Origin of the sequence: Variovorax sp. 22077, from assembly GCF_052044195.1 — a bacterium.
Classification (GTDB): Bacteria; Pseudomonadota; Gammaproteobacteria; order Burkholderiales; family Burkholderiaceae_C; genus Variovorax; species Variovorax atrisoli.
This window is the reverse complement of sequence record NZ_JBQEQC010000005.1, coordinates 225,752-281,484: the sequence shown is the minus strand read 5'-3', so window position 1 is coordinate 281,484 and position 55,733 is coordinate 225,752. Positions and strand designations below refer to the sequence as shown.

At 69.0% G+C, this 55,733-nt stretch carries 50 protein-coding genes (2 of these 50 running past the window's edge); 28 read left to right on the top strand and 22 right to left on the bottom strand.

The window, feature by feature from the left end; translation table 11 throughout:
- Nucleotides 1-380, bottom strand: the 5' portion of a protein-coding gene (locus tag ACTJLF_RS09610; RefSeq protein ID WP_440882963.1) for a LysR family transcriptional regulator. Its footprint begins 601 nt before the window's first position; the window shows 380 of its 981 coding nt (coding positions 1-380); the start codon lies at nucleotides 378-380; its stop codon lies off the left edge, out of view.
- A 103-nt stretch (nucleotides 381-483) separates the two neighbouring features.
- On the opposite strand from ACTJLF_RS09610, the gene ACTJLF_RS09605 reads away from it, so the two are divergent.
- From ACTJLF_RS09605 to ACTJLF_RS09580, 6 genes are all read left to right on the top strand, one after another.
- Complete coding sequence (locus tag ACTJLF_RS09605; protein ID WP_026346427.1) at nucleotides 484-1,089, top strand: short chain dehydrogenase; 606 nt, start codon at nucleotides 484-486, stop codon at nucleotides 1,087-1,089.
- Nucleotides 1,086-2,069, top strand: a complete 984-nt coding sequence (locus tag ACTJLF_RS09600) for a hypothetical protein (RefSeq protein WP_019655138.1) — start codon at nucleotides 1,086-1,088, stop codon at nucleotides 2,067-2,069. The genes ACTJLF_RS09605 and ACTJLF_RS09600 overlap by 4 nt, the downstream gene beginning before the upstream one ends.
- A gap of 93 nt (nucleotides 2,070-2,162) precedes the next feature.
- Nucleotides 2,163-3,449: a guanine deaminase gene (guaD, locus tag ACTJLF_RS09595; RefSeq protein ID WP_019655139.1), complete on the top strand. Its 1,287-nt coding sequence runs from the start codon at nucleotides 2,163-2,165 to the stop codon at nucleotides 3,447-3,449.
- A gap of 162 nt (nucleotides 3,450-3,611) precedes the next feature.
- On the top strand, nucleotides 3,612-4,178 hold the full coding sequence (gene dcd, locus ACTJLF_RS09590; protein WP_019655140.1) for a dCTP deaminase: 567 nt from the start codon (nucleotides 3,612-3,614) through the stop codon (nucleotides 4,176-4,178).
- A 185-nt stretch (nucleotides 4,179-4,363) separates the two neighbouring features.
- Complete coding sequence (ypfJ, locus tag ACTJLF_RS09585) at nucleotides 4,364-5,245, top strand: KPN_02809 family neutral zinc metallopeptidase (protein WP_019655141.1); 882 nt, start codon at nucleotides 4,364-4,366, stop codon at nucleotides 5,243-5,245.
- A gap of 131 nt (nucleotides 5,246-5,376) precedes the next feature.
- Nucleotides 5,377-6,843 (top strand): DEAD/DEAH box helicase, encoded by a 1,467-nt coding sequence (locus ACTJLF_RS09580; RefSeq protein ID WP_126185282.1) that lies wholly within the window; start codon nucleotides 5,377-5,379, stop codon nucleotides 6,841-6,843.
- 132 nt (nucleotides 6,844-6,975) lie between these two features.
- On the opposite strand, the gene ACTJLF_RS09575 is transcribed toward ACTJLF_RS09580, so the two are convergent.
- The 5 genes from ACTJLF_RS09575 to ACTJLF_RS09555 form a co-directional block, all read right to left on the bottom strand.
- Complete coding sequence (locus tag ACTJLF_RS09575; RefSeq protein ID WP_019655143.1) at nucleotides 6,976-7,203, bottom strand: hypothetical protein; 228 nt, start codon at nucleotides 7,201-7,203, stop codon at nucleotides 6,976-6,978.
- 140 nt (nucleotides 7,204-7,343) lie between these two features.
- A complete protein-coding gene (locus ACTJLF_RS09570; protein ID WP_440882962.1) occupies nucleotides 7,344-8,975 on the bottom strand; it encodes a rhodanese-related sulfurtransferase in 1,632 nt (543 codons plus the stop codon).
- Entirely contained in the window at nucleotides 8,972-9,586 is a 615-nt protein-coding gene (locus ACTJLF_RS09565) for a cysteine dioxygenase (protein WP_440882961.1), read from the bottom strand. The genes ACTJLF_RS09570 and ACTJLF_RS09565 overlap by 4 nt, the downstream gene beginning before the upstream one ends.
- A complete protein-coding gene (locus tag ACTJLF_RS09560; RefSeq protein ID WP_184606760.1) occupies nucleotides 9,583-10,563 on the bottom strand; it encodes an ABC transporter substrate-binding protein in 981 nt (326 codons plus the stop codon). The genes ACTJLF_RS09565 and ACTJLF_RS09560 overlap by 4 nt, the downstream gene beginning before the upstream one ends.
- On the bottom strand, nucleotides 10,560-11,804 hold the full coding sequence (locus tag ACTJLF_RS09555) for an acyl-CoA dehydrogenase family protein (protein ID WP_440882960.1): 1,245 nt from the start codon (nucleotides 11,802-11,804) through the stop codon (nucleotides 10,560-10,562). The genes ACTJLF_RS09560 and ACTJLF_RS09555 overlap by 4 nt, the downstream gene beginning before the upstream one ends.
- A 111-nt stretch (nucleotides 11,805-11,915) precedes the next feature.
- On the opposite strand from ACTJLF_RS09555, the gene ACTJLF_RS09550 reads away from it, so the two are divergent.
- The 7 genes from ACTJLF_RS09550 (at nucleotide 11,916) to ACTJLF_RS09520 (ending at nucleotide 18,904) form a co-directional block, all read left to right on the top strand.
- Nucleotides 11,916-12,929, top strand: a complete 1,014-nt coding sequence (locus ACTJLF_RS09550; protein WP_184606762.1) for an ABC transporter substrate-binding protein — start codon at nucleotides 11,916-11,918, stop codon at nucleotides 12,927-12,929.
- Between the two features lie 56 nt (nucleotides 12,930-12,985).
- Complete coding sequence (locus tag ACTJLF_RS09545; RefSeq protein WP_019655149.1) at nucleotides 12,986-14,113, top strand: LLM class flavin-dependent oxidoreductase; 1,128 nt, start codon at nucleotides 12,986-12,988, stop codon at nucleotides 14,111-14,113.
- Nucleotides 14,114-14,260: 147 nt separating this feature from the next.
- Nucleotides 14,261-15,088 carry a class II aldolase/adducin family protein gene (locus tag ACTJLF_RS09540; RefSeq protein ID WP_184606763.1) on the top strand — a complete coding sequence of 276 codons (828 nt, stop codon included), beginning with the start codon at nucleotides 14,261-14,263 and terminating at the stop codon, nucleotides 15,086-15,088.
- Nucleotides 15,089-15,104: 16 nt separating this feature from the next.
- On the top strand, nucleotides 15,105-16,106 hold the full coding sequence (locus ACTJLF_RS09535; protein ID WP_019655151.1) for an ABC transporter substrate-binding protein: 1,002 nt from the start codon (nucleotides 15,105-15,107) through the stop codon (nucleotides 16,104-16,106).
- A gap of 23 nt (nucleotides 16,107-16,129) precedes the next feature.
- Nucleotides 16,130-17,095 (top strand): ABC transporter substrate-binding protein, encoded by a 966-nt coding sequence (locus tag ACTJLF_RS09530; RefSeq protein WP_126185274.1) that lies wholly within the window; start codon nucleotides 16,130-16,132, stop codon nucleotides 17,093-17,095.
- A 91-nt stretch (nucleotides 17,096-17,186) separates the two neighbouring features.
- The gene (locus ACTJLF_RS09525) at nucleotides 17,187-17,876 is read left to right on the top strand and encodes a fumarylacetoacetate hydrolase family protein (RefSeq protein WP_184606764.1); all 690 of its coding nucleotides are present in this window, start codon (nucleotides 17,187-17,189) and stop codon (nucleotides 17,874-17,876) included.
- 110 nt (nucleotides 17,877-17,986) lie between these two features.
- Nucleotides 17,987-18,904, top strand: a complete 918-nt coding sequence (locus ACTJLF_RS09520; RefSeq protein ID WP_026346429.1) for a helix-turn-helix transcriptional regulator — start codon at nucleotides 17,987-17,989, stop codon at nucleotides 18,902-18,904.
- A gap of 175 nt (nucleotides 18,905-19,079) precedes the next feature.
- Here ACTJLF_RS09520 and pdxR (ACTJLF_RS09515) read toward each other — a convergent pair whose 3' ends face one another.
- On the bottom strand, nucleotides 19,080-20,603 hold the full coding sequence (pdxR, locus tag ACTJLF_RS09515; protein ID WP_440882959.1) for a MocR-like pyridoxine biosynthesis transcription factor PdxR: 1,524 nt from the start codon (nucleotides 20,601-20,603) through the stop codon (nucleotides 19,080-19,082).
- Nucleotides 20,604-20,702: 99 nt separating this feature from the next.
- On the opposite strand from pdxR (ACTJLF_RS09515), the gene ACTJLF_RS09510 reads away from it, so the two are divergent.
- Nucleotides 20,703-21,419 carry a GNAT family N-acetyltransferase gene (locus ACTJLF_RS09510; RefSeq protein WP_019655156.1) on the top strand — a complete coding sequence of 239 codons (717 nt, stop codon included), beginning with the start codon at nucleotides 20,703-20,705 and terminating at the stop codon, nucleotides 21,417-21,419.
- 18 nt (nucleotides 21,420-21,437) lie between these two features.
- Here ACTJLF_RS09510 and ACTJLF_RS09505 read toward each other — a convergent pair whose 3' ends face one another.
- Nucleotides 21,438-22,283 (bottom strand): symmetrical bis(5'-nucleosyl)-tetraphosphatase, encoded by an 846-nt coding sequence (locus tag ACTJLF_RS09505; RefSeq protein WP_440882958.1) that lies wholly within the window; start codon nucleotides 22,281-22,283, stop codon nucleotides 21,438-21,440.
- Between the two features lie 23 nt (nucleotides 22,284-22,306).
- Here ACTJLF_RS09505 and ACTJLF_RS09500 point away from each other — a divergent pair, with 23 nt between their 5' ends.
- The 7 genes from ACTJLF_RS09500 (at nucleotide 22,307) to ACTJLF_RS09470 (ending at nucleotide 30,323) form a co-directional block, all read left to right on the top strand.
- A complete protein-coding gene (locus ACTJLF_RS09500) occupies nucleotides 22,307-23,620 on the top strand; it encodes a hemolysin family protein (RefSeq protein WP_440882957.1) in 1,314 nt (437 codons plus the stop codon).
- Nucleotides 23,621-23,630: 10 nt separating this feature from the next.
- Complete coding sequence (locus tag ACTJLF_RS09495) at nucleotides 23,631-24,620, top strand: lipopolysaccharide kinase InaA family protein (protein WP_440882956.1); 990 nt, start codon at nucleotides 23,631-23,633, stop codon at nucleotides 24,618-24,620.
- Between the two features lie 49 nt (nucleotides 24,621-24,669).
- Nucleotides 24,670-25,650, top strand: a complete 981-nt coding sequence (locus tag ACTJLF_RS09490; RefSeq protein WP_126185267.1) for a VWA domain-containing protein — start codon at nucleotides 24,670-24,672, stop codon at nucleotides 25,648-25,650.
- A gap of 7 nt (nucleotides 25,651-25,657) precedes the next feature.
- The gene (locus tag ACTJLF_RS09485; RefSeq protein ID WP_440882955.1) at nucleotides 25,658-26,998 is read left to right on the top strand and encodes an adenylosuccinate synthetase; all 1,341 of its coding nucleotides are present in this window, start codon (nucleotides 25,658-25,660) and stop codon (nucleotides 26,996-26,998) included.
- A gap of 16 nt (nucleotides 26,999-27,014) precedes the next feature.
- Nucleotides 27,015-27,440, top strand: a complete 426-nt coding sequence (locus ACTJLF_RS09480; protein WP_354424665.1) for a hypothetical protein — start codon at nucleotides 27,015-27,017, stop codon at nucleotides 27,438-27,440.
- A 69-nt stretch (nucleotides 27,441-27,509) separates the two neighbouring features.
- On the top strand, nucleotides 27,510-28,244 hold the full coding sequence (locus ACTJLF_RS09475) for a DUF6348 family protein (protein WP_354424667.1): 735 nt from the start codon (nucleotides 27,510-27,512) through the stop codon (nucleotides 28,242-28,244).
- Nucleotides 28,245-28,451: 207 nt separating this feature from the next.
- A complete protein-coding gene (locus tag ACTJLF_RS09470) occupies nucleotides 28,452-30,323 on the top strand; it encodes a WD40/YVTN/BNR-like repeat-containing protein (protein WP_440882954.1) in 1,872 nt (623 codons plus the stop codon).
- Between the two features lie 155 nt (nucleotides 30,324-30,478).
- Here ACTJLF_RS09470 and ACTJLF_RS09465 read toward each other — a convergent pair whose 3' ends face one another.
- Nucleotides 30,479-32,215 carry a YadA family autotransporter adhesin gene (locus ACTJLF_RS09465; protein WP_440882953.1) on the bottom strand — a complete coding sequence of 579 codons (1,737 nt, stop codon included), beginning with the start codon at nucleotides 32,213-32,215 and terminating at the stop codon, nucleotides 30,479-30,481.
- Between the two features lie 213 nt (nucleotides 32,216-32,428).
- Nucleotides 32,429-33,448 carry a GlxA family transcriptional regulator gene (locus ACTJLF_RS09460; RefSeq protein WP_440882952.1) on the bottom strand — a complete coding sequence of 340 codons (1,020 nt, stop codon included), beginning with the start codon at nucleotides 33,446-33,448 and terminating at the stop codon, nucleotides 32,429-32,431.
- Between the two features lie 42 nt (nucleotides 33,449-33,490).
- Here ACTJLF_RS09460 and ACTJLF_RS09455 point away from each other — a divergent pair, with 42 nt between their 5' ends.
- Both ACTJLF_RS09455 and ACTJLF_RS09450 read left to right on the top strand, forming a co-directional pair.
- Complete coding sequence (locus ACTJLF_RS09455) at nucleotides 33,491-34,651, top strand: DJ-1/PfpI family protein (protein ID WP_440882951.1); 1,161 nt, start codon at nucleotides 33,491-33,493, stop codon at nucleotides 34,649-34,651.
- 92 nt (nucleotides 34,652-34,743) lie between these two features.
- Entirely contained in the window at nucleotides 34,744-36,378 is a 1,635-nt protein-coding gene (locus tag ACTJLF_RS09450) for a phospholipase D family protein (protein WP_440882950.1), read from the top strand.
- A gap of 15 nt (nucleotides 36,379-36,393) precedes the next feature.
- Here ACTJLF_RS09450 and ACTJLF_RS09445 read toward each other — a convergent pair whose 3' ends face one another.
- Nucleotides 36,394-38,301: a GspE/PulE family protein gene (locus tag ACTJLF_RS09445; protein ID WP_440882949.1), complete on the bottom strand. Its 1,908-nt coding sequence runs from the start codon at nucleotides 38,299-38,301 to the stop codon at nucleotides 36,394-36,396.
- A 198-nt stretch (nucleotides 38,302-38,499) separates the two neighbouring features.
- Between ACTJLF_RS09445 and ACTJLF_RS09440 the strand changes: the two genes are divergently transcribed.
- Complete coding sequence (locus ACTJLF_RS09440) at nucleotides 38,500-38,841, top strand: hypothetical protein (protein WP_026346433.1); 342 nt, start codon at nucleotides 38,500-38,502, stop codon at nucleotides 38,839-38,841.
- A 7-nt stretch (nucleotides 38,842-38,848) separates the two neighbouring features.
- On the opposite strand, the gene ACTJLF_RS09435 is transcribed toward ACTJLF_RS09440, so the two are convergent.
- The 10 genes from ACTJLF_RS09435 to ACTJLF_RS09390 form a co-directional block, all read right to left on the bottom strand.
- Entirely contained in the window at nucleotides 38,849-39,310 is a 462-nt protein-coding gene (locus tag ACTJLF_RS09435; protein ID WP_440882948.1) for an N-acetyltransferase family protein, read from the bottom strand.
- A 53-nt stretch (nucleotides 39,311-39,363) separates the two neighbouring features.
- Nucleotides 39,364-40,323 carry a CobW family GTP-binding protein gene (locus ACTJLF_RS09430; RefSeq protein ID WP_440882947.1) on the bottom strand — a complete coding sequence of 320 codons (960 nt, stop codon included), beginning with the start codon at nucleotides 40,321-40,323 and terminating at the stop codon, nucleotides 39,364-39,366.
- On the bottom strand, nucleotides 40,323-42,020 hold the full coding sequence (locus ACTJLF_RS09425) for an amidohydrolase (RefSeq protein ID WP_126185256.1): 1,698 nt from the start codon (nucleotides 42,018-42,020) through the stop codon (nucleotides 40,323-40,325). Before ACTJLF_RS09425 ends, ACTJLF_RS09430 begins: the two co-directional genes overlap by 1 nt.
- Nucleotides 42,017-43,054, bottom strand: a complete 1,038-nt coding sequence (locus tag ACTJLF_RS09420; RefSeq protein WP_354424685.1) for an ABC transporter ATP-binding protein — start codon at nucleotides 43,052-43,054, stop codon at nucleotides 42,017-42,019. Before ACTJLF_RS09420 ends, ACTJLF_RS09425 begins: the two co-directional genes overlap by 4 nt.
- Nucleotides 43,051-44,109 (bottom strand): ABC transporter ATP-binding protein, encoded by a 1,059-nt coding sequence (locus ACTJLF_RS09415; protein WP_354413157.1) that lies wholly within the window; start codon nucleotides 44,107-44,109, stop codon nucleotides 43,051-43,053. The genes ACTJLF_RS09420 and ACTJLF_RS09415 overlap by 4 nt, the downstream gene beginning before the upstream one ends.
- Nucleotides 44,110-44,140: 31 nt before the next feature.
- Entirely contained in the window at nucleotides 44,141-45,034 is an 894-nt protein-coding gene (locus ACTJLF_RS09410) for an ABC transporter permease (protein WP_409327469.1), read from the bottom strand.
- 14 nt (nucleotides 45,035-45,048) lie between these two features.
- The gene (locus tag ACTJLF_RS09405; protein WP_126185252.1) at nucleotides 45,049-46,026 is read right to left on the bottom strand and encodes an ABC transporter permease; all 978 of its coding nucleotides are present in this window, start codon (nucleotides 46,024-46,026) and stop codon (nucleotides 45,049-45,051) included.
- Nucleotides 46,027-46,042: 16 nt separating this feature from the next.
- Nucleotides 46,043-47,659, bottom strand: coding sequence for an ABC transporter substrate-binding protein (locus ACTJLF_RS09400; RefSeq protein ID WP_440882946.1), 1,617 nt, complete (start codon nucleotides 47,657-47,659; stop codon nucleotides 46,043-46,045).
- A gap of 212 nt (nucleotides 47,660-47,871) precedes the next feature.
- Complete coding sequence (locus ACTJLF_RS09395) at nucleotides 47,872-49,284, bottom strand: NAD(P)/FAD-dependent oxidoreductase (RefSeq protein WP_126185355.1); 1,413 nt, start codon at nucleotides 49,282-49,284, stop codon at nucleotides 47,872-47,874.
- A gap of 121 nt (nucleotides 49,285-49,405) precedes the next feature.
- Nucleotides 49,406-49,810, bottom strand: coding sequence for a nuclear transport factor 2 family protein (locus ACTJLF_RS09390; protein WP_126185250.1), 405 nt, complete (start codon nucleotides 49,808-49,810; stop codon nucleotides 49,406-49,408).
- Between the two features lie 174 nt (nucleotides 49,811-49,984).
- On the opposite strand from ACTJLF_RS09390, the gene pdxR (ACTJLF_RS09385) reads away from it, so the two are divergent.
- The 4 genes from pdxR (ACTJLF_RS09385) to ACTJLF_RS09370 all read left to right on the top strand — a co-directional run bounded on the left by pdxR (ACTJLF_RS09385) (nucleotide 49,985) and on the right by ACTJLF_RS09370 (nucleotide 55,080).
- Nucleotides 49,985-51,523, top strand: coding sequence for a MocR-like pyridoxine biosynthesis transcription factor PdxR (pdxR, locus tag ACTJLF_RS09385; RefSeq protein WP_019655178.1), 1,539 nt, complete (start codon nucleotides 49,985-49,987; stop codon nucleotides 51,521-51,523).
- A gap of 849 nt (nucleotides 51,524-52,372) precedes the next feature.
- Complete coding sequence (gene tauA / locus ACTJLF_RS09380; protein ID WP_126185249.1) at nucleotides 52,373-53,386, top strand: taurine ABC transporter substrate-binding protein; 1,014 nt, start codon at nucleotides 52,373-52,375, stop codon at nucleotides 53,384-53,386.
- Between the two features lie 16 nt (nucleotides 53,387-53,402).
- Complete coding sequence (locus ACTJLF_RS09375) at nucleotides 53,403-54,191, top strand: taurine ABC transporter ATP-binding protein (RefSeq protein ID WP_440882945.1); 789 nt, start codon at nucleotides 53,403-53,405, stop codon at nucleotides 54,189-54,191.
- A complete protein-coding gene (locus tag ACTJLF_RS09370; RefSeq protein ID WP_126185247.1) occupies nucleotides 54,184-55,080 on the top strand; it encodes an ABC transporter permease subunit in 897 nt (298 codons plus the stop codon). Before ACTJLF_RS09375 ends, ACTJLF_RS09370 begins: the two co-directional genes overlap by 8 nt.
- Here the strand turns inward: ACTJLF_RS09370 and ACTJLF_RS09365 are convergent.
- A protein-coding gene (locus ACTJLF_RS09365; RefSeq protein WP_019655182.1) for a LysR family transcriptional regulator crosses the window boundary here: on the bottom strand, nucleotides 54,998-55,733 show its 3' portion. Its footprint extends 287 nt past the window's final position; the window shows 736 of its 1,023 coding nt (coding positions 288-1,023); the start codon falls outside the window, past its right edge; the stop codon is at nucleotides 54,998-55,000. The two genes, ACTJLF_RS09370 and ACTJLF_RS09365, sit on opposite strands and share 83 nt — an antisense overlap.

The window sequence follows — 55,733 nt, the reverse complement described above, 5'->3', positions numbered from 1 at the left end:
AGGCTCAGCTCCACCTTCACCTGCGGATAGGCGGCGATGTACTCGCCGATGACCGGCGTGAGGCGGTGCGCGCCGTAGGCCACGGGCGCGGTGACGCGCAGCACGCCCTGCGGCATGGCGCGCAGCGACTCGGCCACGCCGTCGGCCGTGTGCACGCTGGCCAGGACGTCGCGGCAGCGCTCCAGATATGCGGCGCCGATCTCGGTGAGCGAATGGCGGCGCGTGGTGCGCTCGAGCAGGCGGGCGCCCAGCTGCTCCTCGAGCGCGCGGATGTGCTTGCCGACCATCACGGCCGAAAGATCGAGCGCCTCGGCCGCGGCGGCGAAGCTGCCCGCGTCCACCGTTGCGACGAAGACTTCCATGGCGCGCAGCTTGTCCATATTGCGAACTCCTGATTCCGAATGAGCGAACCACAAGGCAATTTATCAAATAGATGGTTCGCAAAACAATTGCCGCTTGTTCGATTCACTTTGCGAGGTTTCCATGAAGGTTCTTGTTGTGGGCGCGACGGGCGCGATTGGCAGCGCGGTGACGCAGGCGCTGGCCGGGCGTGGCCACGAGGTGGTCCGCGCGGGCCGCACGCGCGGCGATCACCAGGTCGACATCACCAGCGACGCCAGCGTCGAGGCGCTGTTTGCGGCCCTCGGCCGTGTCGATGCGATCGTCTCGACGGCGGGCGGGCTCTTCTTCGGGCCGCTGGCGGAGATGACGCCGGCCAACTTCAATGTCGGCCTGCAGGACAAGCTCCTGGGACAGGTGCGGCTCGCGCTGCTGGGCCAGCATGTGCTGCGCGACGGCGGCTCGATCACGCTGACCACGGGCGTCGCGGCCGACGATCCGGTTCGCGGCGGAGGCAATGCGGCTGCCGTCAATGCGGGCGTCGAGGGTTTCGTGAAGGGCGCGGCGATCGAGCTGGCGCGCGGGCTGCGCATCAACGCGGTGAGCCCGACGCTGCTGACCGAATCGGAGGAGGCGTACGGCGCGCTTTTTCCGGGCGTCGAGACTGTGCCGGCCGCGCGCGTGGCGCTGGCCTATGTGCGCAGCGTCGAAGGTCCGCTGACGGGGCGCGTCTTTCGCGTGTGGCAATGAAGAGCGGGTATCCACGGCTTGCGGGCGCGCTGCTGGCGCTCGCGACGGCGGCGGCCGTCGCAGCCCCTCCAATAGTGCAGGCGCTGCCCGAGGACTGGTATCCGGAGAGCGTGGCCATCGGACCCGACGGTGCGTTTTACGTCGGCAGCTGGCGGCAGGGCGCCGTCGCGCGGCTGAAGCCGGGCTCGGCGCCGAAGGCCGAGGTGCTGGTCAAGCCCGGCACCAACGGGCTCGCGAACGGCCAGGGCGTGCTGGTCGACGCGAAGCGCGGGGCCCTGTGGATCTGCTCCGGCAACATCGGCTTCACCACCGTGCCATCGACGCCGAGCGCGCTCAAGCGCTATGACCTGGCCACCGGCGCGCCGCGCGCGAGCTACGCGATGCCCGACGGCGGCTATTGCAACGACCTCGCGCAGGACGCGCGAGGCAATCTCTACGTGACCGACTCCCATCACCCGCGCGTGCTGAAGCTCGCCCCAGGTGCCGCCTCGCTCGCGACATGGAAGGAGAATCCCGCGCTGGCCGGCGCGGGTCCCTACAAGGGCCTGAACGGCATCGCCATCGACGGCGGGCGCGATGTCTACGTGAGCCTCGTGGCGGCGGCGCCCTACGTGCTGCGGATCGGCCTCGGCGCGGACGGCAAGGCCGGCGAGGTCACGCGCGTCGAGGCGCCGCGCGAGTTGAAGAACGTGGACGCGATCCGCGCGTGGAAGCCCGGGCGGCTCGTGCTGTTCGAGAGCAATGCCTTCGGCGAGGGCCCCTACGGCGGGCAGATCACCGTGGCGCGCGTCGAAGGCGCGAAGCTCGGCCTGCGGACGGTGGTTTCGGGGCTCAACGACCCGTCCTCCGGCGCGGTGTGGGGCGACCGCGTCTACTTCATCGAGTCGAAGTATTCGCTGCTCACCAAGCGCAAGGAGGGCGACGGGCCGGTGCCGACCGGCGTGCCCTTCGACATCCAGTCGCGCGCGCTGCCGCGGTAGGTGCTGCACCGCGGCGAGTGCCCTGCCCATATAGCACTCATATGCGCATGGAAATTGCGGTGGGGCGGGGGTGGATTACCCTCCGCACCCACGATGAAAAAAGCCTACCGCGCCTCCCTCCTGCGATTCGACGCCTCCGGCAAGCCCGTTTTCGACGAGGACGGCCTGCTGGTCGTCGCCCCCGATGCCACCGGTCGCCAGCGCGTGCTCGATGCCGGCAGCCATGCCGACGTCGCGGCCCGCCATCCCGGCGCACACACGACCCACCTGCCGGGGCGCATCCTCGCTCCGGGCTTCGTGGACATGCACATCCACTATCCGCAGACCGACATCATCGGCTCGCCGGCGCCGGGCCTGCTGCCCTGGCTCGAGAACTACACCTTTCCTGCGGAGAGCAAGTTCGCCGATCCTGCGCATTCGAACGAAGTGGCGCAGTTCTTCCTCGACGAACTGCTGCGCAACGGCGTGACCACCTCGCTGACCTTCGCAACCTCGCACGTGGCCTCGGTCGACGCGCTCTTCGAAGGCGCGCAGCGCCGCGGCATGCGCCTGATCACCGGCAAGGTGCTGCAGGACCGCCACTCGCCCGACGGCGTGCGCGACGAGACCGAGCAGAGCCTCGTCGACACCGAGGCGCTGATCCGCAAGTGGCACAAGGTCGATCGGCTGGGCTACGCCATCACGCCGCGCTTCGCGCCCGCGAGCACCGACGCCCAGATGCGCGGCGCGGGCGAGCTGGCTGCGAAGTACGCCGACACCTGGATCCAGTCGCACGTGGCCGAGAACCGCGACGAGGTGAACTGGGTGCGCGAGCTGTACCCCAAGGCGCGCTCCTACCTCGACGTGTATGCAGGCTTCGGCCTGATGCGCGAGCGTGCCGTGTACGCCCACTGCATCTACCTCGACGAGGCCGACCGCGCCCTGCTGCACGAGACCAGGACGGCCGCGGCCGTGAGCCCGACCAGCAACCTGTTCCTGGGCAGCGGCTTCTTCGACTTCGGCGCGGCCGACCGCGTCGGCTACCCCTACGGCCTGGCCAGCGACGTGGGCGGCGGCACCAGCTTCAGCCCCTTCCACACCATGATGGCCGCCTACTACGTCGGCCGGGAGGGCCAGACCAAGGCCGGCCTGAGCATCGCGCCATCGGAACTCTGGTGGCGCCACACCGGCGGCGCCGCGCGCGCCCTGGGGCTCGACGGTGTGGTCGGCAACCTGCAGCCCGGCTGCGAGGCCGACTTCCTGGTGCTGAACCCGGCGGCCACACCGCTCCTGGCACGCAAGACGAAGCAGGCGAACTCGCTGGAGGAAATGCTCTTCGCGATGATCGTGCTGGGCGACGACCGGCTGGTCGAGCGCACGGTGATCTCCCAGGCTGGCTGAGCCTGCAGAGGGCGAATCCGCCCATGCCACAATCGCCGACCCAGCGGGCGCGGCGACACCTTTCCAGGAACACCGCGCAACCGGCTTTGCCGGGCCGCTGGTGTTGCCCCTCGAGGGGTTGGCGTAGCGACACGAAGTGCGCGAAGACTGGGGTGTTTTTCAATGTCTATCAAGAGCGACAAATGGATCCGGCGCATGGCCGAGCAGCACGGCATGATCGAGCCTTTCGAGCCCGGCCAGGTGCGCGAGGCCTCCGGCCACAAGATCATCAGCTACGGCACCTCGAGCTACGGCTACGACATCCGGTGCGCGCCTGAATTCAAGGTCTTCACCAACATCCACAGCACGGTGGTCGACCCGAAGAACTTCGACGAGAAGAGCTTCGTCGACATGCACGGCGACTACTGCATCATCCCGCCCAACAGCTTCGCGCTGGCGCGCACCGTCGAGTACTTCCGCATCCCGCGCAACGTGCTGACCATCTGCCTGGGCAAGAGCACCTACGCGCGCTGCGGCATCATCGTCAACGTGACCCCCTTCGAGCCCGAATGGGAAGGCTACGTGACGCTCGAATTCAGCAACACCACGCCGCTGCCCGCCAAGATCTACGCGGGCGAGGGCTGTGCGCAGGTGCTGTTCTTCGAGAGCGACGAGGTCTGCGAGACCAGCTACAAGGACCGCGGCGGCAAGTACCAGGGCCAGCGCGGCGTCACGCTGCCGAAGACCTGAGCGCTCCGAGGCTGCGCGCACTTCCTGTCGGTGCGCCGACTCCCGCCAGGGGGCGGTGCCTGCGGCCCGGCAAAGCAGGTTCCGGGGCATCCTTGGCATACCCGCTTACAGACGCGGTCATCTTCCGAAGTACGATCCCGTGACCGCCGGCAACTCCTCCTCCAACGGCCGGCAAGGAGAGCGCGATGAGATGGGAAGGCAACGAACAATCTGACAACGTCGAGGACCGCCGCGGTGAAGGCGGCGGAGGCGGTGGCGGCTTCATCGGAGGCCGCGGCATCGGCATCGGGACCATCGCGGTCGCGCTGATCGCCGGCTGGGTCTTCGGCATCAACCCCCTCACCGTGCTGAGCCTGCTCAGCGGAGGCGGTGGCCCGGCCCAGGTTCAACAGCAGCAGGGGCCGGCTCCCAGGCCGCCGTCGAACGACCGCGAAGCGGCCTTCGTCTCCACCGTGCTCAAGAACACCGAAGTGGTGTGGACGGACATCTTCCGCCAGAACGGCGGCACCTACCATCCGCCGCGGCTCGTGCTGTTCCGCAACGCGACGCCCACCGCCTGCGGCACCGGCCAGTCGGCCATGGGGCCGTTCTACTGCCCGGGCGACCAGAAGGTCTACATCGACCTCGGCTTCTACGACACGCTCAAGAACCAGCTCGGTGCGCCGGGCGAGTTCGCGCAGGCCTACGTCATCGCGCACGAGGTCGGCCACCATGTGCAGGACGAGCTCGGCATCACCGCCAAGGTCGACGGCATGCGCAACCGCCTGAGCCAGACGCAGAACAACGCGATGAGCGTGCGCGTCGAGCTTCAGGCCGACTGCTTCGCGGGCGTGTGGGCCCACCATTCGCAGGAATCGAAGAAGTGGCTGGACCCGGGCGACATCGAGGCGGCCATGAATGCCGCGCAGAAGATCGGCGACGACGCATTGCAGCGTTCCGCAGGCCGCGCGGTGGTGCCCGACAGCTTCACCCACGGCTCCAGCGCCCAGCGCCAGCGCTGGTTCGGCACGGGCTACCAGAGCGGCGACATCAAGGCCTGCGATACCTTCAACGCGCGCAGCCTTTGAGCTGCGCCGGCGGGGAGCGCCCGTAAAGGCTGGATCGATTGCTATCGAATAAATAGCAATACAAGCGGCGCGGGCGTTGTCATCGCGCGGTCACTGCCGTTTTTTGCGGCAGTGCGACAATAGAGGGCTCAATGACAAGCTCCTTCTCCAATCTAATGCTGGCTGAACCGCTGGCGCGCGCCGTGGCCGAAATGGGCTACGAAACCATGACTCCGATCCAGGCACAGGCCATTCCGGTCGTGCTCTCGGGCCAGGACGTGATGGGCGCAGCCCAGACCGGTACCGGCAAGACGGCAGCTTTCTCGCTCCCGCTGCTGCAGCGCATGCTCAAGCATGAGAACGCCTCGACCTCGCCCGCGCGGCATCCGGTCCGGGCCCTCGTGCTGCTGCCCACGCGCGAGCTGGCCGACCAGGTTGCGCAGCAGATCAAGCTGTATGCCAAGTACACCAACCTGCGCAGCACGGTGGTGTTCGGCGGCATCGACATGAAGCCGCAGACGCTGGAATTGAAGAAGGGCGTCGAAGTGCTGGTGGCGACGCCAGGCCGCCTGCTCGATCACATCGAAGCCAAGAACGCGGTGCTCAACCAGGTCGAGTACGTGGTGCTCGACGAGGCCGACCGCATGCTGGACATCGGCTTCCTGCCCGACCTGCAGCGCATCCTGAGCTACCTGCCCAAGCAGCGCACCACGCTGCTGTTCTCCGCCACCTTCTCGCCCGAGATCAAGCGGCTGGCCGGCAGCTACCTGCAGAACCCGGTCACCATCGAGGTCGCCCGGCCGAACGAGACGGCCTCGACCGTCGAGCAGCATTTCTACAGCGTGGCCGACGACGACAAGCGCCGCGCGCTCAGGCAGATCGTGCGCCAGCGCGGCATCACCCAGGCCTTCGTGTTCGTCAACAGCAAGCTGGGCTGCGCGCGCCTTGCGCGCTCGCTGGAGCGCGACGGCCTTCGCACCTCGGCCCTGCACGGCGACAAGAGCCAGGACGAGCGCCTGAAGTCGCTCGCGGCCTTCAAGGCCGGCGAGGTCGATCTGCTGGTGTGCACCGACGTCGCGGCCCGCGGCCTCGACATCAAGGACGTGCCCGCCGTCTTCAACTTCGACATCCCGTTCAACGCCGAAGACTACGTGCACCGCATCGGCCGCACCGGCCGTGCCGGCGCTTCGGGCCTGGCGGTGAGCTTTGCCAGCGGCGGCAACGATGCGCGCCTGGTGGCGGACATCGAGAAGCTGATCAAGAAGAAGATCGAGCTCGAACCCGTGGAATTCGAAGAGGACCGCCCGCGCGGCCGCATCAACGACGGACGCCGCCACTGGCGCGAGGAAGGCGAAGCGGGCGATGCACGCGACGTGCTCGACCAGCCGCGCGAACGCCGCGACGCCGATGGCCGACGCGGCAGCGGTGGACGCCCGCACCGCGCCCCCGCCGCGCCGCGCGATCCGTTCTTCGACAAGCCCTACGAGCCCGGCCAGCCCGACGCGACGCCCGCCTGGGAAGCAGCAGCCAAGGCCACGACGCCCGGACGCGGCATCTCCAGCAACATCAAGTCGAAGCGCAAGGTCGCGGCCCTGTTCAAGAGCGCCGAACCGAGCTGATCGCTCCGGGGCTGACTCCGCCCCTGCTCCGTTCCAAAAACACCGAGGAACCGGCTGCGCCGGGCCTCAGGTGTTGCCCCCGGAAGGGGGTGGAGAAGCGACACGAAGTGCGCGAAGCCTGGGAGAGAGCTTCTACCTCCAGCCGCGGTGCCAGCCATATTGCGGGTGGTGCCAGCCCCAGCCATAGCGCGGGTGGTAGGCCCATACGAAGCCGACCCCAGGCGATACGTACGTCGGCGCCACATAGGCGACGCCAGGAGGCGCTGCGTACACGGGGGCCGGTGCGGCCGGCGCGACCACGCAGCCGGTCAGCGTGGCCGCCAGCGCGGCGGCGGACAGGGCGATAACTGGGAATTTCATGGCGAAGCTCCTGAAACGAGTTGTTGTCGGTGTGACCCTCCAACGTCGTCGCTCATCGCCGGATGACGGCCTTTACCCGGGCGACACACTGTGACCGGCGTGTCGCCTTCCTTTCAGGATGCTTTCGCCGAAGCCGGTCTTCAGATCACCTTGAAGTGATGCGTTCCATCGCGCCCCAGCTGCGCGACCAGGCCGAATTCCCAATCCAGGTAGGCCTGCATCGCCTCCGCCGGCGCATCGGTTCCCTCGTAGGGGCGGCGATAACGGTCGGTGCGCGCGCTCGCGAGGCGGGTCTCGCCGGTCTCGGCTTCGAGGCCTGCTGCGAACCACGCCGCATTGCCGCCGGCCAGCACCAGCACTTCGGCATCGCGCTGGCCGCGCGCGTCGAGCAGCGCGCGCAGGTCGGCGGCCGCGTAGCGTGCGAGCAGGCTGCTGCCGCAGGTCAGCACGTAGCGCGACGAGGGCGGGATGGCGGTGTCGAGCGCCTGCGGCAACTGCGCGCGGATCGCATACCAGGCGCCCGGAATGTGGCGCTTCACGTAGTTGGCGCTGGTGGTCACGTCGATCACCGCGGTGCCGGGCTGTTTCAGCAGCGCGGCCAGTTCGGCCGGGGCGATCTCGTTCACTGCGACGGCAACCGGGGGATATGCGCTCGCGGGAGCAGCGGTCTCGGTGAAGTCGGCCGCCGTCGGCACTGCGTCCAGCACGTAGACCTCCCACCCCATTTGCGCCAGCCAGGATGCGCTCATCGATGCGCGCACGCCGTCGTCGTCCGCCAGCACGATGCGCGCGCCGCGCACCGGCACCTGGTGATCGGTTTCCTGCACCAGCTGCCCGCCGGGCGCGCTGGCGAAGCCGGGCAGGTGGCCTGCCGCATATTCCTCGGGCGTGCGCACGTCGAAGCGGTAGACGGTGCGTCCGGGAGCCTCCAGCGTATGCAGTGCGTCCAGCGCGATGCGGTGCACGCCCGCCTTGTCGGCCACGCGGCGCGCATCGGCCTGTGCCTGCGCGCGATGCGCCTCGGACACTGCCGCAGGCGCCTGCCTGTCGGCGCCATGGTCCAGCACCTGTCCGGCCAGTTTCCAGCCGATCGTGCCGTTGCGCAGCGCGGCCACGGGATTGGGGATGCCCGCGTTCACGAGCGATTGCGTGCCGATGATGCTGCGCGTGCGGCCCGCACAGTTCACGATCACCCGCGTCGCCGGATCGGGCGCCAGCTCGCGCACGCGCAGCACCAGCTCCGCGCCCGGCACGCTGGTGGCCGAGGGAATGCTCATCGTCTGGTATTCGTCGAAGCGGCGCGCGTCGAGCACCACCACGTCGGCCTTCGCGTCGATCAGCGCTTTCACTTCGGGCGCCGAGAGCGACGGCGTGTGCCGCTCGTGCTCGACCAGCTCGCCGAAGGACTTGCTCGGCACGTTCACGTCGCGGAACAGCTCGCCGCCCGCCTTGCGCCAGCCTTCGAGGCCGCCTTCGAGCAGGTGCACGTTGGTGTAGCCCAGCGCGGCGAGGGTGCGGGCGGCCTGCGGCGCGAGGTCGGTGCCGGCGTGTTCGCCGTACAGCACGATGAGCGTGTCGCGCCGCGGAATGCGCCGCCAGGCCTCGATCTCGATGCGCGACAGCGGCAGGTTGGCAGCCCACAGTGGGTGCTCTTGCGCGAACGGGTCTTCCTCGCGCACGTCCAGCAGTGCGGTCTCGTCGCGGGCGATGAGCCGCTCGCGCACGGCGGCGAAGGAAAGAACGGGAAAGCTGTTGGCGGTGGTCGTCGTCATGCGTCTGTCGAGGCTCTGAGTTCTGCGCTGCGGTCCCACAGGTTGGGCAGCAGCGTGTTGGAGTAACCGGAGACGAAGGGCTTGCGGCCGCCCTCCGCGGGGTAAGTATGCCGCCGCACCGCGCCGATGTTCGCGCCGTAGACGTGGATGCTGATCGACACCCGGTCGGCGTGCGCGTTGTGCACGCGGTGCAGGTCGCCGACGGTGGGCGACACCGCCTCCACCTGGCCGGGGTCGAGCCGCACCGCCTCGCCGTGCGGACGCGCATGGCCGTCGGCGCCGAGTGCGTAGCCCTGGCTGTACTCCGCGCCGCGCAGCATGCCGATCAGCCCCCACACGGTGTGGTCGTGCATCGGCGTGGCCTGCCCCGGCCCCCACACGAAACTCACGACCGAGAAGCGCTCGGTGCTGTCGGCGTGCAGCAGGAACTGCTGGTAGCGGGAAGGATCGGGCTGGGCGAAGGCGTCGGGCAGCCAGTCGTCGCGCGACACCAGCCTGCGCAGCAGCGCGCCGCCTTCCGAAAGAATGCGCGGCTCGTCGGGCGCGCCATCGAGCAGCCGGCCGAAGGCGCCGACGAATTCGCGAAGAGGGGTCAGGGAATTTGTCGTCATGCGGGGCGTTTCCAGACGCCAGTGTCGGTGATCGCGCGCACGTCCACCCGCACCGGCAGGATGCCGTCGCGCGCCGAGCGGTCGGCCACCGTCTGCAGCGCCGCGATGTCGGCCTCGCTCACGGGCCGGCCGGCCACCGAGGCCCGCGCGGTGATGATGCGCGACGACTCGATGGGCAACCGCGTGAGCTGGCTGTAGGCCTGAGCATAGGCCTCGGGATTGGCCAGCGCCCAGTCGCCCGCGCGGGCGAGCCGGTCGAGGAACTGCACGATGGCCGCGCGCTTGGCCGGATCGGCCAGCGAAGACTCGGTGGCCGTAATGAAGCCCAGCGCGGTGTTGATGCCGCGCCCGTCGCGCAGGATGCGCCCGCCCTGCTGCAGCGCGATGGTGTAGTACGGGTCGAAGATGGCCCAGGCGTCGATCTGCTTCGAGGCGAAGGCGGCGGCCGCGTCGGTGGGCAGCACGAACTTCACCGTCACCTCCTCGCGCTTCACGCCGGCCTCCTCGAGCGCGCCGTAGAGCTGGTACTGCGAGATGCTGCCGCGCGCGGAAGACACGATCACCGTCTTGCCGCGCAGGTCCGCCACGCTGCGCAGCGGCGAATCTGGCTGCACCACGATGCCCAGCGAATCGGCCTTGCCCACCCGCGTGGCGACGATCTTCAGCGGCGTCTTGCCGACGGCCGCGGCGAGCACGGGCAGGTCGCCGGCCATGGCGGTGTCGACCGCCGCGCTGCGCTGCGCCTCGAAGAGCGGCGCGGCGCCCTGGAAGTTGGCCCAGCGATAGGCGAAGGGCGCGCCTTCGAGCGCGCGCGAGGCCTCGAACAGCGAGCGAAGGCCGCCGGCCTGGTCACCAAGCACAAGGGCGGTCTGGGGCTGTGCGAAGACGCGCAGCGAACTGGTTGCAGCCAGCGACAGCGCGGCGCCTTGCCTGAGCCAGCCGCGCCGCGAGGTCCTGGAGAAGAGCGCAGACGTCATGCGGCAGCTCCCGAAGCCAGCAGTGCGCGCCTGCCCGCCGCGACCAGGATCGCGTCGTTCTGCGGCGTGTGGATGCGGCTGCACAGCACGTCGCGGTAGTGCCGCTCCAGCGGGTTCTGCCGCGTGAGGCCGTGGTTGCCGCTCAACTGCAGCGCGAGCTCGACCGCGCGGATCGCGTTGCCCGTCACCGTGTACTTGAGCAGGCCGCTGTCGGCAGACGGCTGCGCATGGCCGCCGTCGACCGCGGCGGCGGCGTCGTCGAGCAGCACGCGGTTGGTGCGCAGCAGCGCCTCGATCTCGCCCACGTGCTCCTGCACGCGCGGCAGGGTGGCCAGCGGCGCGCCAAGGCTGCCGGGCGCGCGGCGGTTCAGGAAGCCGACGAGCCAGTCGCGCGCGGCATGGGCCACGGCGTCGTAGAGGCTGCCGAGCAGCACCGTCATCCAGGCCTGCTGGGTGGCGTGGGCGTCGATGTCAGTCTGGCTGCCTGCGTCGGGCGCCCAGTCGGCCGGCGCACGCAGGTCAACCGCGTGGTCGGCATCGATGGCGACGTTCTCGAAGACGACTTCGTGGCTGCCCGAGGCACGCAGACCCAGGTGGTCCCAGCTCGCGATCACGCGCACGCCGGGCGCGTTGCGCGGCACCAGGAACACGCCTGTGCGCGGCTCGGCCTCGTCCGTGCGTGCCCACACGGCGAGCCAGCCCAGGCCCTCGATGCCTGTGGTGTAGAGCTTGTGGCCGTCAATCTTCCAGGCGTCGCCCTTGCCCTTGCTATCACGCCGCGCGACCGTGCCGGGCAGGCCGCCGCGTGCGGGAGAGCCCAGGGCAGGCTCCACGCGCAGTGCGTTGATGAGCGCGCCGTTCTCCACCGCGTCGCGCGTCACGCGCTCGCGCAGGTGCGCGGGCCAGCGGCTGTCCGGGCGCGTCAGCGCGTGGTGCTGCAGATAGGTCATCGTGAGGATCAGCGCCGTTGCCGGCTCGCCGCGCGCCACGGCCGAGATCACGCGCCGGGCCGTCGCCAGCGTGGCGCTGCCGCCGCCGTGCTCGGCGGGCGCGACCAGCCCGATCAGGCCGTGCGCCTGCAGCGCCGCGAAGTTCTCGCGGGGGAAGGCGCCGCTCAGGTCGTAGTCGGCGGCGGTGGCCGCGAACTGGGCCGTGAGCCGCGCCAGCACGGAGGCATCGACGGTCGTGGGGGAGGGGTGTTCGGACGCGGCCGTCGGCCGGCGCAAGGGGAGTGCACTCATGGTTTCCGCACGGTAGCGGCCCGCCCGCCGTGCGGAAACGACGCATCCTGCATATGCAAACTCGTTTTTCTGCGTTCGCTTCCGTGCGGCGTCTGGTTACGGTCCGGGTGCATGAAATCAGACTTTCCCCTGGACCGGCGCCGGCTGCTGCAGGCCGCGGCGGCGCTCGCCGCGACCGGCTCCGCCGGCTGGACGCAAGCCGCCGCACCCTCGCGGGAAGCGTCGCGCGATCTCTCGGGCGTCACCCTGCGCGTGGGCACCTACAAGGGCCTGTGGCGGCCGCTGCTCACCGCCTCGGGCCAGGCCGACGCGCCCTACAGGATCGACTGGCGCGAGCTCAACAACGGCGTGCTGCACATCGAGGCCATCAATGGCGACGCGCTCGACCTGGGCTCGGGCAGCGAGATCCCGCCGGTGTTCGCGGCGCGGCAGAAGTCGAGCGTGAAGCTGGTGGCCGTCACGCACGAGGACCTGAACAACCAGGCCACGCTGGCGCGCAAGGACGCGCCGATCCGCAGCATCGCCGACTTCAAGGGCAAGCGCGTGGGCTATGTGCGCGCCACCACCTCGCACTACTACCTCGCCAAGCAGCTGGCCGAGGCGGGCCTCACGTTCAACGACATCCAGGCCGTGAGCCTCACGCCTGCGGACGGCCTCTCGGCCTTTGCGCGCGGCGACCTCGATGCCTGGGCCATCTACGGCTACAACGGCCAGCTCGCGCGCACCCAGTACGGGGCGCGCGTCATCAAGACCGGCGTGGGGTACCTCTCGGGCAACTTCCCGATCTATGCCAACCCGCGTGCGCTCGACGACCCGCTGCGCCGCGCCGCGCTGGCCGACCTGCTGCAGCGCCTGCAGCGGTCGTTCGCGTGGATCAACGGCAACTTCCTGGCCTACGCCCGCGCCCAGTCGGCCGAGACGCGCGTGCCCGTGGGCGACATCGTCGAACTGTTCAACCGCCGCAGCGGCGACTACAGCCTGGGCCCCGTCAGCGATGCGGTGGTACGCAGCCACCAGGACGTGGCCGACACCTTCCTGAAGATCGGCGTGCTCGACGGCCCGGCCGACGTGAAGCCCCTGTGGGACCGCAGCTTCGAGAGCGTGCTGCGCCTGCCGGCCGCCTGACAGCCTGAGACCCTGACACCCATCTCCCGCCAACAGATACAGACAAGGACAGCACCATGAGCCAGCAGTCACAGCAACAAGACGGCGTCGTCGAATTCATCGGCATGATCCAGGGCCAGAAGGTCTCGGAGATCCACCCGGCCAAGGGCCCCGCGCTCGACCGCGACTACGTGCGCGCCTTCGCGCAGGCCCATGAGACGGCGGGCTTCGACCGCGTCCTCGTGCCGCACCACTCGACCAGCCCCGACGCCACGCTCACCGTGGCCTACGCGGCCTCGGTCACGGAGCGCATCCACTTCATGCTCGCGCACCGCCCCGGCTTCGTCGCGCCGACGCTGGCCGCGCGACAGTTCGCCTCGCTCGACCAGTTCAGCGGCGGCCGTCTCGCGGTGCACTACATCTCCGGCGGCTCCGACGAGGAACAGCGCCGCGACGGCGACTGGCTCGACCATGACCAGCGCTACGCGCGCACCGACGAATACCTCGAGGTGCTGCACAAGGTGTGGACGGCGGAGAAGCCCTTCGACCACGAAGGCGCGCACTACCGCTTCCAGAACGCCTTCTCCGAGGTGCGGCCGGTGCAGACGCGCAACGGCAAGCCGCACGTGCCGGTGTATTTCGGCGGCGCATCCGAGGCTGCCATTCCGGTGGCGGGCAAGTACGCAGACGTCTACGCGCTGTGGGGCGAGTCGCTCGACCAGGCGCGCGAACTCACCACCCGCGTGCGCGCCGAGGCGGCCAGGCACGGGCGCAGCGTGCGCTTCTCGGTGTCGTTCCGCCCGATCCTGGCGGAGACCGAAGAGGCCGCATGGGCGCGCGCGGAGAACATCCTCGCCGAGACAAAGCGTCTGCGCGTGGTGCAGGGCTACAACCGCGGCGGTCCGCAGCAGAGCGAAGGCGCCAAGCGGCTGCTGGCCGCTGCAGAGAAGGGCTCGCGGCTCGACAAGCGCCTGTGGACCGCGGTCGCGCAGGAGATCGGCGGGCGCTCCAACAGCACCGCGCTGGTCGGTACGCCCGAGCAGGTGGCCGACGCGCTGCTCGACTACTACGACCTGGGCGTGACCACCTTCCTGATCCGCGGCTTCGATCCGCTGGAAGACGCCCTCGACTACGGCCGCGAGCTGATCCCGCGTACGCGAGAGCTGGTGGCGCAGCGCGCGGCATCGGTCCGCAAGGCAGCCTGACCCCATCTTTCTCCCTCCCCCTCTGGGGGAAGGCAGGGGTGGGGGCAAGCGGCCTCCAACACCGTCATGGCGTCGAAGCAGTCGAGCCCCCATCCCAACCTTCCCCCAAAGAGGGAAGGAGCGAAAACCCAATACCCAGGAAACCCCATGAGCGCAGTTCTCTCCATCGATCGCAACGCGGCTTCGCAGCCGCTGAAGCTCAACCCGAACCCGCAGCAGAAGTACTGGTTCGACCCCCTTCCGCCGCGCACCACCATCCAGGCCGAGCGCCGCCACCGGCAGGAACGCCTGGCGGGCGCCTTCCGCCTGTTCGCGCGCTTCGGTTTCGCGCAGGGGCTGGCCGGGCACATCACGGCGCGCGACCCGGAGCTCACCGACCACTTCTGGGTCAACCCGCTGGGCATCCATTTCTCGCGCATCAAGGTGTCGGACCTGCTGCTCGTCAACTCGAAGGGCGAGACCGTGATCGGCGACAGGCCGCTCAACAAGGCGGCCTTCGCGATCCACGCGGCCATCCATGAATACAACCCGAAGATCATCGCCGCCGCCCACACGCACTCGACCTATGGCAAGGCCTGGTCGACGCTGGGCCGCAAGCTCGACACGATCACGCAGGACAGCTGCGTGTTCCACGACGACGTGGCGCTGTTCGACGACTTCACCGGCATGGTGGTCGACACCAGCGAGGGCGAGCGCATCGCCCAAGCGCTGGGCGACAGGAAGGGCGCCATCCTCAAGAACCACGGCATCCTGACGGCGGGCCCCACGGTGGAAGCTGCCGCCTGGTGGTACATCGCGCTGGACAACGCCTGCCACACGCAACTGCTGGCCGAGGCCGCGGGCAAGCCGCAGCCCATCGACGAGGCCACGGCACGCCACACGCACAGCCAGATCGGCGGGCCCGAAGGCGCGATCCATTCCTTCGACAGCCTCTACGAAGGCCTGGTCGAGGCCGAGCCCGAACTGCTTCTCTGACCCGAACCCCACGACGATGAACCCCAACTTCTCCCGCCGCAGCCTGCTGCGCGCCGGCGGCGCCGCCGCGGTGGTCGCCTCCGGCGGCCTGATCGCATCGCAGGCCTTCTCGCAGCAGTCCCGCAAGCTCACCTTCGCCTGGAACGCCACGGCCTTCTGCCTTTCGCCCGTCGTGGTGGCGCAGGAGCGCGGCTACTTCGAGCGCAACGGGCTGCAGGTCGACCTCATCAACTACACGGGCTCCACCGACCAGCTGCTGGAGTCGCTCGCCACCGCCAAGGCGGATGCGGCCGTGGGCATGATCCACCGCTGGCTCAAGCCGCTCGAATCGGGCTTCGACGTGAAGATCGTCGGCAGCTCGCACGGCGGCTGCGTGCGGCTGGTGGGCGCGAAGAGCGCGGGCGTCACCGACCTGGCGAGCCTGAAGGGCAAGACCATCGGCGTGTCGGACATCGCGAGCCCGGGCAAGAACTTCTTCTCGATCCTGCTCGCGAAGAACGGCATCGACGCCGAGAAGGACGTGGTCTGGCGCCAGTACCCGGCCGACCTGCTCGACATCGCGGTGAAGAAGGGCGAGATCCAGGCCATTGCCGACGGCGACCCCAACATCTACCTGATCGAGAAGCGCAACCAGGGCGCCTTCGTGGAGGTGGCGAGCAACCTCTCGGGCGAATACAAGGACAAGGTCTGCTGCATCGTCGGCGCGCGCGGCGAACTGGTGCGCAAGGACAAGGCGACCGTCGCCTCGCTGGTGCGCGCCATCGTGCAGGCCTCGGACTACGTGGCCGAGAACCCGAACGAGTCGGCCAAGCTCTTCGCCAGGTACTCGCCCAAGGTCGCGGTGGAAGACCTGCGCGCACTGCTGGGCACGCTCACGCACAAGCACCACCCCGTGGGCCGCAACCTGCGCGACGAGGTCGAGTTCTATGCGCGCGATTTCCGCGGCGTGGGCGTGCTCAAGAAGACCACCGACCCGGTCCGCTTCGCCGAGCACGTCTCCTTCGATCCCCTGGCATGAACACGGACAGGAGCCCCATCCGCATGAACCACAGTTCCCGTCGTCAGTTTCTCGCCCGAGGCACGGCCGCCGCCGCTGCCGTCGCTTCCGCCGTCGCATTTCCCGGCGTGGTTTCCGCGCAGGGCCGCCCGGTGCTCAAGGCCGGCGACCAGAAGGGCGGGCTGCGCGCGCTGCTCGAGGCGGCGGGCGGGCTGGAAGGCCTCGGCTACGACATCCAGTGGTCGGAGTTCCCGGCCGCCGCGCCGCTGGCCGAGGCGCTCAACGCCGCGGCGGTCGACTCGGGCCCCATCGGCGACGCGCCGCTGATCTTCGCCCTGGCGGCCGGCACGCGCGTGAAGGCCATCGGTGCGAACCGTTCCGACTCCTACGGCACGGCCGTGCTCGTGCGGCCCGATTCGACGCTGAAGACCGCAGCCGACCTCAAGGGCAAGAGCGTCGCCACCAACCGCGGCTCCATCGGCCACTACGTCACGCTCAAGGCCATCACGTCGGCCGGCCTCAAGCCGGAGGATGTGAACCTGCGCTTCCTGGCGCCGGCGGATGCCAAGCTCGCGCTCACGCAGGGCTCGGTCGACGCCTGGGCCACCTGGGAGCCCTACACCGCGCTGGCCGAGGTCAGCAAGCACGCGCGGGTGCTCGTCAGCGGCCGCGGCCTGCTGCCGGGGCTGAGCTACCTCGCGGCCACCGACAGCGCCATCGCCGCCAAGCGGCCGGTGCTGCAGGACTTCCTGCAGCGCGTGGTGAAGGCGCAGCTCTGGTCGTACCGCAACGTCGATGCCTACTCGGCCGCGCTGGCGCGCATCATCGGCATTCCGCCCGAGGCGGCGAAGCTGCAGTTCGAGCGCCGCCAGCAGAAGTGGGTGGCCATCGACGCGCAGGTCATCGCCGACCAGCAGGGCACGGCCGACTTCTACCGGCAGGTGGGGCTCATCAAGCAGCCGCTGGACGTGAAGGGCACCTTCGACACCGGCTTCGGCGTGGCCGGCTGAGACAGGAAGCGCTGCGCGGGACCGTAGCTGAGTCCAAGACTCGCGTAGTTGCGTCCCCGGGGCGCGGGGCTGTGCTGGCTAGAGTCGTCGCATGACTTCCTATGCCATTTCCCCCGCACCCGTCCATTCGCTGCCCATCCAGGGCGAGCAGGCCCGCTTCCCGGTCAACCGCATCTTCTGCGTGGGCCGCAACTACTCCGAGCACGCCCGCGAGATGGGCCACAACCCCGACCGCGAGCCGCCGTTCTTCTTCATGAAGCCGGCCAGCGCCATCGTGGCCGACGGCGGCGAGTTCGCCTACCCAACCTTGTCGAGCGACGTGCACCACGAGATCGAACTGGTGGTCGCGCTCAAGACCGGCGGCGCGAACATCGCCGCGGCCGACGCGCTCGGCCACGTGTACGGCTATGCCGTCGGCCTCGACATGACCCGTCGCGACCTGCAGTCCGAGGCCAAGAAGATGGGCCGCCCCTGGGACACCGGCAAGGCCTTCGACGGCTCGGCGCCCTGCGGCGAGCTGGTGCCGGTGGCCAGGGCCGGCCATCCGTCCAAGGGCGAGATCCGCCTCGATGTGAACGGCGCCCAGCGCCAGGTGGGCGACCTCGCCGACATGATCTGGAACGTGCCCGACACCATCGCCTACCTTTCGACACTGTTCACGCTGCAGCCCGGCGACCTGATCTTCACGGGCACCCCGGCCGGCGTGGCGGCGGTGCAGCGCGGCGACCGCATGCGCGGCAGCGTGGCGGGTGTCGGCGTGCTCGACGTCGCGGTCGTCTGAGGCTGAGGACCGCGCTCCCGCCGCGCCGACCGCGCCTGGCGGGCGGGGCCGGTTCGCCGGCCCCCGAGTTGGCGTACCCTCGCAGGCGAAAGACGAAGACGCCTGCCCCGATGCGCCCCTCCACACCCACGTCCGTCCGAACCTACGGCATGCACGAGCGTGCCGACCATCTCGACTTCGACATCCGCTTCCAGGGTGCGCGCAACGAGCTCACGCTGCCGCACCGGCATGCGTATTTCCAGATCCAGGTCGGCATCGAGGGCAGCTCGCAGCAGTCCATCGGCGGCGAGGTGCGGCCCTTCGGGCCGCGGCACCTGAGCTTCGTGCTGCCGTACCGGGTGCACGTGATTCCGCATCCGCCCGACGCGCTGTACTGCATCGTCAACTTCGACCAGCGCTTCCTGTGGCCCGAGCTCGACGTCGACGCGCTCGACCTCGAAGACGTACCGCTCGCGCGGCACCCCGACCTCGCGCCCTTCCTGTTCCAGGAGTACGTCGACTTCGCCTTCGACGAGGCCGACTTCGCGCGCATCCGCGGCTGGCTCGACGAGCTGCATGCGCTGAACGCGAGCCGCAGCTTCGGCGCCAAGACGGCGATGCGCGGCATCCTGCAGCAGGTCATCGGTCTGGCCTGCATGCGGCAGGAGCAGGCGCTGATGCGGCTTTCGCTGCAGCACGACGGCAAGACCTCGCAGCGCGACGCGCTCCAGCGCGTGGTGCGCTACGTGCGCGACAACCTCGACAAGCCGCTGTCGCTCACCGATGCGGCGGCCGCCGCCTTCCTCTCGCCCAACTATCTGGCCAACCTGCTGCGCAAGGAGACCGATCGCACCTTCACCGACCTCGTGACCGAGCGGCGCATCGAGCGCGCGAAGGAACTGCTGTCGTCCACCTCGCTGCTGGTGCGGGAGATCGCGCACCAGTGCGGCTTTGCCGACGAGGCGTACTTCAACCGGCGCTTCCGGCAGGTGGTGGGCAGCACGCCGCGCAACTTCAGGCGCGAGCACGTGGTGGGCAGGGGCGTGTAGGGTCTGTTCGCGCGATTTCCGGGGTCGCGTCGGTGCTCCCACCCTCCGGGAAGGCATCCAGTGCACGCCAATCGGCGTTGCGCTTCCAGCGTGTGCGCATGCACACGCGTCGTCGCGCGCCTTGATCGCCCGCTCTGACTGCCCTTCGCGGCCCCGGAAATGGCGCGAACAGGCCCTATGCGCTGCCGCGTTCCACCGCCCTCGCGATGCGCGACAGGCGGCTCAGCAGCGGCCCGAAGAGCTCGGCCGGCGTGTTGCCGTAGCCCAGCACCAGCCCGCTGTATGGCGCTATCGGCGGCGTCGGCGGCACCCGCTGCATCGCGAAGCCCGACAGCGGCGTGGGCGCGATGCGATGGCGCAGTGCCTCGGCGGCGATCTTCCGGTCGTCGAAGCGCTCGGGCAGGCGCACCGTGAGATGCATGCCGCAGTGGCCGCCATCGATCTCGTGCGGCACCTCGAAATGCCTGCCCAGTGCGAGCCGCAGCGCCTGCTGCCGGTCGCGGTACAGCCTGCGCATGCGGCCCAGGTGGCGGCTGAACTGGCCGCTTTCCATGAAGTCGGCCATGGCGAGCTGTTCGTATCGGTGGCCGCCGCGCAGCATCTCTTCGAGCGGCGTCCGCACGGCGTCCACGAGCCGCTCGGGCAGCACGAGGAAGCCGAGCCGAAGCGCGGGGAACATCGTCTTGCTGAAGGAGCCGACATAGAGCACGGGCGCGTCGTCCACCAGTCCCTGCATCGCGACGATGGGCTCGCCGGTGTGGCGGAACTCGCTGTCGTAGTCGTCCTCGACGATCCACGCGCCGTGCCGGCGGGCCTGTGCAATGAGCTCCAGGCGGCGCGCGATGCTCAGCACGGAGCCCATCGGGTATTGGTGCGACGGCGTGGTGTAGACCAGCCGGGGCGGGTGCTCCCGCCAATCGCGCCCGTCCACGCAGAGCCCCTCGGCATCCACGCGCATGGGCACGATGCGCATGTCGCCCGCGTGCATGGCGGCCTTCGCGCCGCGGTAGCCCGGGTCCTCGACCCAGCCGGTGTCCCCCGGGTTGGAAAGCAGCCGCACGCACAGCGAGATGGCCTCCTGTGCGCCTTCGGCGATGACGACCTGCCGCGGCTCGCAGCGCACGCCGCGCGCCACCGACAGATGCCGCGCGATCGCCGCGCGCAGCGCAGGCTCGCCCAGCGGATCGCCGTAGCCCAGGGCTGCAGAGCCTCCTTCACGGATCGCGCGCTCCAGCGAGCGCCGCCATGCGGCCAGCGGGAAGTGCGTCAGCGCCGGCACGCCGGGGCGCAGTGCCGCGCCCATGTCGGCACGCGAGGCGCTCGGCAGGATCCTGGCAAGGCGCTGCGCGGTGGCAGGCGTGGCTGGCGGCCTGCCCGTGCGCTCGTCCGCCCGCTCGCGCTTCGACGGCGTCGGTGATGAAAGCTCGGTCACGCGCGTGCCCTGCCGGTCGGATCGCACATAGCCCTCGGCGGCCAGGTGCTCGTAGGTCGCGGTGACCGTGTTGCGCGAGACGCCGAGCGCCTCGGCCAGCGCACGGGAGCCCGGCAGGCGGCTGCCGGGCGCGAGGTTGCCGTCGAGGATGGCGCCCTTGAGCCGGTCGTGCAGCTGGCGCTGCATCGGTGCGGCCCCCGGTCCCCTGGACAGCGGGGATTCGAGCAAGGCGGAAGGCGGCAGGGGAAGGGTGGAGCGTGGCACCATCAAATCGGCTTCTCATGGCACTTTTCGTGGCGCCACGTTGCGGCTACTTTAACGTCCTCCGGCATCGCCGCTCACCATCCACCGAAAGAGTCTTCACCCATGTCAGCCCGCCAGAACGAGTTCGGCCAGTCCATCGGCCCCGACCTGCCCGAATGGACGCCGCGCTCCCTGCCGCCGCGCCGCGTCCTCGAGGGGCGCTTCTGCAGGCTCGAACCGCTCGACGCCGGCCGGCACGCCGATGACCTGCACGCCGCCTATGCGCAGGCGCCCGATGGCCGCGACTGGACCTACCTCGGCATCGAGCGTCCCGCCGATGCCGACGGCACCAGGGCCTATGTCGAGCGCATCTCGAAAAGCACCGACCCGCTGCACTTCGCCGTCGTCGACAAGCAGAGCGGCCGCGCCGTCGGCTCGCTGGCGCTGATGCGCATCGATCCGGCCAACGGCGCCATCGAGGTGGGCACCGTCAACTTCTCGCCGCTCCTGAAGAACACGCCGATGTCCACCGAGGCGCAGTACCTGCTGATGAAGCTCGCCTTCGACGAACTGGGCTACCGCCGCTACGAGTGGAAGTGCGACAACTTCAACGAGCCTTCCAAGCGCGCGGCGCTGCGGCTGGGCTTCAGGTACGAGGGGCTGTTCCGCCAGGCGGTGATCTACAAGGGCCGGGGCCGCGACACGGCGTGGTTCTCGATCATCGACGGCGAGTGGCCGGCGCTGCGCACGGCCTTCGAGCGCTGGCTGGCGCCGGACAACTTCGATGCGCAGGGGCGGCAGCGCATGTCGCTGGACAAGTTCCGGCTGCCGTCCGCCTGACGCCCGGGGCGCGTCCGGCTACTTGCCGGGCTTCTGCGACTGCTCGCACTCGACCTGGATCAGCTCGCGCTGGTCCAGCGTCGCGCCGATGCGCACCGCGCTGAGGCAGCCGCCCCACACGCAGCCGGTGTCGGTGGAGAGCAGGTCGGGGCGCGAGAGCCAGCCCAGCGTCGACCAGTGGCCGAAGGCGAGGGTGGCGTTCGAAGTCCTGCGCCCGGGCACGTCGAACCAGGGCATGTAGCCCTCAGGGGCGTTGGAGGCACTGTCCGTGACGTCGAAGTCCATCACGCCGTCGGCCGTGCAGAAGCGCAGCCGCGTCAGCGCGTTGACGATGGCGCGCAGGCGGGCGCTGCCGGTGAGGGTGTCCTGCCACTGCGCCGGCTCGTTGCCGTACATCGACATCATGAATTCGCCCAGCGCGGGCCCGCGCAGCACCGATTCGACCTCGGAGGCCAGCACCAGCGCGTCGCCCACCGTCCATTGCGGCAGTACGCCCGCATGCACCATCAGCAGGTCGCCGCTGCCGATGCGCATGTGCAGCGCCATGTGCTGGTTGCGCAGCCAGTCGAGCAGTTCCTCGGCATCCGGGGCAGCAAGAAGCTGGGCGAGGGTGTCCTTGCGGCCGGCCTTGCGCGCGCCGTGCGCCACGCCCAGCAGGTGCAGGTCGTGGTTGCCCAGCAGGCTCAGCGCGGAGGCGCCGTAGCCCCGTATGCGGCGCAGCACGGCCAGCGAATCGGGCCCGCGGTTCACCAGGTCGCCCAGCAGCACGAGGGTGTCGCGGCTGGGGGAGAAATCGATCTTCTGCAGCAGCCGCTGGAAGGGGGCGTCGCAGCCCTGCAGGTCGCCAATCAAGTAAAGTGCCATTCCCCCATTCTCTCCCTCTGTTCATGGATGTCTTCCTCCTGGCCTTGCTGACCACGCTGAACGCGTTGTTCGCAATGTCCGAAATGGCCCTTTCCACCAGCCGGCGTGCACGTCTCGCGGCATTGGCCGAAACGGGAGACGCCGGGGCCGTGGCCGCGCTGAAGCTGATGGAGTCGCCCACGCAGTTCCTCTCGACGGTGCAGATCGGCATCACCTCCATCGGCATGCTCAGCGGCATCGTGGGCGAGGCGGCCTTCGCCGAGCCGCTCGGCGTGTGGATGGAAGGCCTGGGCATGGGCCGGGGCACCGCCAGCATCGTGTCGACCGCGGTGGTCGTCACCTGCATCACCTTCTTCACCATCATCTTCGGCGAGCTGGTGCCCAAGCGCATCGGCCAGCTCTACCCCGAGCCGGTGGCGCGCTGGGTGTCCCGCCCGATGCGCAGCCTGGCCAAGGGCGCGAAGCCCTTCGTGTGGCTGCTGGCCGGCGCCACCGCCGCCACGCTGAAGGTGCTGCGCATCGACGCCAACGCGGCCCGCTCGGTGACCGAGGAAGAGATCTCCGCGAGTCTCGAAGAGGGCGTGGACGCCGGCGTCATCGAGCAGCACGAGCACCAGATGGTGCGCAACGTGTTCCACCTCGACGACAGGCGCCTGTCGTCGCTGATGATCCCGCGCGCCGACATCGAGTGGCTCGACGCATCGTTCACCGTGCAGCAGGCTTTGCAGAAGGTGGCCGACGCGGCCGCGCTCAACCTCGTGCATTCCTGGTACCCCGTGTGCCGCAATTCGCTCGACGACGTGGTCGGCGTGGTCAGCGTGGCGCACCTGCTGCGCCTGGGGCCCGCGCACACCGGCGTGCTGGGCCAGGAGGCATCGCCCGCCGTGTTCGTGCCCGAGACGCTCACCGGCATGGAGCTGCTGGAACAGTTCCGCGCCCGTGCCGGCCGGCTCGTTTTCGTGGTCGACGAATACGGCGTGGTGCAAGGCCTCATGACGCCGCGCGACCTGCTCGAAGCCATCACCGGCGAGCTGCAGCCCGGCATGCAGACCGACGCCTGGGCGCATCAGCGTGCCGATGGCCTGTGGGAGCTCGACGGGCTCATGCCGGTGTCGGAACTGCGCGCGCGCCTCGGCATCCGCGAGCTGCCCGACGAGGAGCGCGGCCGCTACAACACCGTGGCCGGCCTGCTGATGGCCGTGTCGGGCCACCTGCCGGAGGTGGGCGAGCAGATCGACTGCGCTGGCTGGTGCTTCGAGATCCTCGCGCTGGAAGGCCGCCGCATCGACCGCGTGCTGGCCTCGCCCGATCCGAGCGCGCAGCCCAAGGAAGAGTAGGGCGCGGGCCATGCTGTCGCTGCAGGCTCTCAGCTGCCCCCAGTGCTCTGCGCCACTGCCGCGCGCCGCCCGCTGGCGCACGGTGAACTGCAGCTACTGCGGCGCCACCGTGGTGCGCGGCCAGGAGATCGTCGAGCGAGAGAGCTTCCGCGCCGCGTGGCGCCGGGCCAATGCCGACGTGCCCGGGGGGCGGGTCCTCGCATGGCGGGGCGCGCGCTACCGCGTGCTCGCGCCGCTGGCCACCGGCGAACACGCCGAGGTGCTGCTGGCCCAGCGCCTGGGCGCGATGCCCGAGCGGGTCACCTTCAAGCTCGCGCGCGAGAGTTCGGCCGACGGCGTGCTTCAGCGCGAATTCACCGTGCTGCAGGCGCTGCAGGATCTTTCCGTGCCGGGCGCCGCCTACTTCACCCGCCGCCTGCCGCAGCCGCTGGGCATCGGCGTGGCCGAAGGAATGGCCAGTGCCATGGGCAAGGGCTCGCGCCAGGCGCTGGTGCTGCGGCATCCGACCGGCTTCTGGGGCAGCCTGCACGACGTGCAGCAGGCCAATGCGCAGGGCATCGACCCGCGCCACGCCGTGTGGCTCTGGCGCCGCATGCTGGAGGTGCTGGCCTTCGTGCACGGCGCCGGCTGGACGCACCGCGACCTGTCGCCCGCGCATGCGCTGGTGCATCCGCGCGACCATGGCGTGCTGCTGATCGGCTGGTCTCGCGCGCAGCAGGCCGGCGGCGCCGCGCACGAAGCGGCGGTCGCTCGCGACCTGATGCAAGCCGCCTGGGCCGTGCGTGCCGTGCTGCACGGCGGGGCGCCCGGCGAGCCCGGCCTGGGCCTTCACACGCCGGCGCCGCTCGCGGCCCTGCTGCGCGAATGCAGCGAGGACGCGGCCGCCTGCCGCCGCCTCGGCGCGCAAGGCATCGAGCAGGCGCTGTCGGCGGCCTCGCGCGAAGCCTTCGGTGCACCGAGGTTCGTCCACTTCGATCCTGCGCCGCGCGCCGCCGCCTGAGCGCCGCAACGCCAGGAACTACAACCAGTCACAGAGGAGAGCACAACCCATGGGCTACGGAAACTACTCGCATGCCGCCCACACGGCACTCATCGCAGACCGCGCCGCGAGGCCCGGCGCGGAGGTCTTCACGCAGCGCTCCACCCATCCGCTGATGAACCCGCACGGGCTCAAGGTGCGCGAGTCGCGCGACAACGCCGACCATCCGAACTCGCTGGGCATCGCCTTCGCACTCGACGTGACGGGCTCCATGGGCGACATCCCGCAGATCCTCGCGCGCCGCGAGCTGCCCACCTTCATGAAGCTGCTGACCGACTGCGGCGTGGCGGACCCGCAGCTCATGTTCATGGCCATCGGCGACGCCAACTCCGACCACGCGCCGCTGCAGGTCGGCCAGTTCGAATCGACCGCCAACCTCATGGACCAGTGGCTCACCTGGAGCTACCTGGAAGGCGGTGGCGGCGGCACCGGCGAGGAAAGCTACGAGCTCGCGTTCTACGTCATGGCCCAGCACACCGACATGGACTGCTGGGTGAAGCGCAGGAAGCGCGGCTACCTGTTCGTGACCGGTGACGAGCTGCCGTACCCCGCGGTCTCGCGCCACCAGGTCGAAGCGCTCATCGGCGAGAAGCTCGACGAGGACATTCCCATCGAGGAAGTCATCGCCGCCGCGGCCGAGACCACGAACCTGTTCTTCCTGATTCCCGACGCGCAGCGCCGCCGCCGCTGCGAGGGCCGCTGGCGCGAGCTGCTGGGCGATCACGTCATCTGCATGGACTCGCCCGACGACGCCTGCGCCGTGGCGGCCGGCATCGTCGCCCTCACCGAGAAGGCCGTGCCCAGCCTGGACGCGCTGGCCGGCGTGATGAGCGCCACCGGCATGGGGAAGGAGCGCGTCGGCGGCGTGCTGCACGCGCTCGACGCCTATGCCGCGCTGCTCGACCCCAACGCACCTCGCCACGCGACGCCCAGCGTGGCGGCAGCCGCGTCAGGCGCGCGCTCGTCTTGGTGGAAGCGGCTCTTCGGCTGACGGCCGTGTGACGGCTCACGCTTCCACGCACTACGTCTCGCTGCTGGGCCTCGGCTTCGGGGACTGCGGCAAGGGGCTCTTCACCGACCACTTCGGCGCCACGCCGGGCGCCCACACCGTGGTGCGCTTCAACGGCGGCGCGCAGGCCGGCCACAACGTCGTGCTGGCCGACGGCCGCCACCACACCTTCTCGCAGTTCAGCGCCGGCAGCTTCCATGCCGGCATGGGCACGGTGCTCGCGAGCCCGGTGGTCGTGCACCCCACCGCGCTGCGCGTCGAGGAAGCCGCGCTGCGCCGGGTCGGCGTGCAGGACGCGTTTGCACGACTGTCGATCGACGCGCGCTGCCGCGTGACCACGCCGTTCCACCAGGCGGCAGGTCGGCTGCGTGAATTGGAGCGGGGCGAGGCTGCGCACGGCAGCTGCGGCGTCGGCGTGGGCGAGACCGTGCAGCAGGCGCTGGCCTCGCCCGACGAAGCGCTGCGCTATGGCGACCTGCGCAGCACCGCCCGCACGCTCGAGAAGATCGGGGCGCTGCGCACCGCGCTGCTGCGCGAGTTCGAAGCCAGCCCGGCGTTGCACCATGCCGACGCCGCACAGGAAATCGCCATGCTGCGCGACGGCACGCTGGCGCGCCGCTGGCTCGAGGCGGCAGCGCCCTGCGTGGCGCAGTCGCCGCCCGCGGACATCGACCGCATCGCGCAGCGCCTCGCGATGCCCGGCACCGTGATCTTCGAGGGCGCCCAGGGTGTGCTGCTCGACGAATGGCGCGGCTTCCATCCGCACACCACCTGGAGCACCATTTCCACCGCTGCCGTCGAGGCCGTGCTGCACGACGCCGGCATCGACGCCCCCGTGCAGCACCTCGGCGTGCTGCGCACCTACCTCACCCGCCACGGCGCCGGCCCGCTGCCCACGCACGACCCCCTGCTCGATGCGCGGCTGGCCGAGCCGCACAACGCCGACGAAGGCTGGCAGGGCGCGTTCCGCAGGGGCCACCCCGATGCGGTGCTGCTGCGCTACGCGCTCGATGTGGCCGGAACGCTCGACGGGCTGGTGGTGAGCCACCTCGACGCCATCGAGGGAGCGGGGCTGCGCTGGTGCTCGGGCTATCGCACGGCAGACGCGGGCCGGATCGCGTCGCTGCCGCTCGGGGGCGTACGCGACCTCGATCATCAGCAGGCGCTGACGCAGCTGCTGCGAAGCGCCGAGCCCATCTACGAGCCGCACCTCATCGCCACGCCGCACGCGTGGGTGGAACACGCGGAGGCGCTGAGCGGCCTGCCGGTTCGCTTCGGCTCTTTCGGGCCGACGCGAGAGAGCGTGCGAGGGCGCAAGCACCTGCCCTGACCGATAGCAAGCACGCGTGAGCTACAACATGCCCCTGGTAGTCGGCGCTGCACTGAGCGCCATCGCAGCGCTGCTGCACCTCTGCGTGATTCTGGGAGGACCTGCGTGGTATCGCTTCTTCGGTGCAGGAGAGCGCATGGCCAAAGGTGCCGCGGCCGGACACCTGTATCCAGCTCTCGTCACGCTGCTGATTGCCTGTGTGCTGTCCACCTGGGCTGCATATGCGCTCTCTGGGGCCGGAGTGTTGCAGCCGCTTCCACTGCAGTCTCTCGTGCTGCCGGCGATCACGGCGGCCTATTTGCTTCGGGGGCTTGTCGTCGTGGCGTTGCTCGTCTTCGACAGGAAGCGGCTGACGACCTTCTGGATCTGGAGTTCGGTGATTTGCCTCGCGTTCGGTGTCGTCCACCTGATCGGGCTGATTCAGGTGTGGGGCAATCTGTAGTCGGTTGCGAGTCGACTTCCACCAAGGAAGCCTTGCTCGCGCAAATTCACAAAAATTGGAGGGAGTTCGATGAATGCTTTGATTCGCACGTTTGCGGCGCTGGCCGTGTTGTTGAGCGGTTTGGCGCATGCCGGCCAGGGGAGTGAATACGTCAATTCTTACTTCGAGCTCTGGCTGAAGGCGCATAGCTTCACAAAGTTCGATAAGAGGCCGAACGGGCTTTTTTTTCCCGCGAACGGTGTGCTCCTTGATGGCGATATTTACCAAGTCAAGGAGTCTCCTGCCAGCAAGCTCTATTCGGTCGAATCCCGGGTCTCCATCCTGTTCAAGGATGGTAGGCGGCTCGATGACTTCGTCGTGGGCGTGGGTGGTACTGCCGAGGATGCGTTCAAGGACTCGCTCATGAACTTCTGCTTGACGACTTTGCATCCGATCTATGCCGAGCTTTTCGACCATGCCGATCCTCATGTCAGAAAGGATGCATGGGAAATCAACGGCTCCCGGCGCAGAATTTTCCTGTCCGAGTGGGGTCAGCGGGGACAGCTCGTCAATGAGGCCACCCAGAAGCAGGTGGAGCAACTGATTGCTTCTGAGCTGAAAAACAACTCCCTGACAACAAGGGATCTGCAATGGGTGAAGCTGGTAGTCCTGATCGTCAAGGGGAAAGTGGAGCAGGTTGTGTTCACCGTCAACGGCGTAGTGGACCAGCGCACTTCTCAACGACTGTCGGGCTTCAAATGGCCTGCTTCAGGCGAATTCACGATGGCTAAGTTGTTCTTTGTGATTGGTGCGGCACAACCCTGAATCACCCGCGGTGGCTTCTAGCGGGCGGAACCTCCGGCATTGGGTTCAGACGCGAGCGCTTCGTTTCCAACTGCTGGTAGGCGGACCTATGCCCCTTTATCCACTCCGGGGCATATGCCCGCTCGGCAGCAATTTCTTACAATGCGTTGCGTTCCGTTTCGCCGGTGCAACCCAAATCGCGCCTTCGTACATTCACCGCGTCCGCCCATGCCTTCTTCCAGACTTGCCTACAGCTTCGCTCGCAACGTCCGCCTGACCGCAGGCCTGATTTCCGCTCTGGCGTTGGCCGCGTGTGGCGGTGGCGGAGGTGGCGCGGGCAACGCGGCATTCTTCGTTCCCCCTGCACAGCAGCCCGCCACGCCTGCGCCCGCCGACACATCCGGCAAATCCACGGTGCTGATGCGCGTCAAGCCGGAGGCGATCGGCGTCAACTGCACCTTGGGCGGCGCACGTGTCGAGGCCGGCCTGGACGCCGACGCCAATCACGTGCTCGCGGACAGCGAGGTCACGTCCACCCAGTACATCTGCAACGCCACTGCCGGGGTGGATGGCCTCAGCACGCTGGTGCGCATGCGGGCCGAGCCCGCCGGCAGCAACTGCGCGCAGGGCGGCTCGCAGGTGCTGGCCGGCAAGGACCTGAACCGCAACGACGTGCTCGAGGATTCGGAGGTGACCAGTTCGGCCTACGTCTGCGGCGGTGCGCCGGGTGCGACGGGCGCCGCGGGGTCGAGTGGCCGCGACAGCCTGCTCGCATTCGCCGCCGAAGCGCCGGGCGGCACCTGCACCTATGGCGGTCAACGAGTGCAGTCCGGGCTGGACCTGAATGCCAACGGCGTGCTCGACGCCGCAGAGGTCACGGCCACGGCCTACGTGTGCGCGGCCGCGCCGGCCGATACGCGCTGGGTCAGCGTCACCGCATCGAGTGTCCAGACCGAGTCGAACACCGGCTATCAGGCGAATTCGGGCACCGGCGTCACGCTCACCCTTCCGCCCGCGCCCACGGTGGGCGACTGGATCAAGGTGGTGGGGGTGGGCAGCGGCGGGTGGACCATCGCGCAGAACGCGGGGCAGCGCATCGACACGCGCGGCCTGCCCGGCGGAACGGACTTCGACTGGCGCTCGGTGGCGCCCGCCGGTAGCTGGGTCGGCCTGGCCTCGTCCGCTGATGCCACCCACCTGGCGGCAGTATCCAGCATCGGCGAGCTGTACACCTCGATCGATTCCGGGGCGAGCTGGGTCCTGCGCCTGCCGGTACAGACCTGGAGTGGCATCGCTTCTTCCAGCGATGGCCTTAAGCTGCTCGCTGCAGTCAACGGCGGCGCGCTTTTCCGTTCGACCGACGGCGGCGATACGTGGACCAACGACGGCTCGTCCCGAGCCTGGACCGCGGTGGCCAGTTCCGCCGACGGGTCGCGCCTGGTCGCGACCGCCTACCTCGGGCAGATCTGGACCTCGGCGGACGGCGGCAGCAGCTGGACGGCGCGCGAGTCGAGCCGCGCCTGGCGCTCCGTGGCTTCTTCGGCCGATGGCCGGGTTCTGGTGGCGGGCACCAATGGCGGGCAGCTGTATGTCTCGACCGACTATGGCGTGAGCTGGACCGCACGCGCGAATGGCCAGTTCTGGTGGTCGGTGGCAGCGTCTGCCGACGGCAGCATCCTGTACGCCACCGTGGACACGGGCGCTGTCTGGGTTTCCACCGATTCGGGTACCACATGGGGCGCGCAGAGCGTCAACCGGGACTGGCGAGGCATCGCCACGTCCGCCGACGGCCGCTACGTCGTGGCCGCCACCAGCGGTGGCAGCCTCTACGAGTCCAGCGACCGTGGCCAGACCTGGCACGCGACCAGCGATGGCGGTGCCTGGACTGCGGTTGCGAGCAGTGCCGACGGCGTGAAGGTGACTGCTGCCAAGTCGGGCTCGACCATCCAGATCGGCACGCGTCGCACGTCGACCACCCTCGGCATCGCCGGGTCGATTTCCGGAGGCCAACAGGATTCGCTGGAGCTGCAATACGTGGGGGGCGGCGTCTTCATGCCCGTCGGCTACGTGTTGGCCAATCTGGCGTTCGTGGTTCGCTGAGTCCGCTTGGCGATGCTGAAGCCCGGTAGCTGACCGACGTCAGTGCGTGACGACCGGGACGGACCGAATACGGCAATATCGTTCCAGCGCTATGTGGGTAGGGAGCGTCGACGTGTCGGGCCAGGTTCCGGGCGGGGTTTGGCGGGGCTCCGCCCTCACCACGCATACCCCGCCTGCACCCGGGCCGCTACCCGGCTGCCGCTTCCGCTGCTGGTCGCGGTCGAGAGTCCCAACCCCAGGTTCAGGTTGTCGTTGACCTGGTAGCCGAAGGCGACGCCCAGCCCCGATGCGCCCGCGTAGTTGCCGACGGCGGCGCCCATCCATCTCTTTCCAGCAGCCAGCGTCGGCATCGATGGCATGGCCAGGGCTGCCGCGACGCCCTGCGCGGCGAAGGCGTTCGCCTGGCTGGTCGCGTTGGCCACGGCCTGCTGCAGTTGGCCGAGGTTGACGGCGTCGGTGGCCAGCAGGGCTGGCGCGACATTCGTGATGCCGCGCAACTGGTTGGTGGCGGCGTTGCCGACCGACACGGTGTTGTCTCGGTCGGCCACCGAGCCCTGGCCCAGCGCCACCGCGTTGTTGCCGCTGGCCAGCGTGTTCGCGCCCAGCGCGACGGCGTTGTTGCCGGCGGCCACGGCGTTGTTGCCCACCGCGGTGGTGGGATCGGCCAGCGCCTTCGCGCCCGCGCCGATGGCCACGGAGCCCGCGTGGTTGGCCTGCGCGCCGTTGCCGACGGCCACGGTGTTCTCTCCGGTGGCCTGCGCGTTGGTACCCATCGAGGTGCTGCCCGCGCCGCTGGCGCCCGCGCCCGGGCCGCAGGCCACCGAGCCGCTTGCGCTCACCGCGCACACGCCGCTGGACAGGGCCTGGTTCATCAGCGACTGCAGCGCGCTGAACTGCTGCACGGTGAAGTTGTTGGCAGTGGTGATGGCCGTCTGCTGCGCCTGCTGCACCTGGCCGACGTTGGCCGCATCGGTGCTTGCCTGGCCGGTGCCCACATTGTTGATGACCGTCCCAGCACCATTGTTGGCGTTGAGCTGCAGCGTGGCGCCGCCGGCGCCGTACTGCGCCGAGTTCTGCGCGAGGCCTAAGGCCGCATTGGAGGTCTGTTGCACCGTATAGAGCTGGCTGCCGTTGACGGCATCGGTGCTCGTGGCGTTCACAGCGCCCGCGCTCACGTTGACGAGGGTGCGCGTCTGGCCTGCCGAGCCGAAGGAAACCGTGTTCGCCGCGGTGGCGACCGAGTTGGCGCCGATGGCGATGCTGTTGGTCGCGCCGACCGCGACCTGGCTGCCTGAGCCGATGGCCACGCCGCCGGTGGCCAGCGCAGACGCGCCGGCGAAGCCGTTGTAGGCGCCGCCGATTGCGGTGCTGCCGTTGCCCGAGGCCACCGCACCCTGGGTGGTGCCCGAGGCACTGCCGATGGCGATCGCCGAGGTGCCCGATGCCTGCGCGCCGCTGCCGCCGGCGTGGCCGGGGAAACCGCAGCAGCCTTCTGCGCCCTGGCCTCCCGCGCCGACCGCGATGGCACCGCTGGCCGAAGCCTGCGCACCGCTGCCGCCGGCGCCGCCTGTGCCACCCGCAAAGCCCTGGCCGGCGGTGCCGCCACCGCCGATGGCCGTCGCGCCGTTTGCACTCGCACTGGCGCCGGCACCGCCCGTGCCACCGGCTCCCCCGGCGGTTCCGTTGCTCCCGTCGCCGCCCGCGCCGATCGCCGTGGTGCCGTCTCCCTGGACCGTGGGGCCGGCACCGCCGCCGGAGCTCGACCAGCCTGGCAGGTTGGGCCCCGGGTTGCCTGGGTCGCCGGCCACATAGCCCGCTGCGTGGGCGCTTCCGACAGCGAGCAATGCGGCGGCCTGCAGGCATCTGAGTACGGGGCGGAGTCGAGCGGTCATGGTTCCTCCTTCGCTGAAACGGCAGACAAGACAAAAACAGCGCAAGTGTGTGTTTTTGTTTCCAGAGTCGCCATACCCGAGAACTGGTAGATCAGGCCTTTTTGGGAGAGCCGTGCCGGGCATGCTGATCCACAAGGTCGGCCACGACCTGAGGCTCACCGATGTCCGAGGCGATTGCTCGCTGCTATCGCGGCGCGGCAGCGATTTGGTGGCTCAGCGGCTGGCACCACCTTCGTCGCGATACACCTGCGGCGTCACCCCATGCTGCCGCGCGAACGCGCGCTGCAACGCATCCACCGAGCGAAAGCCGCTGCGGCGGGCGATCTTCTCCTGCGTCCATTGCGTCTGCCGCAGCAACTGCGCGGCGGCGGCAACGCGCGTCTGCTCCACGAAGCGCGCGGGGGTGCGGCCGGTCTGGGCCGCGAAGGCGCGCGCGAAATTGCGCGGACTCATCTGCACGCGGTCGGCCATCGCCTCGACCGACAGGTCTTCCTGCGGATGCGTGCCTATCCACGCGACCAGCTCGCGCAGGCGGTGGCTGGCCGTGGCCTGCGCCTCGAGCGCCTGGCTCAGCTGGGGCTGCTCGCCGCCGCGCAGCATGGGCAGCGCCAGGGTGCGGGCGATGTCCATCGACACGGCGCGGCCCAAGTCGTCCTCCACCAGGGCCAGCGCGAGCTCGATGCCGGTGGTGACGCCGGCCGAGGTCCACATCGGGCCGTCGTGCACGTAGATGCGCTCGCGCTGCACGCGCACCTGGGGGCGCAGCGCCTGCAGCATGTCGCAGGCGCTCCAGTGGGTGGTGGCCTCGCGGCCGTCGAGCAGGCCGGCTGCCGCGAGCGCGAAGGCGCCGGTGCACACGCTTGCCACGCGGCGCACACGCGGCGCGGCTTCGGCGATCCAATCGCTCACCCTGTGCTCGAAGATGGCCGAGCGCACCGAGGGCTCGTCGCCGCCGGCCACGATCAGCGTGTCGATCTCGTGCGGCAGATCCCGCAGCGCCAGCGTGCCCGCGAAGCTCAGGCCGCCGTTGGTGAGCACGCTGCCGCCGGCCGGCGAGGCGATGTGCAGCCGGTAGGTGCCGGGGCGCATCTGCTCGGCCTTGCTGAAGACGCTGGCCGGGCCCGCGATGTCGATGGCCTCGACGCCATCGAACGCGACCAGCACCACGGCACCGGCTGTGCCCGTGCTGGCAGAAACCGCGGCTTCTTCGTCCTTGTGGGGCGGTGTGGGCATTCGTAGTCTCGGGGCCTTGCCTGCAGTCATGGAGAAAGGTCGATGTTCACTGGGTCATTTTCACGCGCGCTCGCTGCCGCCTGGCTGGCGATGCTGGTTCTGGCGGGCTGTTCCGCCGGTGCGCCGCTGCCGCCGCCCCTTGACGATGCAGCGGCGCTGCAGCGCGATCACCAGGCGTTCCTCGATGCGATGAAGCCCCGTGGCGCTAGCGGTGCCCGGCCGGTCGTCGCCGTGCTCGCCTCCAACGAAGGCACCGAGATGACCGACCTGATGCTGCCGTATGCGGTGCTGCAGCGCGCGGACGTGGCCGATGTGCGCATCGTCGCGCCGCGCGCCGGGCAGGTCGATCTGTTCCCGGCGCTGCAGGTGGATGGCGCGCAGGACTTCGCCAGCTTCGACCGCGCACACCCTGCGGGTGCCGACTACGTGATCGTCCCCGCGATGATGTCGGACGATGCGCCCGAGATCACCGGCTGGCTCAGTCGTCAGGCCGGGCAGGGAGCCCGCGTGATCGGTGTGTGCTCCGGCGCCCGGGTGGTCGGACAGGCCGGCCTGCTCGACGGCCGTCGCTTCGCAGGCCACTGGTACGACCGCGGCACGCTGTTGAAGCGCCACCCGGGCTCCGCGCACGTTCCGCACCGCCGCTACGTGGTGGACCGGGGTGTGGCCACCACCACCGGCATCACCGCGTCGGTGCCCGCCATGCTGGCGCTGGTGGAGGCCATCGGCGGACGCGAGAAGGCGTCCGCGGTCGCGGCCGATCTGGGCGTGGCGTCCTGGAGCCCGGCGCACGACAGCACACCCTTCGCGCTCGACAACGGCAAGCGCATCGACTACCTGCTCGACAAGGCCGCCTTCTGGCGCGGTGAGCGCTGGACGGTCGAGGTGCGAGACGGCATGGACGACGTCTCGCTCGCACTCGCCACCGATGCCTGGGAGCGCACCGGGCGCGTCCGCGTCGAGGCGGTGTCGCCCTCGGGGCCGGTCAGGCTGCGCAGCGGGCTCGTGCTGACAGCACGTCCTGCGGGCGCAGGCGACGTAGGTGCGCTGCGCCTGCCGCTGTCGGCCACGCTCAAGCCGGTGCCGCAACTGGATCGCACCCTGTGCGAGATCGCCGGCCGGCACGGCGCCGCGCGCCGCGACTGGGTGATGCTCGAGATGGAATACCCCGCGCAGCAGCGCGCCGCCGCCTGCGCAGGCTGAGGCGGCGTCGGCGCGTCATACTCTCGGCCGGATCGCCCTTTCCCCCTTGAGCGGGAGGCGAAGCCGCAACCGACAAGCCGGGAGCTGAACAAATGATGACCGCATGCTGGCGCGCACCCGTTGCCGCATTGGCGCTGGTGTTCTCGATGCTGATGAGCGCATGCTCCACGCTGCCTCCGCCGGTGTCCGACCGGCCCGTCACGGCCATTGCGGATTTCTCGAACACGCCGCTGGATGCGATCACGCGCCGGGTCCTGCCTGAGGATCGTTCCGACGATCGCTCGGGCTTCCAGCTCCTGCCCTACGGCCCCACGTCCTTCGCTACCCGCATCGAGCTCGCGAAGCTCGCCACGCGCAGCCTCGACGTGCAGTACTACCTGCTCGCCGCCGACAACACCGGCCGCGCCTTGATGCGCGAGCTGCGCGACGCCGCGCAGCGCGGCGTGCGTGTGCGGCTGCTGGTCGACGACCTCTACACCACCGGCGAGGATGACCTGCTCCTCGCACTCGCCAGCTACCCGAATGTGCAGGTGCGCTTGTTCAACCCCTTTCCCGGCGGACGCGGCAGCGACGTGACGCGCTTCATCAGCTCGGGGCTGGAGTTCGGCCGCGTCAACCGGCGCATGCACAACAAGCTCTTCGTGGCCGACAACGTGGCGGCGGTGGCGGGTGGCCGCAACATGGCCGACGAATACGTGATGAACGCCGCCGGCAGCAATTTCATCGACATGGACGTGTTCGCGGCCGGCCCCGTGGTGCGGCAGCTGTCCGACGAGTTCGACCACTACTGGAACAGCACGGTCGTCTACCCGGTGGGGCGCATCGCCAGCAGCGCGCTCACGCCCGAGCAGTTGCGGCAGAACTTCGAAAGGCTCACGGCCGCCGCCAGGCCGCCGCTGGCGCCGCGCATTCCGCTCGACGGCAGGATCGCCAACCCCGTCGAAGGCGAGCCCGCCCTGCTGCCGCAGGAGATAGTGCCGATGCTCAATCTGCCCTTCGAGCTGGCCGAGGCCCGGCTCAGCCCGCTGCTGTGGGCCCGTGCGCGGGTGCTGTTCGATCCGCTCAGCAAGACCGAGGGCCTGAACGAACGCGAGAACTCCATCAAGGGCACGGTGACCGAGGGCGTGATCCGGTGGTTCCGCACCTCGCGATCGAGCATCAAGATGGTGTCGCCGTACTTCGTGCCCTCCGACGCGGCCGTGGCCAGCCTCGCCGAGGCGCAGGCCGCGGGCATCAAGGTCGAACTGGTCACCAACTCGCTGGCCTCCACCGACGAGCCCTGGGTGTACGTGGGCTACTGGCCGCACATCCACGAGCTGCTGAAGTCGGGCGTGGCCATCTACGAGCTGAGCCCCACGCTGAGCGTGAAGCGGGGCAAGCTCGGCATCTTCGGCCATCGCACCGGCGCCCTGCACATGAAGAACGGCATCGTCGACCACAAGGAGGTGTTCCTGGGCTCGATGAACCTCGACCCGCGCTCGGCCCGCCTCAACACCGAGCTGGGCCTCATCATCGAGAGCCCGCAGATGGCCAGGCAGCTCGACAGCTTCGCCGATGCCGGCAGCGCCTACCGCCTGCGGCTGGACGCGAGCGGCCGCGACATCGAATGGGTGGAGGACAACGAGGACGGCACGCAGACGGCCTACGACGTGCCGCCGGAAACCACCGCGTGGCAGCGGTTGAAGCTGCGGCTGATCGCGCCGTTCATTCCGGTGAGCGAGCTGTAGCCCGCTCGAGGCCGCTCACACGTTGCTGGTCGCGCGCACTTCCTCGATGCTGGTCTGCCCGGCCAGCACCTTCTCGATGCCGTCCTGGCGCAGCGTGCGCATGCCTTCGCCCAGCGCGGCCTGCTGAAGCTCCTCGGCGCGTGCGCCGGTCTGCACCAGGCGGCGCAGGGTCCTCGACATGGTCATCAGCTCGTGGATGCCCACGCGGCCCTTGAAGCCGGTGTCGCCGCAGTGCTTGCAGCCCTTGCTGGTGTAGGTGTGCAGACGGCCGTCGCGGCCGTGGCGCTGCACCCAGCCCGCCAGCACCGTCTGGCGCTGCGCCGCGTCGCGCTGCTGCTCGGGTCCGAAGGCGTGCATGTAGTCATCGAGCAGTTCGCCGATGGCCTCGGGGCTCGCGGGCGTGCCGGTGGTGCACTGCGTGCACAGCCGCCGCACCAGCCGCTGCGCAAGCACGGCCAGCAGCGAGTCGGCGAAGTTGAACGGGTCCATTCCCATGTCCAGCAGGCGGGTGACGGTCTCGGGGGCGCTGTTGGTGTGCAGGGTCGAGAGCACCAGGTGGCCGGTCAGCGAGGCCTCGATGGCGGTCCTGGCGGTTTCCTCGTCGCGGATCTCGCCCACCATGATCACGTCGGGGTCGGCGCGCACGAAGGCGCGCAGCGCCTTCGCGAAGGTCCAGTCGATGCGCGGATTGATCTGCACCTGCCGAAGCCCCGACTGGGTGATCTCCACCGGGTCTTCCGCCGTCCAGATCTTGCGCTCGGGCGTGTTGATGTGCATGAGCGCCGAGTGCAGCGTGGTGGTCTTGCCCGAGCCCGTCGGGCCCACGCACAGCACCATGCCGTAGGGGCGCTCGACCGCCTTCGTCAGCTGTGCGAGGTTGTCGGGCGACAGGCCCAGCCGGTCCATCGGAATGGGCTTGGCCGATGCCAGGATGCGCATCACCACGTCCTCGAGGCCGTTGTTGGTGGGAATGGTCGCCACGCGCAGCTCGATGCGGTGCTGCGGCGAGTACTTGGCGAAGTTGATCTTGCCGTCCTGCGGGTTGCGCTTCTCGCTGATGTCGAGGTCGCACATGATCTTGACGCGCGCGACGATCGCGTTGCGGTAGCTCGGCGGCAGCTCCAGGTAGGTGTGCAGCAGGCCGTCGCGCCGGAAGCGGATTCGCGTCTTCTCCTGGCCGGGGTAGCTCTCGATGTGGATGTCGGAGACGCCCTCGCGGTGCGCCTCGATGATCATGCTGTTGATCATGCGCACCAGCGAGTTGTCGGACTGCTCGATGGGCGCCTCGCTCGCCGTCTGCGGGGCGGCGACTTCCTTCTCCAGCGTCTGCAGCAGCTCGCTCGTGCCGGCCACGTCGAAGTCCAGCGGCTGGCTCGGATCGAAATGGGCCGCGAAGGGGTTGGACGACCCGCCCGTGTGCTCGCCGATCTTCTCGTACACCGCGTTCAGCACGCCGTCGAGGTCCAGGCACTGGCCGACCACCGGCGTGACCTTCATCTGGGCGATGAACTCGACCTCGTCGAGCGCCGAATGCCGGCTGGTCGGATCGTCGATGGCGACGATCAGCCGCCCCTCGTGCAGCATCAGCGGCATGACCTGCAGCCTCCGCGCCACCGCATGCGGCAGCTTGCGCAACGCCTCGGCTGCCGGCGGAAACAGATGCAGGTTGACCAGCGGGTAGCCCATCTTGCGCACCAGCGCCGCCTGCAGCTGGCCCCGGCTCACCACGCCCATGCGCACGAGCGTTTCGCCCAGCGGCACCATCGGATCGAGTTTCTGGCGCTCGAGCCCGGCGCGCAGTTGCGCCTGCGTGATCATGTCCAGCGAGATCAGCGCCTCGCCGATGCGCGCGATGGGCGTGCGGCTCTGGGCGTCGAGCGCGCTAAGCAATTGCTCCGGCATGACGACTTCGTTGATGGACATTGGGGAGGTTCTCCTGCTCGATTTCGTGCATGGATCGTAGAGCGTGATCGTGTCCATTGCCACAGGTTCGAGCTTGAGTACGCAAGTACTCAGGTTAACAACGAGTTAACTCGCGACATCGACCGGCGGCACGGTCCGCATGCCGGATTTCCTGTCGTCCTACGCGCGCCGGCCGGCACCTCGCCAAACATCGAAGGAATGCATCGATACGTACTTGCCACCAGCGCAGTGCTGGGCATGCTCGGCTTCGCGGCGAGGGCAGAGCCCATCAAGCTGCCTGTAGACAACGACGAGAAGGGCACCGTCTACGTCGCCCCGAACGTCAATCCCACCGAGACGTCGGCCACCGTCAACGGCGCCACCGTCGGCGTGCAGCGCCCCGACGGCAGCGGCACCTACATCGGCACCGACACCTCCACGCCCCGGCCCACCTACTCGCTCGGCGCCAGCACCGGCGGCAACGTGTCGTTCTCGGGCGGGGTGCAGACGGACGGCAAGACCAACAACGGCGTGAAGGCCGGAGTGACGATCAAGTACTGAGCCCGGCTCAGACCAGCGTGCCGTACACGATGAAGCCGTCGTGCGTGGCGACCTTGTCGTAGAGCTTGCGGCCCGCCGTGTTGGTCACTTGCGTCTGCCAGTACACGCGGTGCACGCCCCCGAGCTTCGCGCGTTCGTACACGCCTTCGATCAACTGCCGGCCGACGCCCTTGCCGCGTTCCGAGGGCAGCGTGAACAGGTCCTGCAGGTAGCAGGTCGGCTCCAGGCGGGTGGTGCTGCGGTGAAAGAGGTAGTGGGTGAGGCCGACCAGCTGCCCGTCGCGCTCTGCCACCAGCGCATGCACGGGTTCGTAGGCATCGAAGAAGCGCTGCCAGGTGGCCTGCGTGATCTCTTCGGCCAGGGCGGTCGGGCCCTCGCGGCCGTAGAAGGCGTTGTAGCCGTCCCAGAGCGGTTTCCATGCCGGGTAGTCGGCGGCCACGGGCGGGCGTATCAACAGGGAAGAGGTCATGGCGTCGTATCGCGTTGAAACCCGCGATTGCATCACGACAGGTTCGACGCCGCTCAGGCCGCGAAGAATTCCTTCAGCATCTTTTCAGGCAAATGCCCTTGCAGGCCGATGGCGACGACGCCCGCGCGGGCCGGCCCCGGAGGCGGCGAAACCTTGCGCACCGAGCCGTGCCGGCCTGCGTACTGCACCTCGGACCACTCGTCGCCTTGCGCGCCTCGTCCCGTGCGCAGCAGGCCCTTGAGCCGCAGCACGCCCGGCGGCATCTCGCGCAACCAGGCGCGCAGCGTGGCAGCCGGGATCGTCGCTTCGGGCTGCACGCTCCAGGTCTGGAAGATCGCGCCGTGGTCGGGCGTGCCGTGCCCATGGTCGTGGTCGTGGTCGCAACCCGGACCGCATGCATGCGGCGCCAGGGCGGGCTGCGAAAGCCCCGAAACCAGCGCCAGCGGCACCGCCGCCTCGACGGTCTCGATGCACGGCGTGCCGGGCGCGTTGCCTTCCACCCAAGCCCTCGCTTCGGCCAGCGCCTCGGCCGAAGCGATGTCGGCCTTGTTCAGCACCACGAGGTCTGCCGACTTCAGCTGCCGCGCGAGCGTGTCGGCCAGCAGCGGATCCGCCGACTGCCGTGCAGCCACGCTCGCGTCCACCAGCACGATGACGCCTTCGAGGCTCAGCTCCGGCGCCGCCATGCCGATCTGCGCGATGCGCCACGGGTCCGACACGCCGCTGGCCTCGATCACCACCGCGTCGAAGGGCGTCTTCGCCTCGATCACGTCCACCAGCGCACGGCCCAGGTCGTCGCCGATCTGGCAGCACACGCAGCCGTTGGTCAGCGCGGTGGTGTCGCCGTGGGTGGCGGCAATGAGATCGGCATCGATGTTGAGCGCGCCGAAGTCGTTCACCAGCACCGCCATGCGCAGCCCCTTCGCCTCGCGCAGCCAGCGGTTGAGCAGCGTGGTCTTGCCTGCCCCCAAAAAGCCGCCGATGACGGTGAACGGCAAGCGACTTGCCGGCATCACGCGCCCCGGCTCACTTGAACCCTCTGCGCCTCGAACACGCGGCCCGACAGCACCGTGCCCCACACGCGCGCGTCCTTCAGCGCCATCGGGTCCATCTCCAGCGGGTCGTCTTCCAGCACGCAGAAGTCGGCGCGCTTGCCGCACTCGATGCTGCCGATCTCGCCGTCGAGCTTCAGCGTCCATGCGGCACCAAGCGTGATGGCGCGCAGCGCCTGCGGCACGGTGATGCGCTCTGCCTCGCCCAGCACCCGGCCCTGGGGCGTGATGCGGTTGACGGCGCACCATGCGGTGAAGAGCGGGCCGAGCGGCGTCACCGGCGCGTCGGAGTGAATGGCCAGCGGCACGCCGGCCGCGAGCGCGCTGCCGCAGGCGTCGAGGCGGTTGGCGCGGTCGGGGCCCATGGTCATTTCGTAGTGCTGGTCGCCCCAGTACCAGATGTGGTTGGCGAACAGGTTGGCGCACAGCCCCAGCGATGCCATGCGGCGGAACAGCGGCGCGTCGATCATCTGGCCGTGCTGCAGCGTGTGGCGGTGGTCGGGACGCGGCGCGCGCGCGAGCACCCGCTCGATGGCGTCGATGGCCACCTCGCTGGCCTCGTCGCCGTTGGTGTGCGTGTGGATCGTGAGGCCCGCGCGGTGGTAGGTCTCGAAGTCGGCCTCGTACTGCGCGGGTGCGGTCACCCAGATGCCGTTGGGCGCGCCGTTGAAGTGGCCCGGCCAGCGCAGCCGCGCCGAGAAGCCCTGGATCGAGCCGTCGAGCATCATCTTCACCAGCCCGTAGCGCAGCCGGTCGGTGTTGCGCGGCATCAGCGACTTCACGTGCTCCGCACCCTGCGCGGCACCGTGCGTGCCGTGGAAGGCCTGGAACGCGGGCAGGATGCGCACGCCGAAACCGTCGTCGCCCGTGGCCTTTTCCAGCACGCTGCAGTCCTCGGGCGTGAGCTTGTTGACCAGGTCGGTCGCGGTGGTCACGCCCTGCAGGCAGGCCAGCCGCGCGAAGGAGCGCACGCCGGCCTCGGTCATCGGCGCGAGCAGGCCGGCATTGCCGATCTTGCGCAGCACCAGGAACATCGCGGCCGGCTCCTGCAGCTCGCCGGTGGGCTCGCCCGCGCTGTCGCCATCGGCGAACTTGACCACGCCTTCGACCTCGTTGTCGCGCGTGATCTCGGCGATGCGCAGCATCGCGCTGTTGACGTTCATCAGGTGGCCGTTGGCATGGCCGATGACGATGGGCCGCGTGCTGCTCGCCCGGTCCACGTGGCGCACCGTCATGCGCTCGCCGCCGAAGTAGATCGGATCGAATCCCCAGGCGACGAGCGGCTCGGTGTCGGGAATGCCCTCGGCCGTCATCCTCGCGGCCACGTCGGAGAGGCGCGAGACCACCTCGTCCATCGAGCGCAGGCCGCTCCACACCTTGCCCTCGGGGTCGCGGCGGTCGAACCAGCCGAGATACGTCCAGTCCCACATGCTGCCTTCCTTCAGGTGGCAGTGGCCTTCGACGAGGCCGGGCATCAGCACCTTGCCGGCGAAGCGCTCGTCGAGCGTGAAGGGCCCCCAGCCCTGCATGTCCGCGAGCGCGCCGACGGCCAGCACGCGGCCGTCGCGCACCGCCACGTGGGTGGCATGCGGCTGCATCGGGTTCATGGTGATGATCTTGCGGGCGGCGAAGATGGTGGTGTTGTTCGTCTGGCTCATGGCGACTCGGGAATCGAAAGAGGAGGGCGCGGCAGCCCGTCGACGACGTCGACGCGCCTGCAGCGTACCCAATGATCGGGCGCGACCTCGCGCAGCGGCGGCAGTTCCGCCGCGCAGGCCGCTTCCGCCACCGGGCAGCGGCCGGCGAAGCGGCAGCCTTTGGGCGGGTCGATGGGGCTGGGCGGGTCTCCGCTCAGCTTGATGCGGTTCGCGGCGCGACGCCTTCCGCCGCTCACGGTCGGCACCGCCGACATCAGCGCCACGCTGTACGGGTGCAGCGGCCGCGCGAAGAAGCTGCGGCGCGGCGCGCGCTCGACGATCTGGCCCAGGTACATCACTGCGATGTCGTCGCAGATGTGCTCCACCACCGCCATGTCATGCGAGATGAAGAGGTAGGTCAGGCCCAGCTCGCGCTGCAGCCGTGCCAGCAGGTTCAGGATCTGCGCGCGGATGGCGATGTCGAGCGCCGACACCGGCTCGTCGCACACCACCAGCTCCGGGTTGGTGGCCAGCGCCCGGGCGATGTTGATGCGCTGGCGCTGCCCACCCGAGAACTGGTGTGGAAACAGGTGCTGCTGCTCCGGCCGCAGGCCCACCGCCTCGAAGAGCTCGGCCACGCGGCGCGTGCGCTCCTCGGGCGTGCCCACCCGCATCAGGTCGAGCGGCGCACGCACCGCGGCGCCCGCGCGCTCGCGCGGGTTCAACGAGGAGAACGGGTCCTGGAAGATGATCTGCATGCGCGTGCGCGCCTGCCGCAGCGCCTCGCCCTGCAGCGCACCCAGATCGGTGTCGCCCAGCTGCATGCGCCCAGAGGTGACCGGCGCGAGCCGCATCACCGCCAGCGCGGTCGTGGTCTTGCCCGAACCCGATTCGCCGACCACCGCCAGCGTGCTGCCGCGGCGCACCGCGAAGGACACGCCGTCCACCGCCTTCACCACCTCGGGCGTTCGGCCCCAGCCGGACTTGCCGCGCGGGAAGTGCACCTTCAGGTCGTCGACCGAAAGCAGCGTGTCGGTCTTGCCGATGAGCGTCATGCGGCCTCCCTTCGGGGTTGTGCCGCAGCCGCCGGCTCGGCATGCAGCCAGCAGGCTGCGCCATGCGGCACGCCGGAGGCCACCTCGCCATGCACTGCGAACATCGGCGGCACCTCGGCCGCGCAGCGCGGCATCGCGCGCGGACAGCGCTCGCGGAAGGCGCAGCCGGTGCCCAGCTCCCAGATCGAAGGCACCACCCCGGCGATCTCGGCGAGGTCGTGGCGCCCGTCGCTTTCCTGCGCCGCGCTGCTGCCGAGTTCGGGCAGGCAGTCGATCAGCCCGCGCGTGTAGGGGTGGCCGGGTTCCGACAGCACCTGCTCGGTGGTGCCCTGCTCGATGACGCGGCCCGCGTACATCACCATCACGCGATCGGCCATCTCGGCCACTGCGCCCATGTCGTGAGTGATGAGCATGATGGCCGTGCCCTTCTCGCGCTGCAGCTCGCGCAGCAGGTCGAAGATCTGCGCCTGCACCGTCACGTCGAGCGCGGTGGTGGGCTCGTCGGCGATCAGTATGTCGGGCCTGCAGGCCAGCGCCATCGCGATCATCACCCGCTGTCGCATGCCGCCGGAGAGCTGGTGCGGGTACTCGTCCACGCGCCGCTCGGGCGCCGGAATACCCACCTGCCGCAGCATCTCGATGGCGCGCTGCCGCGCCGCGTGCGCGTTCATGCCGGCGTGCAGCTGCAGCGATTCGCCGATCTGGTCGCCCACGGTGAACACCGGGTTCAGCGACGTCATCGGCTCCTGGAAGATCATCGAGATGCGGTTGCCGCGCACCTCGCGCATGCGGGCGTCGGTGGCCTGCACCAGGTCTTCGCCCTGGAACAGCACCCGTCCGCCGCGGATGCGTCCCGGCGGCGAGGGAATGAGCCGCAGCAGCGCCAGCGCCGTCATGCTCTTGCCACAGCCCGATTCGCCCACCACGCACAGCGTCTCGCCGGCGCGGATCTCGAAGTCGACCCCGTTGAGCACCAGCGCCTTGCCGCGCCGCGTGCTGAACTCGACGTGCAGGTCCTGCACGCGCAGCAGCGTGTCATCGGAAGGCGGAGTCATACAGAGATACCTTTCGCACGCACGGTGGACTTCATCTTTCCCTCAGCTTCGGGTTGAGGGCATCGTTCAGGCCGTCGCCGATCAGGCTCACGGCCAGCACGGTGATGAAGATTGCCGCCCCCGGAAAGGCCACGGCCCACCAGCACGACAGCACGTACTGCCGGCTGGAGCCGATCATCAGGCCCCAGCTCATCTGGTTCGGATCGCCCAGGCCGAGGAAGGAGAGCCCCGCTTCGAAAAGGATCGACGCGCCGATGGCCAGCGTGGCCGACACCACCAGCGGCGGCAGCGCGTTCGGCAGGATCACCTTCCAGATGATGCGTGCGTCGCGCGCGCCGATGGCCCGCTCTGCCCGCACGAACTCCAGCCCCCGGTACTTCATGAACTCGGCGCGCGTGAGCCGCGCGGTGCCGGTCCAGCTCACGATGCCGATGGCCAGCGTCACCGTCACCAGCGTTGGCGAGAACAGCGTCACCACCACCATCGCGAACAGCAGTGCCGGCAGCACCTGGAAGAACTCGGTGAGCTTCATCAGCGCGGCATCGACCTTGCCGCCGTAGTAGCCGGCGAAGGCGCCCAGCGTGATGCCGATCAGCACCGACAGCAGCGCGGCCACCGCGCCCACCAGCAAGGTTGCGCGGCCGCCGTAGATCAGCGCGGTGAGCACGTCGCGGCCGAGGTAGTCGCTGCCGAGCCAGGCGTCTTCGCTGAAGGGTGGCGTGAGCGGCGCGGCCTTGATCTCGAACGGGTCGGCGGGGTAGAGCCACGGCCCGAGGATGGCCACCAGCAGCACGGCGACGAGCATCGCCATGCCGATGATGGCTGCCGGATTGCGCAGGAACATGCGCATCGCCTCCATGCCCGGGTGCTCGACGCGCACCGCGGGCCTGGGGGATGCGGCAGCGGAAGCAGCAGCGGTCGACATTGGAATCACCTTGCTCATGAGGCCTTGATCCGCGGATCGATGAAGCGATAGCACAGGTCGGTGAGCTGGTTCATCACCACCACCACGATGGAGGAGAACAGCAGCACGCCGAGGATGGTCGGGTAGTCGCGCCGCAGCACCGACTCGAAGGCGAGCCGGCCGAGCCCGGGCCAGTTGAACACCGTCTCCACCAGGATCGCGCCCGCCAGCACGTTGCCGAACTGCAGGCCCAGCACCGTCACCACCGGCAGCAGCGCATTGCGCAGCGCATGCTTGTAGAGCACGACGCGGTCGGCCAGCCCCTTGGCGCGCGCGGTGCGGATGAAGTCGGAGCCCAGCACGTCGAGCATCGACGAGCGCGCGAGGCGGCTGTACTGCGCGAGATACACCAGGCTCAACGTGAGCGTGGGCAGCACCAGGTGGTGCGCCACGTCGAGCATGTCGGCGAAGCCGCCGCTGCCCGTCGAGTCGATGGAGCGCATGCCCGCCACCGGCAGCACCGGAAACACCGAGGCCAGCAGTATCACCAGCATGATCCCCAGCCAGAACACCGGCGCCGCGAAGCCCACCAGCGACAGCACGGTGATGAACTGCGACAGCAGCCCGTTGGGCCTGCGCGATGAAAGCACCCCCAGCGCGGTGCCCACGAAGAAGGCCAGCAGCACCGCGCTCAGCACCAGCAGCAGCGTGGCCGGCACGCGCTCGGCGATCATGCTGGTCACCGGCAGGTTGAAGAAGTACGAGTAGCCCAGGTCGCCCTGCGCCACCTTGCCGAGGTACACGCCCAGCTGCACCGGCAGCGAGCGGTCGAGGCCGTACTGCGTGCGCAACTGCGCCATCAGCTCGGGCGACATGCCGCCGCTGGCGCCCGCGATGGTTTCCACCGGATCGCCCGGCGCCGCGTGCACCAGCACGAAATTGAGCACCACCACGGCCAGCACCAGGCCGAGGGCCTGGAGCAGCCGCGAGGCGGCGTAGCGAAGCGTGCCCATGATGTCGCCCGCCCGCCTACTTCAGGTACACCTCGTCGAGCGGCGACAGCGGCCCCCAGATGGTGACCGGCACGTTCGCCACCTTCTTGCTGGTGATGGTGTGGTACGGCACCTGGTTGATGAACTCGATGGGCAGCTCGTCGGTCACGATCTTCTGGAAGGTCGCGTAGTAGGCCTTGCGCTGCGTCGGGTCGATCAGGCCCCCGGCGGTGTTGAGCAGCTCGTCCACCTTCGGATTGGCGTAGGATTGGGTATTGGTCCAGACGATGGGCTTGATGTTGGTCGACAGGTAGGTGCGGTGCACGCCGATGATCGGATCGCCCCAGTTGAAGACCGTGTCCATCGACATGTCGAAGTCGTGCGAGGCCAGCCGCTTGGCCCAGGCCGGGAAGTCGGCCGAGGCGCGCACCTCCACCGTGATGCCCACCTTCTTGAGCTGCCCGCGGATGTACTCGGCCACGTTCTTCTGCTGGTCGTCCGCGCCAGGCAGGTAGTCGATGGTGAGCTTGAAGCGCTCGCCGCCCGCGCCGGCCTTGTAGCCGGCGGCGTCGAGCATCTCGCCGGCCTTCTTCAGGTCGAGCGGATAGCGCACCAGGTCGGGCACCGCGAAGGGGCTGCTGGCCACCAGCGGGCCGTCGGAGACGGTCGCGAAGCCGCCCATCAGCGCCTTGGCGATGAAGTTCTTGTCGATGGCCGTGGCGATGGCCTTGCGCACCTGCACGTCCGACAGCGGCTTCTTCGCGGTGTTGAAGGCCAGCCAGTTGAGCGCACCGATGCCGTCGTAGCCCTTGGGCGTGAGCGACACCCGCGGGTCGTTCGCGAAGCGCTTCAGGTCCGTGGGCAGCGTGGCGAAGGGCAGCATCTGGATGTCGCCGCGCTCCAGGCCCAGCACCAGGCTGGCCATGTCGGGCGTGACGTTCACGATCACCTTGTCGAGGTACGGCTTGCCGGGCAGGAAGAACTTGTCGAAGCGCTCCATCACGATGCGCTGCGCGGGCTTGAACTCGGTCACGAGGAAGGGGCCCGAGCCGACAACGTCCGTGGTGTTGCGCGGGTGGTTCTTCAGGTCCTGCCCGTCGCCGTAGATGTGCTTGGGAAGAATGGGGCACAGCGCCGGCGACATCGCCAGCACGATGGCCGGGTGCGGCATGCTCATGCGGATGACGGCGGTGTACGGGTCGGGCGTGTCCACCTTCTCGACCGGGCCCATCATGGTCGTGAACGGGTGGTTGGCCTTGATGGCCATGATGGAGAAGGCCACGTCGGCCGAGGTGATCGGCTTGCCGTCGTGGAACACCGCGTCCTTGCGCAGCTTGAGCGTGAGCGACTTGCCGTCTTCCGCCAGCTTCCACGACTCGGCCAGGTAGGGCTGCGGGTTCCACTTGTCGTCGAAGCGCAGCGGGCTCGCGAAGATCTGCGTGGAGGGCATGGCGGTGGCAATTCCCGACTGCACCGCGCCGTTGAGATGCCGCGGCGTCTGCGTGCTGCCGATCACCAGCGTGCCGCCGCGCTTCGGTTCCTCGGCCGCGGAAGCGGGCAGCCGGAGCAGGGTGCTCGCTGCCAGCAGCGTGGCGGAAAGCAGGGTGGCGCGGCGCGTGAGCAGGGGAGGAAGAGGAGGGAGCGGGAGCTGCATGACAGGACCTCGGGGAGTTCGACACAGGCAATCGGATTCGGACCTCGCCAGGGCGAGGACCTTGTGTCGAAGATAGGCGCTGGGTGCATGCGGGCGAAGAGCCAACCCGCTGCGACTCGCAGGGCCAGAAGGGGTGGGTTTGCCCCGTTGTGCGGCAGTGCCGTGCGCCACTTCGGGGAATGCGCGCTGGCGGTGCGCCCGGCAATCCCTTTCTATTTCTCGTCCCGCAGCCAATACCACTTGTAGAGCATGCGCTGCCCCACGCGACGGAAGGGCGCGAACGCACGCGACTCCACCATGCCCATCACGTTGGGAAAGGGCAGCTGTGAGTGGTAGATGGGCAGCTCGAACACCTCGCGGCCCGCGTCCTTGCCCGCCACGCGCTCGGCCAGCCGCTTGCCGGCCCAGGTCGAGAACGACACGCCGTTGCCGCCGTAGCCCACCGCGTACCAGATGCTCTTGCTTGCGTCGGGCTGCGTGATGCGCGGCATCATGTCGTGGCTCATGTCGACCCAGCCCCACCACGAGTAGTCGATGCGGATGCCCGCCAGCGGCGGGAACTTGCGTGCGATCGCGTCGGTGAGCAGCTTCAGGTGCACCGCACCCTCGGCATCGGCGCCGGTCACCGCGCTGCGGCTGCCCAGCTGCAGCCGGTTGCCTTCGAGCAGGCGGTAGTAGAAGCGCAGGGTGCGCGTGTCGGTCAGGAAGGTCTTCGATCGGAAGTTGGTTGCCTGCAGCTCGGCATCGGTGAGCGGGCGCGTGACCACCGAGTTCGACAGGATCGGCATGATCCGGTCCTTCAGCATCGGGTTGAGCGCCTGCCCCGTGTAGCCCCCGGTGCACACCGCCACGCGGCGCGCGCGCACCACGCCGCCGGGCGTGCGCAGGTGGTGCACGCCGTCGATGGTCTCCCAGCCCTGCACGGGGCTCGCCGTGTGCACCTTCACGCCAAGCGCGCGCGCACGCCGCATCAGTCCGAAGGTGAACTTCAGCGGATGGATGCCGATGCCCTCGGCCTCGTACAGCGCGCCCACGGTCTCGCGCTCGTCGCAGTAGTCGCGGCGCACCTCCTCCGCGCTCATCATGCGGGTGGCGTAGCCGAACTTCTCGCGCATCAGCCGCGCCTCGGCGTCGAGGATGGGCAGCTTCTCCTTGCGGTGCGCAAGATAGAGATGCCCGCCGTCGCAGGCGTCGCAGTCGATCTGCGTGGTGAGGTGGCGGAAATTCTCGAAGCCGCTGCGGATCTCGGCGTCGAGCTTCTTCGCTGTGTCGAGGCCCCAGCGCTCGATCCACTGCGAGCGCTTGAGCCGGCCGCTCGCGTTCTGCCCCTGGCCGCCGCTGCGGCTGGAGCAGCCCCACGCCGCCTGGTTGGCCTCCAGCACCGTGGCCTGTATGCCGTGTTCCTGCGCGAGGTAGAGCGCAGTCGACATGCCGGTGGCGCCCGAGCCGATGACGGCCACGTCCACGTCGATGTCGCTCGTGACCGGGCCGTCGTCCTCCGGCGGCGTGCCGGCGCTGGCCACCCACCAGGTGGGTGCGTAGGCGCGGCCCGAGCCGGGGTCGGGAGCGAGCAGCGGGTCGTATTGCGGATCGTAGGGGCGGGAGGGCGCCTTGGGCTGTTGCATTTGCTGCTGCTGGCGGAGCGCTGCGCCGTCGATGCTGGCCGTGCCGGCGTTGTCCCGCTGTGCGGTGCCTGTCATGGTCATGAGGGGCTCCAATCGAAGGAAGGGAAAGGAGGCCGGCGTGTCACTTCGCGGCGGGCAGGTTCGGCCGTGCCTTGCGGAACACGTTCTTCAGGTGGATCTTTCCGTCCCTGAAGGTGAAGACGTCGATGCCGTCGGTCTCGATGCGGCTGCCGTCGGCGGCGGTGCCGGTGAAGGTCCACTGCGAGGTGCCGAAGTCGCCATGCACGAAGTGCACGCCGTTGGTCCATTGCGCATCGGGCACCGTGGCCCATGCGGCGGCGAAGGCCTTCCTCACCGCTTCGGTGCCGACGTGGCGCGTGCCGCAGGCCTCGGGGCCGGCGGCGGTCTGGAAGATGCAGTCGGGCGTCATGAAGCTCATCAGCGCGTCGATGTCGTGGCGGTTCCAGGCATCGCTGAAGGCGGCGAGGGTGTCGGTGGTCACGGTGGCGGTATTCGAGGAAGGCATGGCGTTGGAAATGGCGTTGGCTGCACGAAGGCTCAGGAATTCGATGGAGCAAGCGTAGGCAGCGGCCTGCCCGCGCGATAGGGCCAGATGGTGGGATTCGACCGAGCCAGAGCGCCTCGGATGCGCCGCGAATGCGCCACGGACCGGCATGGCTGCCCTAAACTGCGGCGCACCATGCCCCCGAATCCGCGAGCCATCCAGTGGGCGCAGCTGTTCGCGCTGCCCGATCAACCGGCGCTGCCTCTGCAAGCCCGTCTGCGCGCCAGCGTGGTGCAGGCCATCCTCGAGGAACACCTCGCGCCCGGCGCGCCGCTGCCCTCGTCGCGCGAACTCGCCGCCCTGCTGGGGCTCAGCCGCAACACCGTCACTTCGGCCTATCTGCAGCTCATCGACGAAGGCTTCCTGGAGGCGCGCCCGCGCAGCGGCGTGTTCGTCGCGCATGGCGCCCGCCCTCTGACCGCGGTGCCCGCCGAACCGCTGGTGGGCCGCAGCGGCCAGGCCAGCCAGCCGCCGGACTGGTCGGGCCGCGTGCTGCGCTCGCTGGTCGACAAGCCCACGCTGTCGAAGCCCGACCAGTGGCGCGACTATCCGTACCCTTTCGTATACGGCAACTACGACCCGCAGTTGTTTCCCACCGAAGACTTCCGCGAGTGCTGTGCGCGCAGCCTGGCGCGCTCGCAGCTGCCGCACTGGACGCCGGATTTCGAGACCGACGACGTTCCCGACCTCATCGAGCAGATCCGTACGCGACTGCTGCCCAAGCGAGGCGTGTTCGCCCTCAAGGAAGAGATCCTCGTGACCATGGGCGCGCAGCACGCCTACTACCTGCTGGCCGAGGCCCTGTTCGACGAACAGACCCGCGTGGGCCTGGAGGAGCCGGGGCATCCACACGCGCGCAACAGCTTTTCATTGCGGCAGCCGAAGTGGGTGGAGGTGGATGTCGATGAAGACGGGCTCGTTGTCGATGCCCTGCCTGCTGCCGACTACCTCTTCGTCACGCCCTCTCACCAGAGCCCCACCACCGCCACGCTCAGCCTGGAGCGCCGGCAGTGGCTGCTGCGCAAGGCCGAGCTGCAGGATTTCGTCATCATCGAGGACGACTACGAGGCGGAGAACCTCTATGAAGGCACCCCGATGCCGGCGCTCAAGAGCCTGGACAAGACGGGGCGGGTGATCTACGTGGGCTCTGTTTCCAAGAGCCTTTCGCCGGCGCTGCGGCTGGGGTTCATCGTGGCGCCGCGTGCCCTGATCAAGGAACTGAGGGTGATCCGGCATGCGATGGTGCGGCATCCGAGTGCCTTTCTTCAGCATGCCTATGCGCTGTTTCTTTCGCTGGGGCATCACGAGTCGCATGCCCGTCGCGTCAATCACGCGATGCAGGAGCGGCTGGCCATTGCGGCGCAGGCGTTGCGGGAGCACCTGCCCGACTTCGAGTTTCGGCTGCCTTCCGGCGGGGCCTCGATATGGGTGCAGGCGCCTACGTGGGTGGACGCTACCGAGCTGGCTCTGATGGCTCGCAGCCATGGGGTCTTGATTGAAGCGGGCGATGTGTTCTTTGCTCGGCCTCCCTATCCTTGTCCGTTCTTTCGGTTGAGGTTGTCTTCTATTGCGGCTACGCAGATTCCTGCGGGGATTCGGGCGTTGGCTTTGGCTGTGGGGGAGTTGGCTTTGGCTCGTGGTGAAGTTCGATCTCTTGGCGGGTTTACTCACTGAGATTGGGTTGCTTCCCGAGGCCGGGACTCGCCCCGGCAGGCGACCTACTTTTCTTTGCTTCGCCAAAGAAAAGTAGGCAAAAGAATGGCGACCCCGCTGTCTACGACCCCTTCGCTGCGCTACGGGGCAACCTGCGGTGCTCGCGTTTCGCGGGGTCTCGCCCAAACTCGCTTCGCTCAGACAAGGGCGAGCCCTGATCCGCGAAACGCTGCGCTCCTCGGCGCAGCCAGAGGGGAGGGGAGACGTACGGGCCTTTGCTGCGCTCGGCCGCGCCTGCTGGGCTTGGAATGAGGCGGTGGCGACGTTGGGGCCGTGAGGTCGTTGGACCTGCGTGTCGTGTCAGGGGTGCGGTGGGCGAAGTGCATGCGGATGAGTTCTTGACCCATATCCGCGGCCGAGCGAAGCGAAGGCCAGTCCAGGCGATTCAGTAGCCGAGCGAAGCGATGGCGCGGATCGCTCCCTTCTGGCTGCGCCGAGGAGCGCAGGCGTAGGAGGGATAAGGGCCGCAGCTGTTTGAGCGAAGCGAGTTCTGCGGACCCCCTCCGACGTCGAGCACCGCAGGTTGCCCGTAGCGAAGCGGAGGGACGCAGACAGTAGGGTCGCCTTTCTTTTGCCTACGTTTCTTTGGCGAAGCAAAGAAAAGTAGGTCGGCCGCCGGGCCGAGACCCGGCCTCGGGAAGCAAACCCTCAAACTCAGCCAGATTCCAAAGTGCACCTCCCCCGTGCAGAACGCACCACAACAAGGGTATTCACTCACCGACTGGCTCCATGCCGACACAGTCGCTGGTACTTCCTGGCTGCTCCCGATGGGTGCAAAGTCCGGCGAGATTCACCCACCGGAGCACCCAGATGACCATGTCCCGCCGTCTCCCCCTCCAGTTCGCCGTGCTGGCAACCACGCTCGCAGCCCTGTGCGGCACGGCTTCCGCCCAGCAGGCCAAGGAAGTCACTTTCGCCCACCAGGACATGCTTGTCCCCCTGCGCCTCGTCATGGAATCCGGCGAGGTCGAAAAAGCCACCGGCTACAAGATCAACTGGCGCATGTTCGCAGGCGGCGGCGACGTGATCCGCGCGATGGCTTCAGGCGACGTGCAGATGGGTGAAACCGGCTCCAGCCCGCTGACGGCCGCGGCCAGCCAGGGGCAGGACATCAAGCTGTTCTGGATCTCGGCCGACATCGCGAACGCCGAGGCGCTCGTCGCCCGCAACGCCTCGGGCATCAACAGCATGAAGGACCTGGCCGGCAAGAAGGTGGCGACGCCCTTCGTGTCGACCGCGCACTACCAGCTCATGGCCGGCATGAAGATGGACGGGGTCGACGCCCGGAGCGTGAACGTGATGAACATGCGTCCGCCGGAGATCGCCGCTGCGTGGGAGCGTGGCGACATCGACGCCACTTTCATCTGGGACCCGGTGCTCTCCAAGATCAAGTCCACGGGCAAGACCATCGCCACCTCGGGCAGCATCGGCGCGCGCGGCGCGCCCACGTTCGAAGGCATCGTGGTCAATGCCAAGTGGGCGGCTGCCAACGAGGCCTTCATGGTCGCCTTCGTGAAGGCGCTCAACCGCGCGAACGAGGAATACAAGGCCACCGGCAAGAGCTGGACGCCAGATTCGCCGCAGACCAAGGCGATGGCCAAGTGGACGAAAGCCGACCCGAAGGACGTGGGCCCTGCGATGGCGCTGTATTCGTTCCCGACCATGGCCGAGCAGGTCTCGCCCACATGGCTCGGCGGCGGCGCGGCCAAGGCGATGGCGAACACGGCCGCCTTCCTGAAGGAGCAGGGGCGGGTGCAGGAGGTGAAGCCCGACTACAGCGCCTACGTGACGACGGCGTACGTCGAAAAGGCCATGGGCAAGTGAACCGGGGCGGCACCACATGCCCACGCTCGACATTCGCGACCTGACGGTCAACTACGCGGTCAAGGGCGGCACGCTCCAAGCGCTGGCGCCGGTGAACCTCACCATGCACGACGGCGACTTCGTCGTCGCGCTCGGCGCCTCGGGCTGCGGCAAGACCACGCTGCTCAACAGCATCGCGGGCTTCCTGCCGCCATCGACCGGAGAGATCCTGCTCGACGGCAAGCCGGTGACAGGCCCCGGCGCCGACCGCGGTGTGGTGTTCCAGAAGCACGCGCTGATGCCCTGGCTCAACGTGCGCGACAACGTGGCGCTGGGCTTGCGGCTCGGCGGCACGGGCAAGGCCGAGCGCGACCGCATCGCGGAAGAAAAGCTCGGCCTCGTCGGCCTGCAGAAGTACGCCGACCGCGCGGTGTACGAGCTCTCGGGCGGCATGCAGCAGCGCGTGGGCATCGCGCGTGCGCTGGCGAGCGACCCGGCCGTGCTGCTGATGGACGAGCCCATGGGCGCGCTCGATGCGTTCACGCGCGAGCAGGTGCAGGAGATTCTTCTGCAAGCCTGGTCCAAGTCGAACAAGATGGTGTTCTTCATCACCCACTCGGTGGAGGAGGCGCTTTTCCTGGCCACCCGGCTGATCGTGATGAGCCCGAGCCCGGGACGCATCTCGCACGTCTACGACGACGTGCCCTTCTCGCGCCAGTACCTCTCGCACGGCGATTCGCGCAAGGTGAAGTCGGAGCCTGATTTCATCCGCATGCGTGAAGAGGTGCTCTCGATCATTCATCATCGCGAGGTCGCTCATGTCTGAGGTGTCGATCGCATCCCCCGTCGCCATGACGCCAACACCCTCCAAGCCCACCGCATCGCCGGCGCCTGCAACACCGCCGGCAGCGGGCACCAAGCTCAAGACCAGCTCCTTCAAGGTGCCGGGCGAGGGCTCCAGCCTGACGATCAGCATCGTCACGGTGATCGCGCTGGTGGCGCTGTGGTTCCTCGTCACGAACATGGGCTGGGTGAAGCCGCTGTTCCTGCCGACGCCGCAGGCGGTGTTCCAGCAGTTCTACGAATACCTCACCGGCCAGGCCAACGACAAGCCGCTGTGGCAGCACTTCCTGGCGAGCATGTTCCGCGTGTTCTCGGCCTTCCTGCTGGCCTGCGTCACGGCCATTCCGGTGGGCATCGCGATGGGCATGAGCCGCTTCTGGCGCGGCATCTTCGATCCGCCGCTGGAGTTCTACCGGCCGCTTCCCCCACTGGCCTACCTGCCGCTCATCATCATCTGGTTCGGCATCGACGAGCTGCCGAAGGTGCTGCTGATCTTCCTGAGCTGCTTCGCGCCGCTGGCGCTGGCTGCGCGCTCGGGCATGCGCAGTGCGTCGCAGGAGCAGATCAACGCGGCGTATTCGATGGGGGCGAGCTACATGCAGGTGATCCGCCACGTGATCCTGCCCTCGGCGCTGCCCGACATCCTGGTGGGCATGCGCATCGCCATCGGCTTCGGCTGGACCACGCTGGTGGCCGCCGAGATGGTGGCGGCCAACATGGGGCTGGGTCAGATGGTGCTGAACGCGTCGAACTTCCTGCGCACCGACATCGTGATCATGGGCATCATCGTCATCGGGGTGGTGGCTTATCTTTTCGACCTGCTGATGCGGTGGCTCGAACGCCGGCTTGTGCCTTGGAAAGGGCGCATGTGACGGGTGGCGGCGGCGCCACCGTCACGGGCACCGGCGGCGGCAGGGCAGGGCCTTCGGTGAGCGCATCCATCGACTGTTCGAGATAGTCGAGCATCGCGCGCATCGCGGCGCTGTTGTGGCGGCGCTGCGAGTAGGCCGCGTACAGCCAGTGCTCGCGCGGCATGTGCTCGCGCAGCACCGGCACCAGCGCCCCGCGCTCCAGGTGCGACTGCGCCAGGGGCTCCGGCACATAGGCCACGCCCACGCCGCGAAGCGCCAGCTCGATCAGTGCGACGGCGTCGTTGGCCTCCATGCGGCTGTGCACCTGAACCTCGTGAGTCTCGCCATCGGTCTCGAAGGGCAGGTTGGTCGTCTGCTTGGCCGAGAAGCTCAGCACGTCGTGGCGGCTCAGGTCCTCGGGCACCTGCGGCATGCCGCGCTGCGCCCAGTAGGAAGGCGCCGCGCACACCACCATGTCGAACTGCACGAGGCGGCGCACGATCAGGTTCATGTCGTCGATGCGCCCGCCGGTCAGGTGGATGTCGATGCCTTCCTCGATCAGGTCGAGGTCGTCGTTGGTGAACACCAGGCTCACATACACGTCGGGGTAGCGCTTGATGAAGCCCGCGATCACGTCCGATAGCCAGCCGGCGATGAGCCCGTGCGGCGCGCTC

Coding starts and splice junctions, on each gene's coding strand:
- ACTJLF_RS09605 (WP_026346427.1), top strand. CDS start 484: ATGAAGGTTCTTGTTGTGGGCGCGACGGGCGCGATTGGCAGCGCGGTG.
- ACTJLF_RS09600 (WP_019655138.1), top strand. CDS start 1,086: ATGAAGAGCGGGTATCCACGGCTTGCGGGCGCGCTGCTGGCGCTCGCG.
- guaD (WP_019655139.1), top strand. CDS start 2,163: ATGAAAAAAGCCTACCGCGCCTCCCTCCTGCGATTCGACGCCTCCGGC.
- dcd (WP_019655140.1), top strand. CDS start 3,612: ATGTCTATCAAGAGCGACAAATGGATCCGGCGCATGGCCGAGCAGCAC.
- ypfJ (WP_019655141.1), top strand. CDS start 4,364: ATGAGATGGGAAGGCAACGAACAATCTGACAACGTCGAGGACCGCCGC.
- ACTJLF_RS09580 (WP_126185282.1), top strand. CDS start 5,377: ATGACAAGCTCCTTCTCCAATCTAATGCTGGCTGAACCGCTGGCGCGC.
- ACTJLF_RS09575 (WP_019655143.1), bottom strand. CDS start 7,203: ATGAAATTCCCAGTTATCGCCCTGTCCGCCGCCGCGCTGGCGGCCACG.
- ACTJLF_RS09570 (WP_440882962.1), bottom strand. CDS start 8,975: ATGACGACGACCACCGCCAACAGCTTTCCCGTTCTTTCCTTCGCCGCC.
- ACTJLF_RS09565 (WP_440882961.1), bottom strand. CDS start 9,586: ATGACGACAAATTCCCTGACCCCTCTTCGCGAATTCGTCGGCGCCTTC.
- ACTJLF_RS09560 (WP_184606760.1), bottom strand. CDS start 10,563: ATGACGTCTGCGCTCTTCTCCAGGACCTCGCGGCGCGGCTGGCTCAGG.
- ACTJLF_RS09555 (WP_440882960.1), bottom strand. CDS start 11,804: ATGAGTGCACTCCCCTTGCGCCGGCCGACGGCCGCGTCCGAACACCCC.
- ACTJLF_RS09550 (WP_184606762.1), top strand. CDS start 11,916: ATGAAATCAGACTTTCCCCTGGACCGGCGCCGGCTGCTGCAGGCCGCG.
- ACTJLF_RS09545 (WP_019655149.1), top strand. CDS start 12,986: ATGAGCCAGCAGTCACAGCAACAAGACGGCGTCGTCGAATTCATCGGC.
- ACTJLF_RS09540 (WP_184606763.1), top strand. CDS start 14,261: ATGAGCGCAGTTCTCTCCATCGATCGCAACGCGGCTTCGCAGCCGCTG.
- ACTJLF_RS09535 (WP_019655151.1), top strand. CDS start 15,105: ATGAACCCCAACTTCTCCCGCCGCAGCCTGCTGCGCGCCGGCGGCGCC.
- ACTJLF_RS09530 (WP_126185274.1), top strand. CDS start 16,130: ATGAACCACAGTTCCCGTCGTCAGTTTCTCGCCCGAGGCACGGCCGCC.
- ACTJLF_RS09525 (WP_184606764.1), top strand. CDS start 17,187: ATGACTTCCTATGCCATTTCCCCCGCACCCGTCCATTCGCTGCCCATC.
- ACTJLF_RS09520 (WP_026346429.1), top strand. CDS start 17,987: ATGCGCCCCTCCACACCCACGTCCGTCCGAACCTACGGCATGCACGAG.
- pdxR (WP_440882959.1), bottom strand. CDS start 20,603: ATGGTGCCACGCTCCACCCTTCCCCTGCCGCCTTCCGCCTTGCTCGAA.
- ACTJLF_RS09510 (WP_019655156.1), top strand. CDS start 20,703: ATGTCAGCCCGCCAGAACGAGTTCGGCCAGTCCATCGGCCCCGACCTG.
- ACTJLF_RS09505 (WP_440882958.1), bottom strand. CDS start 22,283: ATGGCACTTTACTTGATTGGCGACCTGCAGGGCTGCGACGCCCCCTTC.
- ACTJLF_RS09500 (WP_440882957.1), top strand. CDS start 22,307: ATGGATGTCTTCCTCCTGGCCTTGCTGACCACGCTGAACGCGTTGTTC.
- ACTJLF_RS09495 (WP_440882956.1), top strand. CDS start 23,631: ATGCTGTCGCTGCAGGCTCTCAGCTGCCCCCAGTGCTCTGCGCCACTG.
- ACTJLF_RS09490 (WP_126185267.1), top strand. CDS start 24,670: ATGGGCTACGGAAACTACTCGCATGCCGCCCACACGGCACTCATCGCA.
- ACTJLF_RS09475 (WP_354424667.1), top strand. CDS start 27,510: ATGAATGCTTTGATTCGCACGTTTGCGGCGCTGGCCGTGTTGTTGAGC.
- ACTJLF_RS09470 (WP_440882954.1), top strand. CDS start 28,452: ATGCCTTCTTCCAGACTTGCCTACAGCTTCGCTCGCAACGTCCGCCTG.
- ACTJLF_RS09465 (WP_440882953.1), bottom strand. CDS start 32,215: ATGACCGCTCGACTCCGCCCCGTACTCAGATGCCTGCAGGCCGCCGCA.
- ACTJLF_RS09460 (WP_440882952.1), bottom strand. CDS start 33,448: ATGCCCACACCGCCCCACAAGGACGAAGAAGCCGCGGTTTCTGCCAGC.
- ACTJLF_RS09455 (WP_440882951.1), top strand. CDS start 33,491: ATGTTCACTGGGTCATTTTCACGCGCGCTCGCTGCCGCCTGGCTGGCG.
- ACTJLF_RS09450 (WP_440882950.1), top strand. CDS start 34,744: ATGATGACCGCATGCTGGCGCGCACCCGTTGCCGCATTGGCGCTGGTG.
- ACTJLF_RS09445 (WP_440882949.1), bottom strand. CDS start 38,301: ATGTCCATCAACGAAGTCGTCATGCCGGAGCAATTGCTTAGCGCGCTC.
- ACTJLF_RS09440 (WP_026346433.1), top strand. CDS start 38,500: ATGCATCGATACGTACTTGCCACCAGCGCAGTGCTGGGCATGCTCGGC.
- ACTJLF_RS09435 (WP_440882948.1), bottom strand. CDS start 39,310: ATGACCTCTTCCCTGTTGATACGCCCGCCCGTGGCCGCCGACTACCCG.
- ACTJLF_RS09430 (WP_440882947.1), bottom strand. CDS start 40,323: ATGCCGGCAAGTCGCTTGCCGTTCACCGTCATCGGCGGCTTTTTGGGG.
- ACTJLF_RS09425 (WP_126185256.1), bottom strand. CDS start 42,020: ATGAGCCAGACGAACAACACCACCATCTTCGCCGCCCGCAAGATCATC.
- ACTJLF_RS09420 (WP_354424685.1), bottom strand. CDS start 43,054: ATGACGCTCATCGGCAAGACCGACACGCTGCTTTCGGTCGACGACCTG.
- ACTJLF_RS09415 (WP_354413157.1), bottom strand. CDS start 44,109: ATGACTCCGCCTTCCGATGACACGCTGCTGCGCGTGCAGGACCTGCAC.
- ACTJLF_RS09410 (WP_409327469.1), bottom strand. CDS start 45,034: ATGTCGACCGCTGCTGCTTCCGCTGCCGCATCCCCCAGGCCCGCGGTG.
- ACTJLF_RS09405 (WP_126185252.1), bottom strand. CDS start 46,026: ATGGGCACGCTTCGCTACGCCGCCTCGCGGCTGCTCCAGGCCCTCGGC.
- ACTJLF_RS09400 (WP_440882946.1), bottom strand. CDS start 47,659: ATGCAGCTCCCGCTCCCTCCTCTTCCTCCCCTGCTCACGCGCCGCGCC.
- ACTJLF_RS09395 (WP_126185355.1), bottom strand. CDS start 49,284: ATGCAACAGCCCAAGGCGCCCTCCCGCCCCTACGATCCGCAATACGAC.
- ACTJLF_RS09390 (WP_126185250.1), bottom strand. CDS start 49,810: ATGCCTTCCTCGAATACCGCCACCGTGACCACCGACACCCTCGCCGCC.
- pdxR (WP_019655178.1), top strand. CDS start 49,985: ATGCCCCCGAATCCGCGAGCCATCCAGTGGGCGCAGCTGTTCGCGCTG.
- tauA (WP_126185249.1), top strand. CDS start 52,373: ATGACCATGTCCCGCCGTCTCCCCCTCCAGTTCGCCGTGCTGGCAACC.
- ACTJLF_RS09375 (WP_440882945.1), top strand. CDS start 53,403: ATGCCCACGCTCGACATTCGCGACCTGACGGTCAACTACGCGGTCAAG.
- ACTJLF_RS09370 (WP_126185247.1), top strand. CDS start 54,184: ATGTCTGAGGTGTCGATCGCATCCCCCGTCGCCATGACGCCAACACCC.